Source organism: Streptomyces achromogenes, assembly GCF_030816715.1.
In the GTDB taxonomy this organism is placed as follows: Bacteria; Actinomycetota; Actinomycetes; order Streptomycetales; family Streptomycetaceae; genus Streptomyces; species Streptomyces achromogenes_A.
In genome coordinates this window covers 9,052,831-9,109,916 of sequence record NZ_JAUSYH010000001.1, presented here as the reverse complement: position 1 = coordinate 9,109,916, position 57,086 = coordinate 9,052,831, and the positions used below count along the sequence as shown (strand labels likewise).

Annotated in this window: 50 protein-coding genes and 8 pseudogenes (2 of these 58 only partly in view); 30 read left to right on the top strand and 28 right to left on the bottom strand. The window is 69.8% G+C overall.

Features of this window, described 5'->3' with window-relative positions:
- The 5 genes and pseudogenes from QF032_RS40175 to QF032_RS40155 all read right to left on the bottom strand — a co-directional run.
- Positions 1-504, bottom strand: a pseudogene (locus QF032_RS40175) (transposase) (its annotated part extends 99 nt beyond the left edge of the window); the annotation flags it as partial.
- Between the two features lie 203 nt (positions 505-707).
- The gene (locus QF032_RS40170; protein WP_307060077.1) at positions 708-1,379 is read right to left on the bottom strand and encodes a response regulator; all 672 of its coding nucleotides are present in this window, start codon (positions 1,377-1,379) and stop codon (positions 708-710) included.
- On the bottom strand, positions 1,376-2,737 hold the full coding sequence (locus tag QF032_RS40165) for a sensor histidine kinase (protein WP_307060075.1): 1,362 nt from the start codon (positions 2,735-2,737) through the stop codon (positions 1,376-1,378). The genes QF032_RS40170 and QF032_RS40165 overlap by 4 nt, the downstream gene beginning before the upstream one ends.
- Positions 2,738-2,873: 136 nt before the next feature.
- Positions 2,874-5,003, bottom strand: coding sequence for an MMPL family transporter (locus QF032_RS40160; RefSeq protein WP_307060072.1), 2,130 nt, complete (start codon positions 5,001-5,003; stop codon positions 2,874-2,876).
- Between the two features lie 608 nt (positions 5,004-5,611).
- On the bottom strand, positions 5,612-7,549 hold the full coding sequence (locus QF032_RS40155; RefSeq protein WP_307060069.1) for an RICIN domain-containing protein: 1,938 nt from the start codon (positions 7,547-7,549) through the stop codon (positions 5,612-5,614).
- Positions 7,550-9,064: 1,515 nt separating this feature from the next.
- On the opposite strand from QF032_RS40155, the gene QF032_RS40150 reads away from it, so the two are divergent.
- The 14 genes and pseudogenes from QF032_RS40150 to QF032_RS40085 all read left to right on the top strand — a co-directional run.
- Positions 9,065-10,129, top strand: a complete 1,065-nt coding sequence (locus QF032_RS40150) for a sugar ABC transporter substrate-binding protein (RefSeq protein ID WP_307060067.1) — start codon at positions 9,065-9,067, stop codon at positions 10,127-10,129.
- 46 nt (positions 10,130-10,175) lie between these two features.
- Positions 10,176-11,741: a sugar ABC transporter ATP-binding protein gene (locus QF032_RS40145; protein ID WP_307060065.1), complete on the top strand. Its 1,566-nt coding sequence runs from the start codon at positions 10,176-10,178 to the stop codon at positions 11,739-11,741.
- Positions 11,734-12,771, top strand: coding sequence for an ABC transporter permease (locus tag QF032_RS40140; protein WP_307060063.1), 1,038 nt, complete (start codon positions 11,734-11,736; stop codon positions 12,769-12,771). Before QF032_RS40145 ends, QF032_RS40140 begins: the two co-directional genes overlap by 8 nt.
- 93 nt (positions 12,772-12,864) lie before the next feature.
- On the top strand, positions 12,865-14,178 hold the full coding sequence (locus QF032_RS40135; RefSeq protein ID WP_307060059.1) for an L-fuconate dehydratase: 1,314 nt from the start codon (positions 12,865-12,867) through the stop codon (positions 14,176-14,178).
- Entirely contained in the window at positions 14,171-15,073 is a 903-nt protein-coding gene (locus QF032_RS40130) for an amidohydrolase family protein (protein ID WP_307060058.1), read from the top strand. The genes QF032_RS40135 and QF032_RS40130 overlap by 8 nt, the downstream gene beginning before the upstream one ends.
- Positions 15,064-15,501 carry an RbsD/FucU domain-containing protein gene (locus QF032_RS40125; protein ID WP_307049778.1) on the top strand — a complete coding sequence of 146 codons (438 nt, stop codon included), beginning with the start codon at positions 15,064-15,066 and terminating at the stop codon, positions 15,499-15,501. The genes QF032_RS40130 and QF032_RS40125 overlap by 10 nt, the downstream gene beginning before the upstream one ends.
- On the top strand, positions 15,498-16,547 hold the full coding sequence (locus QF032_RS40120) for a zinc-dependent alcohol dehydrogenase (RefSeq protein ID WP_307060056.1): 1,050 nt from the start codon (positions 15,498-15,500) through the stop codon (positions 16,545-16,547). Before QF032_RS40125 ends, QF032_RS40120 begins: the two co-directional genes overlap by 4 nt.
- Positions 16,544-17,305, top strand: a complete 762-nt coding sequence (locus QF032_RS40115) for an SDR family oxidoreductase (RefSeq protein ID WP_307060054.1) — start codon at positions 16,544-16,546, stop codon at positions 17,303-17,305. Before QF032_RS40120 ends, QF032_RS40115 begins: the two co-directional genes overlap by 4 nt.
- Positions 17,302-17,934 carry a bifunctional 4-hydroxy-2-oxoglutarate aldolase/2-dehydro-3-deoxy-phosphogluconate aldolase gene (locus tag QF032_RS40110; RefSeq protein ID WP_307060052.1) on the top strand — a complete coding sequence of 211 codons (633 nt, stop codon included), beginning with the start codon at positions 17,302-17,304 and terminating at the stop codon, positions 17,932-17,934. The genes QF032_RS40115 and QF032_RS40110 overlap by 4 nt, the downstream gene beginning before the upstream one ends.
- On the top strand, positions 17,931-18,968 hold the full coding sequence (locus tag QF032_RS40105) for a sugar kinase (RefSeq protein WP_307060050.1): 1,038 nt from the start codon (positions 17,931-17,933) through the stop codon (positions 18,966-18,968). The genes QF032_RS40110 and QF032_RS40105 overlap by 4 nt, the downstream gene beginning before the upstream one ends.
- Before the next feature lie 31 nt (positions 18,969-18,999).
- Positions 19,000-20,028 carry an aldo/keto reductase gene (locus tag QF032_RS40100; RefSeq protein ID WP_307060048.1) on the top strand — a complete coding sequence of 343 codons (1,029 nt, stop codon included), beginning with the start codon at positions 19,000-19,002 and terminating at the stop codon, positions 20,026-20,028.
- On the top strand, positions 20,019-20,738 hold the full coding sequence (locus QF032_RS40095; RefSeq protein WP_307049766.1) for a FadR/GntR family transcriptional regulator: 720 nt from the start codon (positions 20,019-20,021) through the stop codon (positions 20,736-20,738). The genes QF032_RS40100 and QF032_RS40095 overlap by 10 nt, the downstream gene beginning before the upstream one ends.
- A gap of 287 nt (positions 20,739-21,025) precedes the next feature.
- Complete coding sequence (locus QF032_RS40090) at positions 21,026-21,289, top strand: hypothetical protein (protein ID WP_307049764.1); 264 nt, start codon at positions 21,026-21,028, stop codon at positions 21,287-21,289.
- A gap of 82 nt (positions 21,290-21,371) precedes the next feature.
- Positions 21,372-21,896 (top strand): annotated as a pseudogene (locus QF032_RS40085) (MMPL family transporter); the annotation flags it as partial.
- 197 nt (positions 21,897-22,093) lie between these two features.
- On the opposite strand, the gene QF032_RS40080 reads toward QF032_RS40085, so the two are convergent.
- Positions 22,094-23,545, bottom strand: coding sequence for a membrane-associated oxidoreductase (locus QF032_RS40080; protein ID WP_307060046.1), 1,452 nt, complete (start codon positions 23,543-23,545; stop codon positions 22,094-22,096).
- A 176-nt stretch (positions 23,546-23,721) separates the two neighbouring features.
- Positions 23,722-24,453, bottom strand: a complete 732-nt coding sequence (locus QF032_RS40075) for a DsbA family protein (RefSeq protein ID WP_373430454.1) — start codon at positions 24,451-24,453, stop codon at positions 23,722-23,724.
- 705 nt (positions 24,454-25,158) lie between these two features.
- On the opposite strand from QF032_RS40075, the gene QF032_RS40070 reads away from it, so the two are divergent.
- From QF032_RS40070 to QF032_RS40060, 3 genes are all read left to right on the top strand, one after another.
- Positions 25,159-25,431, top strand: a complete 273-nt coding sequence (locus QF032_RS40070) for a hypothetical protein (RefSeq protein ID WP_307049760.1) — start codon at positions 25,159-25,161, stop codon at positions 25,429-25,431.
- Positions 25,431-25,829 (top strand): hypothetical protein, encoded by a 399-nt coding sequence (locus tag QF032_RS40065; protein WP_307049758.1) that lies wholly within the window; start codon positions 25,431-25,433, stop codon positions 25,827-25,829. The genes QF032_RS40070 and QF032_RS40065 overlap by 1 nt, the downstream gene beginning before the upstream one ends.
- 1,335 nt (positions 25,830-27,164) lie before the next feature.
- Positions 27,165-27,308, top strand: a complete 144-nt coding sequence (locus QF032_RS40060) for a hypothetical protein (RefSeq protein WP_373430453.1) — start codon at positions 27,165-27,167, stop codon at positions 27,306-27,308.
- A gap of 197 nt (positions 27,309-27,505) precedes the next feature.
- Here the strand turns inward: QF032_RS40060 and QF032_RS40055 are convergent, their stop codons facing one another.
- From QF032_RS40055 to QF032_RS40040, 4 genes are all read right to left on the bottom strand, one after another.
- Complete coding sequence (locus QF032_RS40055) at positions 27,506-28,300, bottom strand: hypothetical protein (protein ID WP_307060043.1); 795 nt, start codon at positions 28,298-28,300, stop codon at positions 27,506-27,508.
- A 106-nt stretch (positions 28,301-28,406) separates the two neighbouring features.
- Positions 28,407-28,562: a hypothetical protein gene (locus tag QF032_RS40050; RefSeq protein ID WP_307060041.1), complete on the bottom strand. Its 156-nt coding sequence runs from the start codon at positions 28,560-28,562 to the stop codon at positions 28,407-28,409.
- Positions 28,563-28,804: 242 nt separating this feature from the next.
- Complete coding sequence (locus tag QF032_RS40045) at positions 28,805-29,155, bottom strand: YybH family protein (protein ID WP_307049750.1); 351 nt, start codon at positions 29,153-29,155, stop codon at positions 28,805-28,807.
- A gap of 248 nt (positions 29,156-29,403) precedes the next feature.
- Positions 29,404-30,216 (bottom strand): MBL fold metallo-hydrolase, encoded by an 813-nt coding sequence (locus QF032_RS40040; protein WP_307060038.1) that lies wholly within the window; start codon positions 30,214-30,216, stop codon positions 29,404-29,406.
- 91 nt (positions 30,217-30,307) lie between these two features.
- Here QF032_RS40040 and QF032_RS40035 point away from each other — a divergent pair, with 91 nt between their 5' ends.
- Positions 30,308-30,682, top strand: coding sequence for a winged helix-turn-helix transcriptional regulator (locus QF032_RS40035; protein ID WP_307060035.1), 375 nt, complete (start codon positions 30,308-30,310; stop codon positions 30,680-30,682).
- Positions 30,683-31,022: 340 nt separating this feature from the next.
- On the opposite strand, the gene QF032_RS40030 is transcribed toward QF032_RS40035, so the two are convergent.
- Positions 31,023-31,316: a hypothetical protein gene (locus tag QF032_RS40030; protein WP_307060033.1), complete on the bottom strand. Its 294-nt coding sequence runs from the start codon at positions 31,314-31,316 to the stop codon at positions 31,023-31,025.
- 216 nt (positions 31,317-31,532) lie between these two features.
- Positions 31,533-31,724, bottom strand: coding sequence for a DEAD/DEAH box helicase family protein (locus tag QF032_RS40020; protein WP_307060031.1), 192 nt, complete (start codon positions 31,722-31,724; stop codon positions 31,533-31,535).
- Here QF032_RS40020 and QF032_RS40015 point away from each other — a divergent pair.
- Positions 31,648-31,914: pseudogene (locus QF032_RS40015) on the top strand (DUF4158 domain-containing protein); the annotation flags it as partial. The gene QF032_RS40020 and the pseudogene QF032_RS40015 sit on opposite strands and share 77 nt — an antisense overlap.
- Positions 31,915-32,714: 800 nt before the next feature.
- Here QF032_RS40015 and QF032_RS40010 read toward each other — a convergent pair.
- Together QF032_RS40010 and QF032_RS40005 are read right to left on the bottom strand one after the other, a co-directional pair.
- Positions 32,715-33,254: pseudogene (locus tag QF032_RS40010) on the bottom strand (transposase); the annotation flags it as partial.
- Positions 33,251-33,505, bottom strand: coding sequence for a hypothetical protein (locus QF032_RS40005; RefSeq protein WP_307060029.1), 255 nt, complete (start codon positions 33,503-33,505; stop codon positions 33,251-33,253). The pseudogene QF032_RS40010 and the gene QF032_RS40005, both read right to left, overlap by 4 nt.
- Before the next feature lie 129 nt (positions 33,506-33,634).
- Between QF032_RS40005 and QF032_RS40000 the strand changes: the two genes are divergently transcribed.
- On the top strand, positions 33,635-33,838 hold the full coding sequence (locus QF032_RS40000) for a hypothetical protein (protein ID WP_307060027.1): 204 nt from the start codon (positions 33,635-33,637) through the stop codon (positions 33,836-33,838).
- 164 nt (positions 33,839-34,002) lie between these two features.
- On the opposite strand, the gene QF032_RS39995 is transcribed toward QF032_RS40000, so the two are convergent.
- On the bottom strand, positions 34,003-34,494 hold the full coding sequence (locus QF032_RS39995) for a hypothetical protein (RefSeq protein ID WP_307060025.1): 492 nt from the start codon (positions 34,492-34,494) through the stop codon (positions 34,003-34,005).
- An 887-nt stretch (positions 34,495-35,381) separates the two neighbouring features.
- Between QF032_RS39995 and QF032_RS39985 the strand changes: the two genes are divergently transcribed.
- Genes QF032_RS39985 through QF032_RS39975 form a run of 3 tightly spaced genes read left to right on the top strand, consistent with a single transcriptional unit; the run spans position 35,382 to position 37,395 of the window.
- Entirely contained in the window at positions 35,382-35,609 is a 228-nt protein-coding gene (locus QF032_RS39985; protein ID WP_307049736.1) for a hypothetical protein, read from the top strand.
- A complete protein-coding gene (locus tag QF032_RS39980) occupies positions 35,606-36,184 on the top strand; it encodes an RNA polymerase sigma factor (RefSeq protein ID WP_307060023.1) in 579 nt (192 codons plus the stop codon). Before QF032_RS39985 ends, QF032_RS39980 begins: the two co-directional genes overlap by 4 nt.
- A complete protein-coding gene (locus QF032_RS39975) occupies positions 36,181-37,395 on the top strand; it encodes a hypothetical protein (RefSeq protein ID WP_307060021.1) in 1,215 nt (404 codons plus the stop codon). The genes QF032_RS39980 and QF032_RS39975 overlap by 4 nt, the downstream gene beginning before the upstream one ends.
- Before the next feature lie 482 nt (positions 37,396-37,877).
- Here QF032_RS39975 and QF032_RS39970 read toward each other — a convergent pair.
- Positions 37,878-38,096: pseudogene (locus QF032_RS39970) on the bottom strand (transposase); the annotation flags it as partial.
- Between QF032_RS39970 and QF032_RS39965 the strand changes: the two are divergent.
- Complete coding sequence (locus QF032_RS39965) at positions 38,032-39,486, top strand: transposase (RefSeq protein ID WP_373430452.1); 1,455 nt, start codon at positions 38,032-38,034, stop codon at positions 39,484-39,486. The pseudogene QF032_RS39970 and the gene QF032_RS39965 overlap by 65 nt on opposite strands.
- 56 nt (positions 39,487-39,542) lie before the next feature.
- On the opposite strand, the pseudogene QF032_RS39960 reads toward QF032_RS39965, so the two are convergent.
- The 5 genes and pseudogenes from QF032_RS39960 to QF032_RS39940 form a co-directional block, all read right to left on the bottom strand.
- Positions 39,543-39,728, bottom strand: a pseudogene (locus QF032_RS39960) (integrase core domain-containing protein); the annotation flags it as partial.
- Between the two features lie 13 nt (positions 39,729-39,741).
- The gene (locus tag QF032_RS39955; protein WP_307060017.1) at positions 39,742-40,893 is read right to left on the bottom strand and encodes an acyltransferase family protein; all 1,152 of its coding nucleotides are present in this window, start codon (positions 40,891-40,893) and stop codon (positions 39,742-39,744) included.
- Between the two features lie 237 nt (positions 40,894-41,130).
- Positions 41,131-41,901 carry a transposase gene (locus QF032_RS39950; RefSeq protein ID WP_307049728.1) on the bottom strand — a complete coding sequence of 257 codons (771 nt, stop codon included), beginning with the start codon at positions 41,899-41,901 and terminating at the stop codon, positions 41,131-41,133.
- A gap of 339 nt (positions 41,902-42,240) precedes the next feature.
- A complete protein-coding gene (locus tag QF032_RS39945) occupies positions 42,241-43,110 on the bottom strand; it encodes an IS5 family transposase (protein ID WP_307038950.1) in 870 nt (289 codons plus the stop codon).
- Between the two features lie 274 nt (positions 43,111-43,384).
- On the bottom strand, positions 43,385-44,209 hold the full coding sequence (locus tag QF032_RS39940) for an IS5 family transposase (protein WP_307060016.1): 825 nt from the start codon (positions 44,207-44,209) through the stop codon (positions 43,385-43,387).
- A 485-nt stretch (positions 44,210-44,694) separates the two neighbouring features.
- Here QF032_RS39940 and QF032_RS39935 point away from each other — a divergent pair.
- A pseudogene (locus QF032_RS39935) lies at positions 44,695-45,951 on the top strand (IS256 family transposase).
- 10 nt (positions 45,952-45,961) lie between these two features.
- Here the strand turns inward: QF032_RS39935 and QF032_RS39930 are convergent.
- On the bottom strand, positions 45,962-46,582 hold the full coding sequence (locus QF032_RS39930; RefSeq protein ID WP_307060014.1) for a TetR/AcrR family transcriptional regulator: 621 nt from the start codon (positions 46,580-46,582) through the stop codon (positions 45,962-45,964).
- Positions 46,583-46,618: 36 nt separating this feature from the next.
- Between QF032_RS39930 and QF032_RS39925 the strand changes: the two genes are divergently transcribed.
- Positions 46,619-47,416 carry an alpha/beta fold hydrolase gene (locus QF032_RS39925; protein WP_307060012.1) on the top strand — a complete coding sequence of 266 codons (798 nt, stop codon included), beginning with the start codon at positions 46,619-46,621 and terminating at the stop codon, positions 47,414-47,416.
- Positions 47,417-47,493: 77 nt separating this feature from the next.
- Here the strand turns inward: QF032_RS39925 and QF032_RS40990 are convergent.
- Positions 47,494-48,437 (bottom strand): annotated as a pseudogene (locus QF032_RS40990) (IS3 family transposase).
- A gap of 220 nt (positions 48,438-48,657) precedes the next feature.
- Complete coding sequence (locus QF032_RS39910; RefSeq protein WP_307060007.1) at positions 48,658-53,373, bottom strand: tetratricopeptide repeat protein; 4,716 nt, start codon at positions 53,371-53,373, stop codon at positions 48,658-48,660.
- A gap of 45 nt (positions 53,374-53,418) precedes the next feature.
- Between QF032_RS39910 and QF032_RS39905 the strand changes: the two genes are divergently transcribed.
- Genes QF032_RS39905 through QF032_RS39895 form a run of 3 tightly spaced genes read left to right on the top strand, consistent with a single transcriptional unit; the run spans position 53,419 to position 55,089 of the window.
- Positions 53,419-53,910: a hypothetical protein gene (locus QF032_RS39905; RefSeq protein WP_307060005.1), complete on the top strand. Its 492-nt coding sequence runs from the start codon at positions 53,419-53,421 to the stop codon at positions 53,908-53,910.
- Positions 53,901-54,569 (top strand): hypothetical protein, encoded by a 669-nt coding sequence (locus QF032_RS39900; protein WP_307060003.1) that lies wholly within the window; start codon positions 53,901-53,903, stop codon positions 54,567-54,569. Before QF032_RS39905 ends, QF032_RS39900 begins: the two co-directional genes overlap by 10 nt.
- Positions 54,570-54,615: 46 nt before the next feature.
- Positions 54,616-55,089, top strand: coding sequence for an SLATT domain-containing protein (locus QF032_RS39895; RefSeq protein WP_307060001.1), 474 nt, complete (start codon positions 54,616-54,618; stop codon positions 55,087-55,089).
- A gap of 618 nt (positions 55,090-55,707) precedes the next feature.
- Here the strand turns inward: QF032_RS39895 and QF032_RS39890 are convergent.
- On the bottom strand, positions 55,708-55,938 hold the full coding sequence (locus QF032_RS39890; protein ID WP_307059999.1) for a hypothetical protein: 231 nt from the start codon (positions 55,936-55,938) through the stop codon (positions 55,708-55,710).
- 124 nt (positions 55,939-56,062) lie between these two features.
- On the opposite strand from QF032_RS39890, the gene QF032_RS39885 reads away from it, so the two are divergent.
- Entirely contained in the window at positions 56,063-56,251 is a 189-nt protein-coding gene (locus tag QF032_RS39885; protein WP_307059998.1) for a hypothetical protein, read from the top strand.
- A gap of 68 nt (positions 56,252-56,319) precedes the next feature.
- Here QF032_RS39885 and QF032_RS39880 read toward each other — a convergent pair whose 3' ends face one another.
- Positions 56,320-56,634, bottom strand: a complete 315-nt coding sequence (locus QF032_RS39880; protein ID WP_307059996.1) for a DUF6087 family protein — start codon at positions 56,632-56,634, stop codon at positions 56,320-56,322.
- A 65-nt stretch (positions 56,635-56,699) separates the two neighbouring features.
- Positions 56,700-57,086: the final stretch of a methyltransferase domain-containing protein gene (locus QF032_RS39875; RefSeq protein ID WP_307059994.1), read on the bottom strand. The gene runs 747 nt beyond the window's last position; only the last 387 of its 1,134 coding nucleotides appear in the window; the start codon falls outside the window, past its right edge; it ends in the stop codon at positions 56,700-56,702.

The window sequence follows — 57,086 nt, the reverse complement described above, 5'->3', positions numbered from 1 at the left end:
GTGGGAGGTGACCAGGGTGGCGTCGAGGTCCATGACAAGACCGGGCAGGTCGCGTCCACCCGCGCGGGCAGCGGGTATTCCTGCCGTGGTCTCGGCGGCTTGCAGGCGACATTCCGGGCAGTGGCTCTGGTCGAGCGCAGGCGCGCGAGTGCAGCCGAATCGATGCCGGCCAGCAGGCGCCAGGCGGTCGGGGTGGAGGCGACAGGGCCGAAACCCTCCGCCTGGCCGCGCAGCAGGGCCAGGTCCGCTGTCACCTCGCCGCCGTCGGCGAGCATGATCGCGAGGTCTACCGGCGATCCGACCGGGGTCGTGCCCGGTGCCACGCGGTCGCAGTGGACGCAGTGCGTCCGTGAAGGCGCTGGTCGGGCTGGTTACATGGGAGAGATCGGCCAGCAGGCGGGATCCGGCGTGGCGGACCACCCCGTGGCCATCGGCCGACACGACGAGCTTGGGACGCGACTGGGTAGGGTGCACGCAGAAAGTGCCTTCCTGCTGCGATGACAGAGACCTTCGACAAGCCTCATCTTCCCAGCTCAGAAGGCAAATTTCGCTTTTCCGCTCACGCCTTCGGACGCCCCCATAAGCGAAGCCGCGCAGACTTGTGCGCACCGAGGGACAGAGCAATGTCCGTGCAACCACAGGGAGTTGAGGGACCGTACAACCGACCGCCGGAGCGCAACCTGAACCCGCCCGAAGTCGGCCCGAACTCAGACAGTCCCAGGTGTCACAAGCCCCGACTCGTACGCCACGATCACCAGTTGCGCCCGGTCCCGCGCCCCCAACTTGCCCATGATCCGGCTGACATGGGTCTTCGCGGTCAGCGGGCTGAGTCCCAACGCGTCGGCGATCTCGGGGTTGTTGAGACCGCGCGCGACCAGCGCGAGCACCTGCCGTTCCCGTTCGGACAGCCCGCTGGGGCCGCCCACCGCGGATGTCGTCGCGGTGTTCGGCGCGCGCAGGAAGCGGGCGATCAGCCGCGAGGTGGGACCGGGCGAGAGGAGGGACTCCCCCGCGGCCACCGTCCGGATGGCGTCGAGGAGTTCGGCCGGCCTGATGTCCTTCACGAGGAAGCCGGACGCCCCGGCCCGCAGTGCCTCGACGATGTTCTCGTCGGTCTCGTACGTCGTCAGGACGAGCACCTTCACCCCCGCGAGATCCTCGTCGGCGGCGATGAGCCGGGTCGCCTCGATCCCGTCGAGGTCGGGCATGCGGATGTCCATCACGATGAGATCCGCCCGCGCCGACCGGGCCAGCGCCACGGCCTCCCGTCCGGTACCCGCCTCGGCGACGACCTCCATGTCCCCGGCCGACGAGACGAGCATCGCGAAGGAGGCCCGTACGAGGTTCTGGTCGTCAGCCAGCAGTACGCGGATGGTCATCGAACCTCGTCCTCCCGGGACAGCGGCAGTGTGGCGGTGACCTCGAAGCCCTCGGCGGGCCCCGGGCCGGCGTCCAGTGTGCCGCCCACGCTACGGGCCCGCTCCCGCATTCCGATGAGCCCGAACCCCGGCGTGCCGTCGGACGGGCCCACTCCGCCGCCCGAGCCGTCGTCCCCGCCCGTCCCGTCGTCCCTGACACTCACCCGCAGTGCGCCGTACGCGGTCCACAGACCCACTCGCACGGTGAGGTCCTCGCGGCCGCCGTGACGTACGGCGTTGGTGAGCGCCTCCTGCACGATCCGGTACGCGGCGGCGCCCACGGAGGGCGGGATGTCGTCCGCGCGGACGGACAGTTCGACCTTGGCCCCGGCCACCCGGCCGGTCTCCGCGAGATCGGCCAGCCCGTCGATCCCGGGCAGCGGCCCCCGCATGTCCTCGGCCCCGGAAACAGAACCGGACACGGAACCGGGCCCCGGATCCGCGTCCACTCCCACGACCGTGTCATGCGCCCGCAGCACCTCCAGCGTCGTACGCAGTTCCCCCCGGGCGATCCGGCAGGTCCCCGCGATGTCGTCCAGTGCCTGGGCGACGGCCTTGCGATCGAGGCGCTCGGGGTCGGCGCTGAGGACGTGGGCCGCCACGGACGTCTGCACGCCGATGAGCGTGATGCTGTGGGCGAGCAGGTCGTGCAGGTCACGAGCCATCCGCAGCCGTTCCTCGGCGACGCGGCGCCTGGCCTCCTCCTCCCGGGTGCGCTCGGCCCGTTCGGCCCGCTCGACGATGGAGGCGACGTACAAGCGGTAGTAGCGGACGGCGATACCGACGAACACGACCGCGATGATCCAGCCGGAGATCTCCAGGGCCTCCAGCGCCCCCTCCGAGTTGGTGAGGCCGTTGCTGATCAGTGTCGGGCCGAGGACGGCGACACCGGTGAGCAGCGTGCGGCGTACGGCGCCGGTCGCCGCCACGGTGTAGAGCGCCAGGACGATCGCGGGGACGGGCGGGGCAGGGTTGTAGTCGAAGGCGTAGTACGGAGCCATGCAGGCCACCACCCCGAGCAGGGCCACCAACGGACTGCGCCGGCGCCACACGAGGGGCACGTGCCCGGCGAGCAGCAGCGTCCAGCTGAGATGGTCGGGCCGGGTCCCTTCGCCGCCCGTCAGGGTGATGGCTACGGCGAGCACGGCGACGCACAGGGCGAGGACCGCGTCGTTGCGGGTGCGGTGCGGTGCGGTCAGCGGTTCGCGGTGGATGGCGGACATGATGCGCTCGACGCGACGGGACCGCCCGCCGCCACCGGCCGCCGTCTCCGCCGCCGACCTCTCGCGTACCCCTGTGGTCGTTCCCCGTTCTTCCACGGCTCCATCTTCCGGTACTCGTAGGGGAACCCGGGCGCCCCTCCACAAGGAGAGGCACCCGGCGGGCCCGCCGGATCAAGGTGCTCGATCGGCGTGCTGGATCAGAGCGTTCGATCGAGGCCTTCGGACAGCGTGCTCAGGGTGCACTGACGGTTTCCGGCTGCCGGGGCGGCTCGGTCGGTCCGCCCCTTCCGTTCGACCCGGCCGGTTCGGCCGGCCCGGGCTGCCGTGAGAGCCCGCCCGGCCACCACACCTTCCGGCCCAGGGCGACGCTGGCACTGGTCACCAGATACGTCCGTACGAGGAAGGTGTCGAGCAGGACGCCGACGGCGATCACGAAGCCGAGCTGGACCAGCTGCACCAGGCCCATGTTCATCAGCACGGCGAAGGTCGCGGCGAGGACGAGTCCGGCGGAGGCGATGACGCCGCCGGTGGTGCGCAGCGCGGTGAGTGCCGCCGTGGCCGGTTCCACTCCCGCCAGGGACTCCTCCCTCATCCGGTGCATGAGGAAGATGCCGTAATCGACGCCGAGGGCGACCAGGAACACGAAAGACAGCAGTCCGAGCCCCGGATCGGTGCCCTTGAGGCCGAGGAGCGGATCGAAGACCAGTCCGCCGATCCCGAGGGAGGCGCCCCACACCGCGACGACCGCGACCACCAGGAGCAGCGGTGCGACCAGACTCCGCAGCAGCCCGATCAGGATCAGCATCACGAAGACGAGGACGAGCGGTACGACGATCTTCGTGTCCCGGGCGTTGGTGACCTCCAGGTCGATCTGCTGGGCGCTGTCCCCGCCGACGAAGGAGCCCTTCAATGCGTTCCGCAGGGACGTGATGGTGGCGGTCTCCTCCGCCGACTGGGGTGCGCTCTTCGCGAAGACGGCGATCTCGGTCCAGCCGTCTCCCGTACGCCCCTTCTGCGCGCTGCCCACGCCTGGTGTGCCGCGGACGGTCGCGAGGGTCTCGTCGGCGCGCCCCTGCGGGGTGATCACGTCGATGGGCTGGCTGCCCTGCCCGGGATAGGCCTGGGCAAGGGTCTCCATCGCGACGACGGCCTCCGGCTTGTTGACGAAGGAGTCCTCCTGCTTGAGCGGTCCCGGCAGGTTGAGTGAGCCCAGGGCGAGGGCGCCGAGCAGTACGGCACCGCTCGCGAGTACGGTCAGCGGCCTGCGTCCGGCAGAGCTGCCCATCGCCGAGAACAGGCTCCGCCGCTGCTTGGGCGTGGTCCCGAAGGCGGGAACGAGCGGCCAGAAAACCCGCCGTCCGACCAGTACGAGGACGGCGGGGAGCAGGGTGATCATCGCGATCAGCGCGCACAGCACACCGACGGCGCCGAGCGGGCCCATGCCCCGGCTGCTGTTGAGGTCGGCGGCGAGCAGGCACAGCAGTCCGGCGGCGACGGTGCCGGAGGAGGCGAGCACGGCGGGCCCGCAGCCGCGCAGGGCGGCGACCATGGCCTCGTACGGTCGCTCGATGCGCCGCAGCTCCTCGCGGTAGCGCGAGATGAGCAGCAGCGCGTAGTCCGTGCCCGCCCCGAACACGAGGATGGTCATCACACCCGAACTCTGCCCCGAGACGGTCGTGCCGAAGGCCTGGTTGAGGCCGTAGGCGACGCCCATCGACATGTAGTCGGCGATCCCGGCGACGACGAGGGGCACGAGCCACAGCACGGGGCTGCGGTAGATCAGGATCAGCAGTACGGCGACGACGGCGACGGTGGTGTAGAGCAGCGGTCCGCCGAGCGAGTCGTAGACCGCGCCGGAGTCGGTGGCCAGCGCGCCGGTACCGCCCACGTCGACGCTCAACCCGCCTTCGCCCTGGGCGACTTCGCGGACGTCGTTGACGAGCTTGTCCTGCTGCTCCTCGTTCGCCCCGGGCTCGTTGCTGGCGATCGGGTACATCAGGGTCGTGCCGTCCTTGGACGGAATCCCCTTGGGAGCACCGCCGATCAGCTCGTGCTGTCGGGTGATCTCCGCGACCTGCCCCGCGGCGGTCTTCCGGTCGGCGGCGCTGAGCCCGCCGTCCCGGTGGTAGACGAGCACCATCTCGGTGGTCTCGCCCCCGGGCAACTTGTCCTCGATCTTCGCCGCTTGCGTCGAGTCCGCGCTCGCCGGCAGGTAGTCGGTGACCTTGTCGTGCTGCACGTCGGCGAGCTTCGCCGCGAACGGCCCGACGAGCGCGATCACGGCAATCCACAGCCCGAGCACCGCCCATGGAACGGCTCGTCTGCGTCCCGTCCTCGTCGTGGTTGTCTCTGCGGCCCTCATTGACCGATCTCCCTCCGGGTGACGTCTGCTTCGGTCCCCAGACTTCCGGTGAGAACCACGGCTTTCGTCGGGCGGGAGGGCGAGGTGAGGCGTACTGCCGGGGGCGACGGCGGGTGCGGATTACTCCCTGGGGAGTAGCCGGCGGACGGCGCGCCGCCCCGGAAGAGGCGCGGGGCCGTTTCGATCTGCGGCTACCGCCGCGTGTGCGCGAGGGTTTTCGCGGTGTGCGCGTGGTGGGCGCGCACGCGCTGTTCGGTGTCCGGTTCAGGGGGAGGCAAGTACACCGGTGATCTCCCGCAACGTGGCGGCGGTCAGGGAGGGGTGGGCGACGGCGCCAGGGCGATGTCGGGCAGGTGATGGTCGCGGGCCTGGCGCGGCCCGTCGCCTGGACGTCGACGTCCCCCGGCCGGGGGCGTCACCGAGATGGAGCCGGGCGGGTCAGCGTGTGCGGGCGTGTCGGGTGGGCGAGGCCGGTGTCGGGCCGTCTCGGCGGTCTGCGGGCCGTTGCTGCAAGCGGTGTCGCTCCCGCCCGCCGGGAACATCTCGCACGGCCCCGCGCCGGCGCCGTCGGCGGGCGTCGAGGGACGCGACGCCCGCCGTCGGGGTCGTCAGACAGCGATGATCTGCCATTGCTGGCGCGCAAGTGACGCGTACGGCTGCTGCTCGATGCTGGCTCCGTCGGCGGTGCTACCCTCGTCGACGGCGAGGCAGAGCCCGCTGTAACGGTTGATGAGGAAGTAGTAACCGTCGCCGGTGGGGGTGACGGCCCACTGCTGCTGGGGGGCGTTGGCGTCCGACCAGATGCCGACGGTGCCGCCGTCGTCGCGGGAGAGACCGGCGACCTCCATGAGCTTGCCGCTGCCCACGCCCTTGATCTCGTAGTAGCCGTCGCCGGTGTAGGTGAAGGTCCACTGCTGGTTCGTCTTGTTGAGCCACGGCCACTGCAGCACGCTGGTGTTGTTCGCGGTGCCCGCGCCCTTCACGTCGGCGACCTTGCCGCTGTGCCGGGCGACCAGCCGGTAGACGGTGGCGTCGCCGGGCAGTGTGGAGGACACCAGGGCCGGCTTGGCGGTGCGGCCGCCGATGTGGACGCCGCCCATGTTGACGTAGCCGCCGGTGGCCGCGTTGGCCTGAAGCCGTACGAAGCCGACGTTGCGGGCAGGCCATTCGGCCAGCTTGGTGGCGCGGTCGCCAGCCCAGGTGCCGGTGGCGACCTGGGTGAAGTTCGTGCCGTCGGTGCTGGTGGAGATGGTGTAGGAGGTGATGTCGCCGTCGGTGGCGTTGTTGCGGTTCCACTGCTTGGGCAGGTACTCCAGGGTGGAGACGTTGCTCCATACTCCGCCCAGGTCGATGGTGATCGAGTGCGGCAGCGCCGGGGACAGTCCCCAGGTCGACCAGCAGGTCTCGTAGCCCTTGTCGCTGAGTCCGTCGATGGCGTTGAGCGGTCCCTCGCCGGTGCGGAAGGCAGTGGCGTAGGCGCTGACGGGTGTCACGGGGTGCTCGGCGCGCAGCATCTGCGTCGGCAGGGGCGGGCGGGAGGTGTTGGGGCTCCAGGCCGCGCCGACTTCAGCGAGCCGGTTGACGATGTTGGTGTCCAGCTTGCCGTTGCGGTTGGGCGGGCAGTTGAGGATGAACGAGGTGTACTTCGGTTCCAGGTCCGCCAGGTGGGAGAGGATGGCGTCCTTGCTCATCAGGCCCTCGGTGGGCGTGGAGGGGTGCCAGAACCAGCCGTTGCTGATCGTCTGTCCCTGCGTTGCGGCGTAGGTGTTCCCAGCCGGGGCGGAGACGCCCAGCGGCTCCTCGAAGTAGATCGCGTCGCCGAGGAACGGCACCGACAGCCCACCGTGGTCGATCATGACGATGTCCGGCTGGAGCGACTTCACGTGCTCGCGGATGCGCTGGTAGGAGAGGGCCTGCTGGCCCATCTGCCACGCGTAGCCGTCGGTGACGAACAGGTCGATGGTGCCGTAGTTGGTGAGGAGCTCGGTGATCTGCCCCAGGATGAAGGTCATGTCGCCGGGCTGGACGGCGTCGGTGATCTCCAGCCCTGACACTCTGTGCCGGCTCTCCCAGGCCTCGACGCCGAACGTGCGGTCCCAGATCGAGTAATAGAGGCCGACCTTCAGCCCCTTGGCACGGAAGGCGTCGCAGTACGCCTTCACCACGTCCTGCTTGTAGGAGCTGTTCGCGACGTTCTGGGTGCCGTAGGCGCTCGGCCACAGGGCGAAGCCGTCGTGGTGCTTGGTCGTCAGGATGCCGTAGCTCATCTTCGCCGCCGCAGCGGCGGCCGCCCACTGCGCGCAGTCGACGGCCGTGGGCGCGAACAGGGCAGGGTTCTGGTTGGGGGCGGCCCACTCCTCGTTGGTGAACGTGCCCAGGTTGAAGTGGTTGAACATGCCGAACCGCATGTTCACCAGGTTGCTGAGGTTGGTCTGGGCGTCCGCAGCGGCCGCCTGCGCCAGCAGGGGCGAGAACGCGGGGATGACGGGCAGGGCGGTCGAGGCCACGGCGGCGCCCACGGCGCCCAGCAGGGTACGACGGGACATTCTTCCTGAGGGCATGTGTGCTCCCGGTTCGGTCGGCTCTGAGCTTCGGGTCGAGACTGTGGGGGCGGCAACCCGAGGACGTCCGGTCTCCGTGCCTTCGGCCCGGACCCTCAGGGCCCCAAGGCGCCGGATGTCACGCATGAAGCTCGGTGATGCGACCGCCCCGTGTCAATGGGTAAGTGGATGAAAGTGTTCAGAGTGGAAGCAGAAGATGTTGCTTTCATTGCTTAAGCGGCTATTTGTTCTGCCGTAGACATGCCATGTATCCGGGGGAAAGGTAGAACGAAGGAGTGGTCGGCGCGATCGATGCCCCGGCACGGACTGGCACTTGTCGGACGTGTTGACGCACCCTGCTCCCCGCACTTAACGTCTGCCCGACTTACGGACGCTATTCGACGTATCGGACAACTTGCTGGGGGGCAGGGGAGGAGGGAGTGGAGTCGGCGACGGTCGACCGGGTCTCCGCCTCCAGGTCCTGACCGCTGTCGCGTGTGCGAGGCGCCTCCCAGTCCTCGGCTGGCGGGAAGCCGTCCGTAACCGCGCCCATCCGCGCTCGAAATCGACAAACCGCCCTCCGCCCCGCGCCGCGACCGACCCGCTCGGGCGACAACCGCGCCCTCGCCCCCACAAACCGTCACCACAACGCACTGGCGCCGTGCGCCGGGCCCGCCGTCACTCACGGCGAAGCACCCTGCGCTCCACGGTGGGCGCGAAGGGGATGCGTGACCCCGCACCGCCGAGATCGCCGGGCGGCGACAAGCACGGGGATCAACGCGACCGACCTGGGCGGAGGCTGCGGGTCGACCGTGACCGCGTATCCGGCTCCTCAACCGCCACAGCGGTCTCCACCTCACCGCGGGCAACGCCCAGGGCGACCAGTTGGAGCAACGCCCGTTCGACGGCGCTGACCATCAGATGTTCACCGTCTCCTGACGCCGCTGACGAGACGGCCGTTCCAGCAGTCCAGCACTGGGGAACACCCTGCGCCGGGGCCGCGGCCGAGGACCGCGGCCCCGGCGGCGGCCGTGACGGCTGCGGTGACATGCCGTTCGCCCCGTCGAGCCCGTCCACTGCTCCTGCCTCCGGCCTGCGCTGCCGGGGCGCGACCCGCTTCACGCGGCAGCGCCGCGGGGTCGGCCTCGGGCCGGATCCGGCCTCGGCCGGGACCTGTCCGTCCACGCCGGCACCGCCCTCGCCGTCGACCTCCTCCTCCTGACCGGCGTTTTCGAACCGAGAGCGGCAGCCCGTGCGCTGTGACGGCAGTGGGTCCTCCCCCGGTCTCACGCAAGTCTCCGTCCATCACGATTTCCCATCATTGATGGGATGGATCTTTGCCGCCGGAGGGAACGAAGGCGGGCTACACGGGTAGCCAGCTGCATTTTTCCAGCAAGTTCCCGAACGCTCTAGACAGAGCCGGGAGGAGCGACCTATAAACATCCCATCTCCCGAAGTGCGACACACAGCTGTCGCACCGGTGTCACACCCCCGCTACGGGACCAGCGCGAGGACGTACCCATGAGACTCAGAACCGCACTCAGCTCCACCGCCTCCGTCGTCTGCGCACTGACGCTGCTCAGTGCCTGCGCCGGCGGATCCGGCACCTCGGCCGGCTCCGACGGCAAGCCGCTGGTCGGCGTCGACTACCCGCGGTCCGACACCGACTTCTGGAACTCGTACATCAAGTACACGCCGCAGTCCGCCAAGGAGCTCGGCCTCTCGCTCAAGACCACCAACTCGCAGAACGACGTCGCCAAGCTGACCGCCAACGCGCAGACGTTCATCAGCCAGGGCGTCAAGGGCCTCGCGATGGCCCCCCAGGACACCGCCGCCATCGCGCCGACGCTGGCGCAGCTGGAGGCGAAGAAGATCCCCGTCGTCACGGTCGACACCCGCCCCGACAGCGGCAATGTGTTCATGGTCGTGCGCGCCGACAACCGCGCGTACGGCGAGAAGGCCTGCCAGTACCTGGGCACCAAGCTCGCCGGCAAGGGCAAGGTCGTGATGCTGGAGGGCGGTCTGGACTCCATCAACGGCCGTGACCGCACCGAGGCGTTCAACGACTGCATGAAGAAGAACTTCCCGGACATCAAGGTGTTCGGTGAGGCCACCAACTGGGACGGCGCCGTCGCCGCGCAGAAGCTCCAGACCGACCTGACCGCCAACCCGGACATCAAGGGCGTCTACATGGAGTCCAGCTTCGCGCTGGCCGGCACGCTCCAGGTCCTCAAGCAGAAGGGTCTGCTGGTCGGTCCCGAGGACAAGAAGCACGTCTTCGTCGTCTCCAACGACGGCATTCCGGAAGAGCTGAAGTCCATCGCCGCGGGCAAGATCGACGCCACCGTCTCCCAGCCGGCCGACCTCTACGCCAAGTACGCCCTGTACTACCTCAAGGCCGCCATCGACGGGAAGACGTTCAAGCCCGGCAAGACCGACCACGGCAGCACCATCGTCCAGGTCCGCGACGGCCTCCTCGAGGACCAGCTCTCCGCGCCGCTGGTCACCGCCGACGGCGGCACCTACGGCGGGGTGCCGAGCCTGAAGAGCGACGACAAGTCCCTGTGGGGCAACAACCTCGGCTGACCTGCCCTCTCACGTATCTAGCGGTTCCCATCACAAGGCGGTTGAGATGAGCGACGGGGAGCGGACAGTCACCCCCGCGCCCGCCCCGGCGGACGACGGACGGGCCCCGGCGGGCCCGCCCGTCGTCGAGGCGACGGGCATAGTCAAACGATTCGGTCCGACAGTGGCCCTGGACGGGGCCCGGATCACCATCAGGCCCGGCGAGACCCATGCGCTCGTCGGCCGCAACGGGGCCGGCAAATCGACTCTGGTGTCCGTCCTGACGGGGCTGCACGCCCCCGACGAGGGGACGGTCACCTTCGGCGGCGCCCCCGCACCACGGCTCAGCGACCGCGACGCCTGGCGTCGGCGGGTCGCCTGCGTCTACCAGAAGTCGACGATCATCCCCACGCTGACCGTCGCCGAGAACCTCTTCCTGAACCGGCACCCTCACGGCCCCAACCGGTTGATCAGCTGGACCGGCGTGCGCCGCCGGGCGCAGGAGCTTCTGTCGACCTGGTCGGTGGACGTCGACCCCCAGGCGCCCGCCGGCGACCTCAGCGTCGAGCAGCGGCAGTTCGTGGAGATCGCCCGGGCGCTGTCCTTCGGGGCGCGGTTCATCATCCTCGACGAGCCCACCGCCCAGCTCGACGGGGCGGCGATCGAGCGGCTCTTCGACCGGATCCGCGACCTGCAGCGCCAGGGCGTGACCTTCCTGTTCATCAGTCACCATCTGCAGGAGGTCTACGAGATCTGCGACGTGGTGACGGTGTTCCGGGACGCCGCGCACATCGTGACCGCCCCGGTCGCGCAGTTCTCCCGCACCGAGCTGGTCGCCGCGATGACCGGCGAGGCGGCGGCCGACCGGCAGCAGGAACGCCCCAGCAGCGTGGACCACGCCACCGCGCCCGCGCTGGCCGTGCACGCCCTGGGTAGCGGTGACGTGTACGCCGACGTGTCCTTCCAGGTGGGCGCCGGCGAGATCGTCGGCCTCGCGGGAGCCGCCGCCAGCGGCCGCACGGAGGTCGCCGAAACCGTCGTGGGACTGCGGGCCGCCGCCACCGGCGACGTGCAGATCGCCGGAAGGCGGCCGCGGCCGGGAAGTGTGCCCGCCGCGCTCGCCGCAGGCGCCGGGTTCGTCCCGCAGGACCGGCATCACCAGGGCTTCGTGCCCGACATGTCGATCGCCGACAACGCCACCCTGTCCGTGCCGAAACGGCTCGGAAAAAACGGCTTCCTCAGCCGCGGCCGCAGGGACCGGCTGGCCGCGGGCATGATCGAGAAGCTCGCCATCAAGACACCGGGACCCGACCTGCCCGTCTCCGCCCTCTCCGGCGGCAACCAGCAGAAGGTCGTCATGGCCCGCGCCCTGGCCGACGACCCCCGGCTGCTGGTGCTGATCAGCCCGACCGCCGGCGTCGACGTGCGCTCCAAGGAGTTCCTCCTCGGCAAGGTCGAGGAGACCGCCGACTCCGGCACCGGAGTGCTCATCGCCTCCGACGAAATCGACGACCTGCGCATGTGCGACCGGGTCCTGGTGATGTTCCAGGGCCGAGTGACGACAGAGATAGCCCGCGGCTGGCACGACCACGACCTCGTGGCCGCGATGGAAGGAGTGGACCTCAATGCCTGAAACCGTCCTCGCGGACACCGTCACCAAGGCCGCGGAACCCGAACGCAAGCGGACCGTGCTGCTCGGCGGCCGGATTCCCCTGGCCCGGCTGCGCGACCTCGCACTGGTCCCCGCGATCATCGCCATCGCGATCGTCGGGCAGATCGTCAACCCGGTCTTCCTGCAGGCCGACAACCTCATCAACGTCCTGCAGACCATGTCCGAGATGGCCCTGCTGGTGCTCGCCCAGACGATGATCCTGGTCGTCAAGAAGATGGACCTGTCGCTCGAGTCCACCATGGGCCTGGCGCCCGGCGTCGCGGCCTGGCTGACCATCGGCAGCACCGGCCACGGGCTCGGCCTGCTGCCCGGCTTCTGGTCGGTGCCGATCACCCTCGCGGTCGGCGCGCTCGTCGGCGTGGTCAACTCCCTGCTGATCATCCGCTTCGGCCTCAACGGCTTCATCGTCACCCTCGGCATGCTGATCGTCCTGCGCGGCATCCTCACCGGCATCTCCGGCGGCCAGACCTTCTTCCAGCTGCCCGAGTCGATGCTCTACGCCGGCACCGCCGAATGGTTCGGCATGCCCGCCTCCATCTGGATCTGCCTGGCCCTGTTCGCCGTCGCCATCGTGGTCCTGGGCTGGACCAGCTTCGGCCGCTCGCTGTACGCCATCGGCGGCAACGTCGACGCCGCGAAGGCGGCCGGTATCCGCACCGACCGGGTGCTGTGGATCGTCATCATCACCGGCAGCGTGCTGGCCGCCCTCGCCGGGCTGATGCTCTCCGGACGCCTGGCGTCGGTGGCGTCCGCGCAGGGCAACGGCTACATCTTCACCGTGTTCGCGGCCGCCGTGATCGGCGGGATCAGCCTCAACGGCGGCAAGGGCACCATGTTCGGCGCCTTCAGCGGCATCCTGCTGCTCTTCATGATCCAGAACGTGCTCACCCTGGCCGGTGTCCCCGCCCAGTGGATCGGCGCCCTCAACGGCCTGATCATCCTGGTCGCCCTGATGATCTCCCGCATCACCGGCGGCAAGGTCCAGGAGTGACCCGGGCGGCCGTGCCGGCCGCCCGACGTCCGCCGCGTTCACGTCTCGCCCCAGGGGAACCGTCTCCCCTTGCCCCACACAGGAGTTGCCGCCATGTCCTCATCCGCCCGCATCACCGCCCTGGACGTCCTGGACGTGCGGTTCCCGACCTCCGAACACCTCGACGGCTCGGACGCCATGAACCCCGAGCCCGACTACTCCGCCGCCTACGTGGTCCTGCGCACCGACGCCGGCGACGGGCTGGAGGGCCACGCCCTGGCCTTCACCACCGGACGCGGCAACGACGCCCAGGCCGCCGCCATCGCCACGCTCGCCCCGCACGTCGTCGGCCTGTCCGTCGAGGAGGTCTGCTCCGACCTCGGCGCGTTCTCCCGCTCCCTGGTCCACGATCCCCAGCTGCGCTGGCTGGGCCCGGAGAAGGGCGCCATTCACATGGCGACCGGCGCCGTCGTCAACGCCGCCTGGGACCTGGCCGCCAAGCGCGCCGGCAAGCCCGTGTGGCGCTTCCTCGGCGAGATGTCACCCGAGGACCTGGTCGCCCAGGTCGACTTCCGCTGGCTGTCCGACGCCCTCACCCCCGAAGAGGCGCTGGAGATCCTCAAGCGCGCCGAACCGGGCCGCCAGCGGCGCATCGGCCGTCTCATCGACCAGGGCTACCCCGCCTACACCACCACCCCCGGCTGGCTCGGCTACTCCGACGAGAAGCTGACCCGTCTGTCCCGCGAGGCGGTCGCCGACGGCTTCACGCAGATCAAGCTGAAGGTCGGCGCGGACCTGCAGGACGACATCCGCCGTCTGCGCACCGCGCGCGAGGCCGTCGGCCCGGACATCCGCATCGCCGTCGACGCCAACCAGAGATGGGACGTGGCACCCGCCATCGACTGGATGCGCGCCCTGGCCCCCTACGACCCGTACTGGATCGAGGAACCCACCTCTCCCGACGACATCCTCGGCCACGCCGCCGTCCGCAAGGCCGTCTCCCCCATCAAGGTCGCCACCGGCGAGCACATCGCCAACCGCGTCGTGTTCAAGCAGCTGCTGCAGGCCGGCGCGGTGGACATCGTGCAGATCGACTCCGCCCGCGTCGGCGGCGTCAATGAGAACATCGCCATCCTGCTGCTCGCCGCCAAGTTCGGTCTCCCGGTCTGCCCGCACGCCGGCGGCGTCGGCCTGTGCGAGATGGTCCAGCACCTGTCGATGTTCGACTACGTCGCCGTCTCCGCCACCCTCGAGGACCGGGTGATCGAGTACGTCGACCACCTGCACGAGCACTTCGTCGACCCCGTCCGCATCGCCGACGGCCACTACCTCGCCCCGACGCTGCCCGGGCTGAGCGCGCAGATGCACCCGGAGTCCCTGAAGGAGTACACCTACCCCGACGGCCCCGTCTGGTCCGCCCGTGTCTGAGCCGCTGCCCCTGGTCGACGCCCACCACCACGTGTGGGACCTGGCCCGGCGCCCCCAGCCCTGGCTCGACGAAGCCGGCCACGAACCGATCCGCCGCAGCTTCAGCGCCGACGACCTGCGGCGGGCCGCCACCCGGCCCGTCGCCGGACGGCGGCTGACGAGCACGGTGGTCGTCCAGTGCGTCGCCTCCGTGCCCGAGACGGTCGAGCTGCTGGACCTCGCCGACGAGGACCCGCTGATCGGCGCGGTCGTCGGCTGGGCGGACCTCACCGCACCCGGCGTCGGGGACGTGCTCGACGAACTGCGCTCCCGGCCTTCGGGCGGGTATCTGCGGGCCCTGCGCCATGTCGTGCAGGGCGAGTCCGATCCAGAGTGGCTGCAGCAGCCGGCCGTCGAGCGGGGCCTGCGCGCCGTCCAGGACAGGGACCTCGCCTACGACGTCCTCATCCGCAACCACCAGTTCCCGCAGGCGATGCGCCTCGCCCAGCGCTTCCCTGGCCTCCCGCTGGTCCTGGACCACGCGGGAAAGCCGCCCGTCGGCCACCCCGCGCTCCCCGACTGGACACGCGCGGTCCGCGCCCTTGCGGCACACCCCCAGGTGCGCTGCAAGGTCTCCGGGCTCATCACCGAGGCCGACTGGGGCGCATGGACCACCGCCGACATCCGTCCGGTCTGGGACACCCTGCTGACGGCCTTCGGCCCCGAACGGCTGATGTTCGGCTCCGACTGGCCCGTCTGCGTCCTCGCCGGCGGCTGGGACCGCTGGGCCGCCACCGTCGAGGAGCTGCTGGACGCCTGCTCCCCGCACGAGAAGCAGGCGGTTCTCCACGACACGGCGACCGCCTTCTACCGCCTGGCCGAGCACAAGAAGCAGGGAGAGGCCCCGTGCTGCTGACCGAACTGATCCACCCCGGCATCCTCGAGGCGCTCGCGGGAGCCGGCCACGGCGCGCGCGTCCTGCTCGCCGACGGCCACTACCCCGCCAGCACCGCCGTCGGGGAACGCGCCCGGACCGTCCACCTCAACCTGGCACCGGGCACCTTGGACGTCACCCCCGTCCTCGACGTCCTGCTGCGCACCCTGCCCGTGGAGTCGGCCCAGGTGATGGTGCCGCCCGAGGGCGAACCGGAACCGCCGGCCATCGCCGAGTACCGGTCCCGGCTCGCGCCCGTCCCCGTCGAGACGCTCGGCCGCTTCGCGTTCTACGACGCCGCCCGCTCCCCCGACCTCGCGCTGGCGATCGTCACCGCAGACACCCGTACCTATGCCAACCTGCTGCTGACCATCGGCGTCCGCGCTGAAGGGACCCTGACCCCACGATGACACTCGCCGTCCGCTACACCGCCGCCCGCACCCTGGACACCGCGCCCGCCGAAACCCGGGAAGCCGGCCACGGCGAGGTGGAACTCGCCCCCGCCTTCGTCGGCATCTGCGGCACCGACCTGCACATCTTCCACGGCGACATGGACGCCCGCGTCGCCGCGCCCGCCGTCCTCGGCCACGAGATGTCCGGCCGCATCGTCCGCGTCGGCCCCGGCGTCCAGGGCTGGCAGCCCGGCGACGCGGTCACCGTCATGCCCCTGCGCTGGGACGGCTCCTGCCCCGCCTGCCGCGCCGGCCACCAGCACATCTGCCAAAACCTGGACTTCATCGGCATCGACTCCCCCGGCGCCATGCAGCAGCGCTGGACCGTGCCCGCCTCCACCCTCGTGCGCCTGCCCGACACCCTGCCCCTGGACCACGCCGCCCTCGTCGAGCCCACCGCCGTCGCCGTCCACGACGTCGGCCGCGCGGGCGTACGGGAAGGCGAGAGGGTCGTCGTGGTCGGCGGTGGACCCGTCGGCGTCCTCATCGCCCTCGTCGCCCGCGCCGCCGGCGCCGACGTCAAGGTGATGGAACTCAACGCCCACCGCCGCCAGCTCGCCGAGGAACAGGGACTGACCACCTGGGACCCGGCCGCCGCCGACGTGAGCGCCCTGGTCGCCGAGTGGACCGCGGACGCGGGCGCCGACGTCGCCTTCGAGGTCTCCGGCGCCGCCGGCGGCGTCGACACCGCCGTCGACGTCCTCGGCGTACGCGGCCGGCTGTGCCTGGTCGCCATCCACCCCCGCCCCCGCGAGATCAACCTCCACCGTTTCTTCTGGCGCGAACTCACCCTCGTCGGAGCCCGCCTCTACGACCGCAGCGACTTCGAGAAGGCCGTCACGCTCGTCGCCGACGGCACCGTCCCCGCCGAACGCCTGATCACCGAGATCGTGCCGCTCAGTCAGGCACCCGCAGCTTTCGAAGCCCTCGAGGGCGGCGGCGACGTCATGAAGATCCTCGTCGACTGCACCGACGACACCGATGCCCTGGGAGCCGCTGAATGAACGCCTTCGACCTCACCGGCAGACTCGCCGTGGTCACCGGAGCCCGCCGCGGCATCGGCCGCGCCATGGCCCGCGCACTCGCCCAGGCCGGCGCCGACGTCATCGGGGTGAGCGCCTCGCTGGAGGAGACCGGCAGCGACGTCGAAAAGGACGTCACCGCCGCCGGCCGCGCCTTCGAGGCCATCCGCACCGACTTCGCCGACCCGGCGGCCGTCCGCGCCCTCGGCGCAGACCTCGCCGGACGCGAACGGCCCGTCGACATCCTCGTCAACAACGCCGGCACCATCCGCCGCACCCCCGCCGCCCAGCACACCGACGCCGACTGGGACCTGGTGCTCCAGGTCAACCTCACCGCCCAGTTCGCCCTCACCCGCGCCGTCGGCGCCGCCATGACCGCCCGCGGCCACGGCAAAATCATCTTCACCGCCTCCCTCCTCAGCTACCAGGGCGGCATCACCGTGCCCGGCTACACCGCCGCCAAACACGGCATCGCCGGCCTCACCAAAGCCCTCGCCAACGAATGGGCCCCCCACGGCGTCAACGTCAACGCCATCGCCCCCGGCTACATCGCCACCGACAACACCCAGGCCCTGCGCGACGACCCCGCCCGCAGCACCGCCATCCTCGACCGCATCCCCGCCGCACGCTGGGGCAACGCCGACGACCTCGCCGGCGCCACCGTCTTCCTCGCCTCCGACGCCGCCGCCTACGTCCACGGCATCACCCTCCCCGTCGACGGCGGATGGCTCGGCCGATGACCGCCACCGACCTGAGCGCCGTCCTGGCAGGGGCCCGTCTCCTGCCCGTGCTCACCGTGCCGTCCGCCGCGAGCGCAGGCCCCCTGGCCGACGCCCTCGCGGCGGGCGGCGCCCGCTGCGCCGAGGTCACCTTCCGCACCCCGGACGCCGAGCGCGTGGTGCAGGCGATGGCGGCGCACGGCGGCCTGGCCGTCGGCGCCGGCACCGTCCTCACCCGCGAGCAGGCCGAGCGGGCCGTGGCGGCCGGCGCCCGCTTCCTCGTCTCCCCCGGCTTCGACAACGACGTCATCGACGCGGGCCGCGCGCTGGGGGTGCCGGTCGTGCCCGGCGTGGCGAGCGCGACCGAGCTGATGCGCGCGCTGAAGGCAGGCGTGGACACGGTCAAGCTGTTCCCCGCCGAACCGCTCGGCGGCCCTGCCATGCTCCGCGCGCTCGCGGCCCCCTTCCCCCGGGCGCGCTTCGTGCCGACCGGCGGCATCGGCCCGGACCGACTGTCCGCCTACCTCGACCACCCGGCGGTCCTGGCCGTGGGCGGGAGCTGGATCGCCACCCCGGGCCACCTGAAGCGCGGCGCTTACGACGAGATCCGCCGGCTGACCGCCGAGGCCGTGGAAAGGAGCGCGCCGTGACCGACGTGATCGCCCTCGGCGAGGTGATGCTGCGCTTCGACCCCGGCGAGGGCAGGATCCGTACGGCCCGCACCTTCCAGGTCTGGGAGGGCGGCGGCGAGTACAACGTCGTCCGCGGGCTGCGCCGCTGCTTCGGACACCGCACCGCGGTGGTCACCGCCCTGGCTGACAACGCGGTCGGCCGCCTGGTCGAGGACCTGATCCTGCAGGGCGGCGTCGACGCCTCGCTCATCCGCTGGGTCCCCGACGACGGCATCGGCCGCAGCGCCCGCAACGGCCTGAACTTCGTCGAGCGCGGGTACGGCGTCCGTGGCGCGCTGGGCGTCAGCGACCGCGCGCACACCGCCGTCTCCCAGCTGCGCAGGGGCGACGTCGACTGGGACGCGGTGTTCTCGGGCGGGGTGCGCTGGCTGCACACCGGCGGCGTCTTCGCCGGCCTGTCCGACACCACCGTCGACGTCGCCGACGAGGCGATGGCTGCCGCCCGCCGCCACGGCGTCACCGTCTCCTACGACCCCAACTACCGCCCCAGTCTGTGGGCCGGGCGGGGCGGGGCGGACCGGGCCCGCGAGGTGGACCTGCGGCTCGCCCAGCATGCCGACGTGGTCGTGGGGGCCCTGGGCCTGGCGGGCGCCCGTCCCGGAGCCGTGCGCCTGGCGGAGGCGGAGGCGCCCGACGCGCTCGCCGCGCTCGCCGCGCTGCTGCCGGGGGCGAAGGTGCTGGCCACCACCCTGCGCGGGGTGCCCTCGGCCGGGATCAACGACTGGTCCGCGGCCGCCTGGTCACCCGGCACCGGCCCGGTGACCGGCCCGCGGATGCCCGGCCTGCACGTCCTGGACCGCATCGGCTCCGGCGACGCCTTCGCCGCGGGCCTCATCCACGGCCTGCTCACCGACGCCTCGCTGGAGCGCGCCGTCGCCTACGGCACCGCTCACGGCGCCCTCGCCATGACCACCCCAGGAGACGTCTCCATGGCCACCCTCACCGAGGTCGAGGCACTCCTCGAGGGCGCCACGGCCCACGTCCGACGCTGACCCACGCCGATCCGCACCCGAGGAGCACACCTTGCACCGCCGAAAGATCCACCGCACCGGCGTCGAACTCACCGAGCTCGGCTTCGGCGCCTCCGTGATCGGCAACCTGTACCGGACCACGCCGGCCGCGGACGCCGCCGCCGCTCTCGACACCGCCTGGGACGCCGGCATCCGCTACTTCGACACCGCACCGCACTACGGTCTCGGCCTGTCCGAACAGCGCCTGGGTGCCGCTCTGCACCGCCGCCCCCGCGACGCGTACGTCGTCTCCTCGAAGGTCGGCCGGCTCCTCGTCCCCAACGAGGACCCCCGCGGCGTCGACTCTGAGGGTTTCGTCGTCCGCGACGACCTGCGCCGCCAGTGGGACTTCAGCCGCGACGGCGTGCTGCGCTCCATCGAGGCGTCCCTGGAACGCACCGGCCTGGACCGACTGGACCTCGTCTACCTGCACGACCCCGACGACCACTGGCGGCAGGCCGCCGACGAAGCCATGCCCGCCCTCGCCGACCTGCGCGACCAGGGCGTCCTCGGCGCGATCGGCGCCGGCATGAACCAGTCGGCCATGCTCGCCCGCTTCCTGCGCGAGACCCCCGCCGACGTCGTCATGCTCGCCGGCCGCTACACCCTCCTCGACCAGTCCGCCCTCGACGACGTCCTGCCCGCCGCCGAGGAACACGGCAAAAGCGTCGTCGCCGTCGGCGTCTTCAACTCCGGCCTCCTCTCCCGCGACCGCCCCGCCGACGGCATGAAGTACGACTACCAGGACGCCCCGCCCCACCTCGTCGCCCGCGCCCGCGCCATCGCCGACGTCTGCACCGCCCACGGCACCACCCTCCCCGCCGCCGCGATCGCCTTCCCTCTCACGCACCCCGCCGTCGTCAACGTCACCCTCGGCATGCGCAACGCCGAACAGGTCGCGCGTAACGCGCACTTGCACATGAGCACCGTCCCCGGCGCCCTGTGGGACGACCTGCGCGCCCGAGAACTCCTCAGGGATGACGTGCCCGTCCCCGACGGCGTTCACGCTCCGGCCGCGGAACGGAGCCCTCAATGTCCCTGACCGACAAGGCCATCGCGCAGATCCGCGAGCTCATCGCCTCCGGAGCGCTTCCTCCCGGCGCCAAGCTGCCCCCCGAGCCGGAGCTGGCGTCCCAGCTCGGGCTCTCCCGCAACCTCGCCCGCGAGGCGGTCAAGGCGCTCTCCGTGGCACGCGTGCTGGAGGTCAGACGGGGCGACGGCACCTATGTCACCAGTCTGCAGCCGAGCCTGCTGCTGGAAGGGCTCGGCGGGGCGGTGGAACTGCTCCAGGGCGACCCCGCCGCCGTGCTGGACCTCATGGAGGTCCGACGCCTGCTGGAGCCCGCCGCCACCGCCCTGGCCGCCACCCGACTGTCGGAGGCCGGACTGGCGGAGGTGAAGCGGCATCTGGACACCATGCGGGAAGCGCGCGAGGACGTGGAGCGGCTCAACGCCCACGACGTGGCCTTCCACCGGGCCATCGTGGCCGTCACCGGCAACGAGACGCTGATCAGCCTCCTCGAGGGCATCTCCGGCCATACGCTGCGCGCACGGATCTGGCGCGGCCTGGTGGACACCCGCGCGGCGGGACGCACGCTCGCGGAGCATGAGGCGATCTACACGGCTCTGGCCAGCCGGGAAGTCTCACTCGCCCATGCCGCCGCGCTGCTGCACGTGAGCAACACCGAGCAGTGGCTGCGCGAGCACCTGAAGTCCACACAAGCACTGACCACCGCCACGGCATTCCCCTGACACCGCAACCGGCCGGATCCCGAGGTCACGACACCAGAGCACTGGACCCGCCAGACATACGCGTCCTGGGTCACGCCGGTTGACCGCATGACGGTCGGCGACTTCTCCCAGTCGACCACGGGCATGCGGTCCCAGGGCCGCATCAGCAAGCCGCTCACCTCGGAGGCGAAGTCCGGATACCTGAAGTGCCTCGCGCGTTCTTCCGCGACCTGCACGAATGGGAGTGGATGCCACAACGCTTCAACCCTGCCCATGCGTTGAGAACTCCTCGCAGTGTCCGAGCCTTCATGGGTCCCGACCCCCGGGTGTTCGCGGATGACATTTGGGCGAAGCTGTTCTGGGCCGGGCTGAACGTCGAAAGTGGCGACCTGCCGACCGCGGACGGCCGCACCTACCCGGCCGAGCTGACCCGGGCCATCACGCTGACCTGGCTGTTCCCCGGACAGCGCAGCGACGAGGTCGCCCCCGGACTCTGCGGCGCGGACATCGACCTCGACGCCGGGAAGAAGATCGTGGGCAGGAAGCGGAACATCGTCACCGACACACTTTGACGGCTCGATCAACTCCCAGCGGGCGTCGGGCAGATCACTCGGGTACCCGCGCACCTGGCGGGCGCCGACGAGACCTGGCTGCCTCGGCGCCGTCGTCGCGGTCTTCCAGTGGGGCTGGCTCGGCGGCCTGCTCGGCGTCGAGGAGAGCGGCCCGATCATGTCGATGATGCCGATCATCATGGTCGGCGTGGTCTTCGGCCTCGCGATGGACTACGAGGTGTTCCTCGTGACCCGCATCAGGGAGGCGTACATCCACGGCGAGTCCCCGAACCAGGCCCTCGTCAGCGGGTTCAAGCACAGCGCCCGGGTCGTGTCCGCCGCCGCGGTCATCATGATGGCCGTCTTCGGAGGCTTCATCTCCTCCGGCGATACCGTGATCAAGATGTTCGGCGTCGGGCTCACGGTCGCCGTCTTCTTCGACGCGTTCGTCGTCCGCATGGCGATCGTCCCGGCGGTGCTCACGCTGCTCGGCAAGAAGGCCTGGTGGCTCCCGAAGTGGCTCGACCGCGCCCTGCCGAACGTCGACGTCGAGGGCGAGGGCCTGCGCGCGCACGACCGCCCGAAGGACGCCGACGTGGACGAGGACCGGGAGCTCGTACGGCTCTGATCCCTCCCCCGATACGAGAAGGGCGCCCCGCTGTCCTTGGGCGCCCTTCTCGCGCGCCCGGTCGGTCCGGTGCCCGGAATTCGTTCGGCCTTCCGGCTCCTAGTTGCCGCATCAGACAACGTTCGCCCCGTTGTGACGTGTCGCTCTGTTGCTGCGCCAGACAGCACCGAGTTGTTGAATCGGGGCAAGCGGGTGGGCTACTGGCGGCTGAGGGTGCGTGTGACCCCGGCGGCGACGGTCGTAGCGAGAACCCAACCGACGGCGATCAGTAGGTAGGACAGCCACTGGAAAACGCCGGTCGGTGCGAAGGCATTCTGCTGACCGAAGTCGATGATCGGCAGCAGGAGGTCCAGGGTATAGATGGGGGCATTGAGCCCTGGGCCTTTGCCGTGCTCGACGGGTGGTGGATGGTGCGTTCCATACGCGGCTGAGCCCAGAAGGAGCAGAGCCAGGAGCCAGCCACCAGCACGGGTGGGGCGGAAGCCGTAGCCCACGGTGGCGTCCTGGATGTAACCCCATAGCTTGGCGTACCAGGGCAGAGTGCCCCTGCGTCGACGCTGCTTGGCGAGTTGGACGGTGCGGGCGTCGGCGTCATCGCCAACGCGGCGGTAAAAGGCAGCAAGTTGCTCGTAGCTGTGAGGGACGAAGCCGTCAGCATCGCGCTGCAACAAGGCGAGCCGATCTGCGGCGGGAAGGCGCGGGGCAAGCGCCTCGTACGTCAGTCCCTCCAGCCGTACCGTGGCTGGCCAGACCTGTGGCGCGGCCTCGATGACCTTGAAGCTGGCGTAGTGCATTTTGACGTCGCCAGAGACTGGTTGTGCATCTCGCAGCGTCAGCTGGGTGGCTTCGCAGCTGCTGATGCCCAGTGCGACGCCGCCTGGATTGCTGAGCTTGGCTTCGATGAAGGAGATCCAGCCTGCGACCTTGGCGCCGGTGAGCCTGATTCGGCCCTCAGTAGTGAGGCCACCAGCGTTGAGGACGGTTCCGACGGTGAGCCGCGCGGCGTCGAGGGCATCGCCATTCGCGTTCTTGACCTGGGCATCTTCTAGGTCGACAGCCCCTGCGACATGCGCCGTGCTGAGGCGGATTCCACCCAGTGCCACGAGGCCCCGTGCCCGTACATCGGCACCGACAGAGGCGTGATCGAGTCGGAGCGCCCATTCGCCATCATTCCCAAGGCGCGCGTGGTCCAGGAAGATCCCGCTGGTTATCACCGCGTTGCTCAGCTGGACGCTTCCCGCTACCCGGCAGTTCGTGAGCCGGAGTGCACCGTCGACGCGAAGGGACGTGGCCGCCAGAGCGGGAAGGCAGGACCCGCTGAAGTCAAGTTGGCGAGCATGCGTCCCGTCGAGTTCCAAGGAGTGCTGGAAGTGGCAGGAGGTCAGACGGATCGGATGGTGTATCTCTGCGTGCCGGAGGTCGAGGACGCCGGTGATCTTCGCACCGGCGACGCGCAGAGCGGGCGCTTCTCCGGGTTCGGATGAACTTCCCAGGAGGAGGGCCCGGATGACCTCAGCCCGAACAGTTCGTTCCGCGCCCTGAATCGTTGCGGGGTCCTCACTCTCGTCTGGGCAGACGTCGATCGCTACACCACGGGGGAACGCCCGCCAGATGTGACGTTCCAGAGGCGTCAGGTCTGTGATGTCCATCCGCAGAACCCTATCCGTCCGGAGAAGGACGGCAAGAATGATCAGGGCTGAACGTGTGCAGGCCCGGGGCATTGACGACGATGAGGGCAGGCGGTTGCTGCGGATCATCCGCAGGGGCACCGGCTCGGTGGTGACCTGGCGGCGGGCTTGGAGATTGCGGCGCATGGCCCGGTGGTTCAGAGCTTGGTGTCCTGCCACTCTCCGGGCTCGTCGTGGACCTTCTGCAGCAGTTCGGCGAAAGCGTCGCTCTGCAGGAGCAGGGCGTTGTACTCCAACGGGATCCGCTTGCCGTTGATCACCGCGGTGGGCGTACCGGGGCCTTCGGGCTCCTGTGTTCCCCCGGCCTCCTCGTAGGCCTTCTGAGAGGAAGTCACGAAGGAGCGGTATTTCATGGATTTCACGGCTGCGTCGAACTCCGGGCCGCGCAGGCCCTCCACTTGGCCGGCCAGTTCCAGCAGGGAGGCGTCGGTGTAGCCGTCGACGCTCTCATCGGGCTGGTTGGCGTACAGCACCTCGTGGTACTCCACGAACTTGCCTGCCTCCAGCGCGGCGCGCAGTGCGTTGACGGCCTTCTTCGAACCGGTGCCGCCGACCCGGTCGTCCAGGAAGGAGGCGAGGGTGTATTCGACTCTGGCCCAGCGGTCGAGTACTGCCTCCCGCAGGTGCGAACTGCCGCCGGTGGTCTCGAACTCCTCGCAGTACGGGCAGCGGGGGTCCTCGTACAGGTGCACTGTCACCGGCGCGTCGGGATCACCGACCATGATGGTGACGCCGTTCGTACTGAGCTTTTCCGGCACTTCCTCGGCGCTGGTGAAGTCAGGGCCGTACTGCGCCTGGCGCTGCCCGCACCCCACCATCACCAGTAACGCAGCCGCGCACACGACAGCCCACCGTCCCCTACGCACCATGCGTCATCCCCTCCCCTGAGAAACAACGCGACCCTAGATCATCCGTACGACAAGCGCACCAGGAAACTCTTCCAGGCCCGCCCGCAGGCGCTCTGATGCGCAGTCTCCGGCCCGTGTGTCTGGTGTGGCTGCGCAGCGAGGGTGACGGCTTCCCCGCTCCTGTCGTCGGCGGCCCATCAGGCGGCGCTCACAGAGGAGCCAAGTCCGCTTCCACGGCCCGGTGCAGGGCGTGCCGCTTCCGGTGCTGAGGGCGAGGTGGAGCACGAAGGCAGAGGTGTGGGCGGGGACGCGCACGACCGCTCCTCGGAGGCGCCGACCTCGCCCCTGCCCGTTGCCGTCCGTGTCCACCAGGATCTCCAGCGCTGGCCGCCCGTTGCGGCTGCCCAGCGCCGCCTCGTGCGGCGCACCCGAGCGTCCATCGCGCGTACCAGACGCGTGCATCGTGCATACCCGCCGCCCGGTGCGTCCGCCATGGCCCCGCCCGTGGACGCGGGGCGCGGCGGCGCGCACTCGCATCGGCCCCGCAGGTCAGCGATGTCGGCCAGGAGGCTTCGGGGCCGGACGATGTCAGGGCGCGCCGGGTGCGGCAGCACCGCAGTGTTCAGCCGCCGTCACCGCGGCTCTTCCCGGGACACGTGGCGGCCGATGGGGCACCCGGCGCCGCGTTCCTCTACCAGCGGTAGAGGAACGCGGTAGAGTCGGGTCATGGCGGACGAGACGAGCATCAAGGTGAGCGCTGCGGCGCGGGACCGGCTGGCGCAGCTGGCCGCCGAGCACGGCACGACGATCCGGAACCTGGTGGAAGAGCTGGCGCAGAACACGCCGACCAGGGCAGAGTACGCCGAGCGTGCCGAGCTGGCCCGCGCGGAGCTCGCCTCCGCGCTGGGGCAGGCGCCCAGCGCGGAGGCCGAGGCGAAGGCCCGCGCGCTGCTGGAGCGCCTGGCCGGGCCGCAGCACGGCTCGCAGACGGCCGCGTAGTGGCGGCGATCTCGGTCGTCCTGGACCACACGACCGCCGCGGCGCTGTACGACCCGAAGGACCCGTTCAACGAGGCGGTAGCCGCGTTCTACGTGCAGGCGTCCGGCGGGCTCGGGGATCTGTCCGCGCCGGTGCTGTCGCTGACGGCCGGCGACGCGGAGCGGCCCGGGCTGCTCAGCTACATCAAGGGGCTGCGGTTCATCCGGATCGAGGCGTTCGACACCGACGCAGCCGTCACCGCCACCGGCCTGCTGCGCTTCGGGCACTCCTGGGCCGCCGTCCACGCCATCCACGCCGCCCGGCCCTCCGCCGCACACCCGGCCGGGCGGTTCCTCCTCACGCTGACGCCCAAGGCGTACGCGGGCACCGGCGTCCAGGCAGTCCACCCCGGCCAGTAACCGACCGGGAGACAGCCGCCTGGGCCGTCCGGCCTCCGTCGCATCCGCCTGCCCAGCAGCACCGCTTCGCCGGGAGCAGCACCGACAGCTTCTGCGGGCCCGGCCGGGGCGGCCATGAGCCCACGCCACTGTTCGGGCGTGTCAGTCACTCGTCGTAGCGCTGTGCCTCGGTACGCCCGTTCGTACGCTCCCGGCGGACTCGCGACTGGCGGCGCAGTTGCTGGTGTCGGCGGCGATCACGCCACCAGGCCAGCCGGTGCGCGGACTCCTGCGGCAGGAGCGTCTACAGGACGGCGACAGTGATCAGGCCGAGGGCGAGGCGGACCCTCTCTACGACCAAGGCCACCTGACCCCTGACGCCTTGGAGAAGCTGAAGTCAGAGGCCAGCGTCACCACCGGCAGCTCACCCCGGTCTGGCGCCGCAAGGTCGACCACTCGCGCCTGCTGCTGCTCGACACCCCGCTCGGCGACGGGCTGACCCTGTACGACTTGGTCTCGGGCAGGCCGCCCCCGGCACCGAAGTCGAGGTCGGCTTCGAGAACCCGCGCCTGAACACGATCTTGAAGGCCCTCTCCCCGGCCGAGCGAGCGGTGGCTCTCGCCCTAGCCACCAATGGAGTCACCACCTGGGCCGAAGCAGCCTTGACCGCTGGTGCTGCGCAGCCGGAGATCCAGGGCGAGAAGGTCCGCCGGAAGGTAGGGCGGCTCGCTGCGGCGGCCGAGGCGATCACGGTGAGCGACTGATGAGCGCCCGCAACTCCGTCTCAGCCAGCCCAGCCCGATGTCGGGAGGTGGTGTTGCGGATCGCCCTGCCCAGCGTTCCGGCCTGCACCGCGGTACTCGGCACCGGCGGCGTCGGCGCGGCCCTGGTCCACGGCACCATCCCGTCCCCGCTCGTGTGGCCGCTCGTGGTCCTCGCCCTCGGCGCGATGGCGTATGAAGTCGGGCTCCGCGCCCTGCCCTCAGCTCCGACCGACCGCGCTGCCGGACGCCAGCGAGGTCCTTCTCGGCCTGGGTGAGTGCGGCGCCCCGCGCCTCCCCGCCGTGGGCGCTCGCGGGCTGGACCTCGACCACCCTCGCCGACGCCAGCTCAGCCCGCCCGGGCGGCGCGGTACTCACGCTGCCCCCCGCGTGTGGCACTGATGGGCCGGGAGCGGCAGAGCGAAGGGTCAGCGCACGGAGCCGGGGGGAGCGGCTCGTATGGTGCCGTGCGGGCGGTGGACTGCTCCACCGGCTAGAGGAAGTTCTGGGGGCGGCCACGGGTGAGGCGGCGACGGGCGGCAGCGGTCCTGCTGCCCTTGGTGCCGCGCGCCTGGCGGCCCCTGCCAGCGACGTGGTGGGCGGCTGGCTGCTCGGTCTGGCCGTCGTCGCCCTCACCGCCTGGGCCTTCGAGGCCTGGCGCGCCGAAGTCGGGCGGGGTCACGCGGAGGTGAGCGAAGGGCTGGAGCCCGAACTCGTCGACGCCCACCCGGAGCCGTGACGAGAGGGCGGACCCGGGTCAGGCCCGGGTTCAGGCCCCTCCGAAAACGGAGCCTCTCCCCCAGGCGCCCGCGCTTCACAGGAAGTAGCGATCGTCCCGGGCAGCCGGGCCTCGACCGGAGGGTCGAGGCCCGGCGCACCGCATGCGACCTTCACCCCGTGCCGACGGACGGACGGGGCTTCCGCATGGGGCGACTACTACTTGAGTACCACCGTGTCGCCTGCCGACACGATCCGGGCGGTTGTCGTCGTGCCCGGGAAGTACCAGCGCCAACTGCCCGCTGATGTGACGGTCACCTTGGTGCTGAGCTGCCCGGAGCTGCCCGTCTTCACGGTCTTGATCGTGCTGTAGTGGGCGGCGCCGGCTTTGCGGTACTGGAGCTTCACGTCCTGCCCCGCGAAACCCTGGTACTTCAGGGTCTCCCAGTTCGCCCGCGACAGCTTGCCGGTGATCGTGAGCTTCCCGCCCTTGACGACCGGCTCGGGGGCCGCGTCCGTCGTCAGACTCGAGGCTCGCTTCACCTTGTACTCGGCGATGGAGTCGGAGATCCAGTAGTCGCCGTCGTTCGCCTTGACCGTGGCGTTCACCGTCCAGCCCCCGGCGACCTTGTTGGAGTCGATGTCGTCACTGGCCGCGATCCAGGCCGGATCCACCGTCATCGTCGCCTTGCACACCGACGTGGTCGAGGACTTCTTCTGGCACGTCGAACCCGTCCAGCTGATGAAGCCGTAGCCGTTGGAGCGGTTGAACGTGCTGACGCGGGTGAGCCCCTTCACCCCCGAGTTGTCCTTGACGGTGATGGCGATCGGGAACGTCACCTTCTTCGCCGTGCCGATCGTGACCTCGGCCCCGCCGTTGACGGTGGCCGACACCACACGGACGTCCCCCCGTCCCTCGGCATGGGCTCCCGTCGCGGTCAGCAGCACCAGGGCCACCGCCCCACCTGCCGCCGCCCAGCCCGTTCTTCGCCGGACTCGTGTCCTGCCTTTCATGATCCTCCCCTGGTGAGCCGATCGTGAAGTCGATCAGTGTTCACAGAGGCTACACACGAGTCCGCCACGACGCCGGCGGATCACCGGCTCGCGGGATCCCCCCTCCTCAAGGCCGTTGCGGGTCCGTGGTGTACAGCTCGCGCAGGAGGACGTCGAAGCGGCCGGTGACGGTCTCCGCCGCGTCGCGTGCGTAGCGGGAGTTCATGGCCTCGTAGGTGATGCGGTCGTAACTGCCCGCGTCCGCCATGTACTTGTCCGGCACAGTGGCGAGGCCCTCATGCAGTGCGGTGACCGCGGCCGCTCCCGCGTCGACCGCGGCGTAGAAGGAGCGGGCCGGTGCGCCACCGGTACTGGGTGAGGTGTCAGCGGGTGTGCGGGTCGGGCAGGGTGAGAGGCCGGCCCGGGGTGGGCCAGTGCAGCGGGGGCCGCATCGAGAACGTGGATACGGCCGCCGCTGCCGTGAGGAACTTCCCTCGCCCGACGGTGATGCCGGGATGACGAGAATCAGACGCCGTAGGGGTTGTCGATGATGTAGACCCAGTCCCCCTCGGCCGTCCTCCTCATCACCTCGACCGCCTTCCCCTCCACGATGCCGCTCTCGCTCGTGATCCGCCAGGACGGCTGGACCATCGCCAGGTCGCCGTTCTGATGGACCGACGCGGCCACCACCTCCATGGTGCTGGGCGAGGCGAGGTAGGGCGTCAGTGCTTCCTTGATGCTTTCCCTGCCGTAGACCGGCTGCTGTCCCGGTCCCGGTACGAACATGGCGTCTTCGTCGAACAGGGAACCCAGGCCGTCGAGGTCCTGGTCCTTGAGGTACTGGGCGAAGCGCTCGTGCACCACTTCCGGCTTCATATTCTTTCCTTCCTCTTCGCTTCTTCGTTGCGGACGGGCAGGTCGGCTACCGGCCGATCCATGTGAGCCATTGACCGGTGACGGAGGGCGTCAGCCCCAGAAAGCTGCTGGGCGCTGTCGTGCGCGCCGATGATCCTGTCCGGCACGGGGGGCGAGGCCCTCATGCAGTGCGGTAACCGCGGCCGCTCCCGCGTCTGCGGCGGCATGGGAGGCGGCCGGTGTGTCGGCGGCGGCGGGCGGTTGAGGTGTCAGAGGGTGTGGGGGTCGGGCAGGGTGACGGGTTCACCCGGGGTGGGCCAGTGCAGCGGGGCGCCGGCGGCGTCGAAGGTCTGCTGGACGTGGCCGCGGTCTTCGGTGTAGTGCGCCCAGCCCTCGGCATGCACGGCCACCACGAGGGGGTCGCCGAGCAGGCGGCGGGCCTCGACGGCCTGGACCGCGGTCAGCGACAGTCGTATGTCACCGAATGCCTCGAAGCCGGCCGCGCCCAGGTGCAGCAGCGCCACGTCGACGCGGTACCGGCCGGCCAGGGCGCTCATCGCGTCCAGGTCGACGGTGTCACCGGAGACGTACACGCTCGGCGTGGAGCCGTCATCGGTGTGCAGGAGGAAGCCGGTGACCGGACCGGTGATGTCCTCGGTGCCGACGGGACCGTGGCGGGCGGGGACCGCGGTGATGTTCAGCGGCATGCGGCCCGGCGTCGACAGGGTCCGGGTCTGCCAGGGCTCCAGGCCGACGGCCGCACCCCCGAGATCGGTGGCGCCGGCGACGGTGGTGAACACCTGCGAGGCAGCGGAGGCCACCGCACGCCCGGCGGTGTCGAGGTTGTCCAGATGCCCGGTGTGGCTGACCAGGACCGCGTCGAGAGCGGGCAGTTCCCCGGGCTTCAGCGCCGGGTCGGCGGTCTTGCGCACCGAAACCGGGCCGTCCTGGTACTCGGTGCCGGCGGCGTCGAAGGTCGGGTCGGTCAGCAGCGTCCAGCCGGCCAGGCGGATCAGCGCGGTGGGGCCGCCGAGCACCGTCACTGTGTTCACGGCGCGGATCACGGCGTCGTCGGTTGCCACGGGTTACTCCTTGACGATCAGGGGTTGGTCCCCTCACTCTGACCGAGTTACTTTCTAGAGGGAAGTACATACCTTCAGGTGAGGTGAGCACGTGCAGGAAAGCACGCGCGGCAACGTCCGTAATCCCGCCTGCCCCGGCAGGCAGCTGTTCGACCTGGTCACCGCCCGGTGGGCCGCCCTGGTCCTGGTCGACCTCATGGACGGCCCGCAACGCTGGTCCGAGCTGCGCCGTCGGGCCGGCGGCGTCAGCGACAAAATGCTCGCGCAGACCCTGCGCGACCTCGAAACCGGCGGACTTATCACCCGCACCGTTCACACCAGCCGCCCACCGACGGTGCTGTACGCCCTGACCGACCTCGCCCGCGACGCCACCCCCGCACTGCAACACCTGCAGAACTGGGCCGAAGAACACACCCACGACTACGACCACCACCGACGCACCCACACCACCCACCCGACACCCTGAACAAGGCAGGTTCAACGCACACACGTCACCGCGCTTCCACCGTCTGAGTCAGCGCTCTGACCAGCATGAACCGCGTGCAAACCTCAGGACTCGATCACGGCCCGCCGTCACTCGCGGTAGATGCACGACGGCTTCAGCCGTTGCCCGTCACCGCCGACGGCGGGCTCGTCGGCGGTGTTCGTGCGGGTCACCAGAGAACCCAGCGGCAAGGGTGCAGGGTCGAAGGGACGCGGGAACAGATCGCCACCTGCGGCGGCAGGCTTCTGTTCTCGCTGGGGGCTCAAGGCCTTTCCGTGCCCGAGTAGCCACCCTGGCTGCCAGCTTGGTAGGGGCCGGTGGCCTACATCGTCCGCACCCGTGGCGCCTGCGGCACGTCCACCTCGTACGGGACCACCCACGGGACGAACCCGTCCCGGCGGCAGGTGAAAACCAGGCGCATCGGCGTGTTGAACCACTTGTCGCGCCAGCGAGCCTCCCGGTCGTCGCCCTCTTGCCAGAGCGGCGGCGTGCGCTCCAGCGCGAGGGGCCAGCCGACACCCACTCGCAGCGGGAACGCCGGGATCGTCTGCCCGTTGGCGTCGGCGCCGTCTACGCCGGGCACGAACCGCAGCGGCCCCCACACCTGAGCGTCCACCTGCTCCTGGGTGGGTCCCCCAGCGAGCCGAGGCCTGCAGTCCATGTCATCGCTGCACGACCTCGACGCGGATCCTAGTCTTCTGAGTCAGGAATTCTGTTCAGATATGAGGTGAGGCGTTCGAGGATCTCGTCCGCCGTCTTGGGCCAGACGTAGGGCTTGGGATCGGTGTTCCATGCGGCGATCCAGGTCCGGATGTCCTTCTCGAGGACACGATCACCATGTGCTCGCCATGGCCGTAACGCGCCAGGCCAGCGCGGTCTGCGCCGCCAGGTCCAGGGTGGGCACCACGAACAGCACCAGGCGTGCGCCGAGCCCGTCCGCGACGCGGATGGACACCAGCGTCTTCCCGGTCCCTGTCGCGGATACGAACAGTCCCCGCGTCCCCGGGCGGCGCAGGTGCCGCACGAGCCGGTTCACCGTGTACGACTGGGCTGGGCGGGCGATCAAGCGGCACCAGATGGAGATTCGGGGCGCGTTCGGCTTCCGTGAGTGCACGGAGGAGGACCAGGTCCAGCTCGCCGAGTGGCTGGCGGTGGAACTGTGCGGGGTGGAGCTGAACCGGGACCGGCTGGCGGAGGCGGTGGTGGCCCGCTGTCGCAAGGGCCGGCTGGAGCCGCCGGCTCCAGGGCAGATCGCCCGGCTGGTAGGCAAGGCGGTCAGCGCCTTCGAGGAGCGGTTCTGCGCGGCCACCGTGGGCCGGCTGTCGGCGGCGACCCGGTCCCGGCTGGACGACCTGATCGCCGAGAACGCCGGCGCGGACGAGGGGAGCGCGGGCGGCGGGGGCACGCTCTTCACCGAGCTGAAGGCGGACCCAGGTGCGCTGGGGCTGGACAGCTTGTTGGCGGAGGTGAACAAGCTCCAGCGGGTGCGCTGCCTTCAGCTTCCGCCGGAGCTGTTCGGGGACGTGTCGGGGAAGTTGGTGGCGGCCTGGCGGGCGCGGGCAGCGAAGGAGTATCCCTCGGACCTGCGGACGGCGGCCGCGCCGGTGCGGTACACGCGGCTGTCGACGCTGTGCCATGTGCGGGAGACGGAGATCACCGACTCGCTGGTGGAGCTGTTCATCCAGCTCGTGCAGAAGATCAACACGCGGACGGAGAAGAAGGTCGAGGGCGAGTTCAACAAGGAGCTCAAGCGGGTCCGCGGCAAGGAGGGCATCCTGCTGCGGCTGGCGGAGGCGGCGGTCGCCGAGCCGGGCGGCACGGTCCGCAAGGTGATCTATCCGGTGGCAGGGGAGTCAACGCTGAAGGCCCTCGCAGCGGAGGCCGCGGCGAACGAGGCCCGTTACCGGGCCCGGGTGCGTACGGTGCTGCGCTCCTCGTACTCCAACCACTGGCGCCGAATGCTCTCGCCGCTGCTGAACGCGCTGGAGCTGAAGTGCAACAACACCGCCTACCGGCCCGGCTCCAGGCGGACCGCGTCCAGCACCGCCGTCCATGACGTGCGGCCGGTCTCCAGCGCGGCCACGATCGAGTACGGCCAGCCCGGAATCATCTGGTGCTTGCCCTCACCCCGGCCGAACGTGTGGCAGAAGGCCCGGTCAGCACAGGTGTTGGCGTCCGGCCGCAGCCACGGCGAGACGTCCGCGACCAGCACGATCCGACCATCCGCCGCCCTCGGCAACGGCATTGAGGCCAGCGCGCGGCGCAGCCGGGCCACATCGATCCGCCCCTGGTTGAGGCCCCCGTAGAGGGCGCCGTGTCCGCGGCGGTGTTCCGGCGCGAGTGCGAGGTCGACCAGCGTTCGCACCGGCCCGTCCGTGCACAACAACGCGTCGCACAACTCGAACAGCGCGTCGCCCCGCACCGTCAGACACGCGTACAACTCCGTCCGGAAGCGTGACACTTCCGCGAACGCATCCCGAAGGACGCCCCGATGCTCCAACCTCACAACCACGGCCTTCGCGCTGATCCACTCTGTGACGGAGCACAGGATCATACGAAGGCCGCTCTCACGTCCGCTGAACTGCGAAAACGCTGATCAAGTTCGAACCGCGTTCGACGCCGGACCTTAAACGACAAGCTCAGGAAAGGGCGCATGCCACGGCTCCGGCCGCGAGGAGCAGGTCGAACGCAGGGCTGGGCCGACGTCTTGATCGCCGCGTGGACGTGCTGCTTGTCCTCGGCGTTATGGATGTCCTGGATGGCCTTCTTCGAGCCGTCGGCGCGTCCCCTGACCAGGGTGAGCACGCAGGCTTGGGCTCCTCCGGGCGGACGTTGAGGTGGATGCCGTCGGCCCAGACGTACACCCGCAGCCCATCCGTCAGAGCATCCACCGCTCATCCGCCCAGCCCTGAGTCATCCTGCCTTCCAGCATCAGTGGCTCGAGCACGGCTGCTGCCCGACGGGGACGACGGGGGTTCCGGCGACGAGCGCGCGGCGGCTCTCAGCGTCTGGGCCACCACCCCGCCCAACCGCACGCCGGGGTTCTGCCTCACCGACGGCCGTGACCGCGCGGGTGCCTACGCGAACGCCGTCGCCGACCAACTCCCTTGCACGCAGGTGACCGTACCGATGACGTAAATCGAAGCGGCCGACGAGAAGGAGGAGGCGGAGGCGTCGGAGCGGCGCCGCGGGGACTCGGCGGACCCGTGGATTGCGGTCGCCTTGTCCCATCGGCCCATCCGTTGCCGTCACTGTGGTTCGGAATCCATCAGAGCGTCCCCGGCCCCGCCCCGAGCCGCCGGTCAGAACCCGGAAGGGGCCCCGATGTTCGTGCTGATCTTGCCGTGCTGGGAGTGCGACCCGTAGGCGACCCTGATGAAGATGTTGGAGCTGCGGCCGTTCAGCGTGGCGGTCTTCGTCGTCCAGACACCGTCGCACTCGCTGAACGAGGCGCTCTTCCCCGAGTCGGATGCGATCGCGTTCGCCTTGGCACACACACCGTCGGTGTCGTCGTCGAGCAGCTGGAACTTCACGGTCTGCCAGTAGACGTTGTCGTGGATGTTCTTGCCCCAGGTGACCGTGCAGTTCCTGGTCCTGGCGTGGACCGTGCCGCCGCTGTCCGACACGTACAGCGATGCACAGTCGACGGTCCTGGTGCGGTCGCCGGTGTCCGCGTTGGCCGTTGTCGGCGCGACGGCCGCACCGACCAACGACACGGTCAACGCCAGACCGGAGACGGCCGCGAGCCTGGGCCGTGACGGGCGGGGCGAGGATACGGACGAGGAAGCGGACATGAGAGTCCCCTTTCTGAAATCACTGATTACTGGGATCACCACGAAGGCCATGCCCGCGCGGGCTCTCAGAGGTCGCGCGGCGCATACGTGCATCGTGCCGCCAGGACCTTGCGGAAACCTTGTGGCACGCGTGCCGCTCCCGGTACGGCGCTCGATGGCATCCATGGCCGCGGTACCGGAATTGCTCCACCACCGCGGCGGTGCGGTCGGTTTCGGCACAGCGCGGCGCTCAAGCGGAGCATCGTCACCGACATCCTCGGCCTGCTGCTCGGGGTGGTGCTGGTCACGGCCGCGAGCGTGCAGGACTCCGTCGCCGGCACCCATTTGGCCGACGAGGCGGTCGCACCGCCTGTCCCGCCATCAGCAAGGTCTGGGTCGACGACGGCTACCGCCAGCACGTCATCGGCCACGCCGCCCCAGGAGTAGGTGGCGCGTTCGTACTGCGGGTGCATCGCGTCGCTGGTGACCACGTATCGGCCAGACCGTGGATGCTCGCCAGCAGCGGCTGGAAGCAGGTGCTTCGGTCCATTGAGCCTAAAGGCGCTGACCTTCACACAACCGCGATCGGTGCACTCCTGCATCAACTCACGGATTCAGGGGGTCAGGACGCAGGTAGACGCCGCGGGCCGCGCCGGAGGGCGCCGTGCGGAGGAAGGTGAGCATGTCGGTGGCGCCGGCGGACGCGCGGGGCTGAACGCTGTCCGGCAGGCCGTCGACGGCCACGGAGCCGAGGAGGGACTCGTACGTGCCCTCGTCGCGCAGCGCCTCCGGCTCAGGCCGTGTCTGCGAAAAGAATCTTGGTTCGTCTGTTCACGCGGGCGGCCTCTCGAGCCTCTCATCCGTGGACGGTCCGTTCCGTCCGCCATACGACGAGAGGATGGGGCGCGATGGACGCTGTCAGTGTGGTGGGGGTCGCGGGCCCGGCGCTTGCCGGCACGCTTGCCGCGTACTTCCGCTACCGGGTGCTGCACGCTCGGGCGGCCCGCAGGCACCTGGCCGAGGTGGCGCGGGCGGCGGGGCCGGGTGGGCAGGTGTGCCTGACCGAGCGGCGACGTGGGCGGTACGTACGGCTCACGGTGAGCCGCCGTTCGGATGAGGGGGACAAGGGCGCGTGACGACTTCGGGGGAGCCCACGGACGCTGACCCGCCGGTGGACCTGTCCGTCGGCGGGATCGAGGACCGGGCCGCGGAACGCACCGCCGTCGACGCGGAGTTCTCCGCCTTCTACCGGGCTGACTTCTCGCGTCTGGTCGGGTTCCTCATCCTGGTAGGTGCCGGTCGGGAGGACGCGGCGGACGCCGCTCAGGAAACGATGCGCAAGCTCCACCAGAAGTGGCGCGAGGTACGCCATCCCAAGACGTGGGCGCGTACGACGGGCCGCCGGGTGCTGATCCGCGCGCTCAGGTCTCCCCGGGAGCAGGATCTCGGGGAGTCGCCGGAACCGGCTGCCGGGCATTTGGTGGGCGACCACGCCATGTGGGAATCACTGGAATGCGACGAGGTGTTGGCCATCCTGCGGGAGCTGCCTCCTTGCCAGCGGCAGGCACTGGCTCTGACGTTCGACGCATTCAGTCCGGCGGAGATCGCACAGATCCTGGACGTGCCCGCGGTTCAGGTCCGGGGCAACCTCGCCCGCGCGCGCCGCACCGCGGTGACAGTGCTCGAGAAGCGGAAGAGGGAGCGCCAGTGACCGCTCACAGGAACGAGCCTGAGCCCGCCGACCCGATCGACCGCGAGCTGGCACGGCACCACGAGGCGTTCACAGCGAAGATCGAAGCAGCACTGGATGCCGAAGCCGGCCTGCGCGACATCCTGCTCCAGTCCCGCCATGAGGCGTTCACGACGAAGGTCGAGACCGCTCTGGACGTGGAAGCAGGCCTGCGCGACATCCTCACGCCCCCCAGCATCCAAGCGCCCCACCGCCTCCCGCCCGCCGCTGCCCCGCCCGTCGCCAACGCAGCCCCGGGCGGCAGCAGGTGGCAGGCCAGTCCGGCCCAGCGGCTGAAGCTGCGCAGCAACCCCCGCGTAGCGGCTGCGAGCCGCGTGCTGCATGTCGTAGGGGACTGGGTCAGCATCTCCCCCCACAGCCTCGACTGCGCCCGCGCCCGTGCCCTCGCTGGCGACCTCATCCTCGACCGCGCCCGCGCCCGTGCCCTCGCTGGCGACCTCATCCGCGACCGCGACCGCGTCTGCGACCTCGCCCGCGCCTTCGCCCGCTACCGTGACCCCGTCGGCGACCTCGACCGCGTCGGCGACCTCGCCCGCGCCTTCGCCCTCGTCCTTGACCTGGCCCACGACCTCGCCTCCGCCCTCGACCGCAACCGCGGCCTCGACCTCGACCGTACCCGCGACCTCGCCTCCGCCCTCGGCCGCGCCCGCGCCCTCGACCGCGCGCTTGACCTGGCCCGCGACCACGACCCCGACCTAGCCCTCGCCCGCGACGTCGCCGTCGCCCTCGCCCGCGACCTCGACCTCGCCGTCGTCCGCGGCTTCGCCCTCTTCCTCATGCGGGACGTCGAGTCCGCCCTCGCCCGCTACCTCACTCTTGCCCTCGAGGGCGCCCTCGCCCTTGAGCGCGCCCTCGACCGCGCCCTCGACCTCGCCCGATGCCGGTGCCTGCAGATCATCAATAACGAGTACACGCAGGCTGTCGGCGCGCCAGTGGCAGTGGACGAGGCATCCCTGGCGAGTCTCATGGACAACTTCACCACGGACGACCTCAGCGACGCGGATGTGCGCGAGGACGACGTCAAGCTGACCGGAGTCAGATGGTCGGACGGCACCACATGGCCCGCTTCCACCGACGTCGACCGTCTCAAGCGACGTTCCGACCGTCAGGAAGACGGATCCTGGATCATCCGTGCCGGCACCGGGAACGTACGCGATAACGTCATCAATTGAGGTTCTGCGACCCCCGGCGCGGGCGAGCTGGGTGGCTGCGCGCCGTGCGACGGTGCCGGGCCGGTTGGCGACCTCCGCAGCGGTGAGGGTGTGGGGCTGGGGACCGGTGCCCAGAGGGCGGCGGGGGGTACTCACCGCGCTATCCCGGCAGTCCTGGATCTCCAGGGCCCGTGTCCGCCCGGCGGCGCTCAGGGGGCCGTGGGCGGCTCGCCGGATGCCGGGCGGGCGGCGGCCCAGTGCGGTGCGCGCCCCAACGATCCCGGACCCCAACCACTCGGCGATTTCCTGCGCGCTCGCGGCCGGCTGCTCCGGCGGTCCCAGCCGAGGTTCTGTCGGCGACTCCATCGTCGCGTCTCCCCTCAGTGTCACTGAACGACTCGGCGAGTGCGTTGTCCCAGCACTGTCCGGTGCGGCCGACCGACAGACGCACCCCCAACTGGTGTGCCAGCGCGGCGAATTGTTGGCTGGTGTACTGCTTGGACTCAATCGGTCGTCGCAACACCGGCCTCTTGGAGGGATAGTAGGTGCTCGTTGAGGGCTTCGGCGGGTGTCTTCCATCCGAGTGTCTTGCGGGGTCTGTTGTTGAGGGTGGTGGCAACGGCCTGGAGCTCATTGGCGTCCCAGCGGGACAGGTCCGTGCCCTTGGGAAAGTACTGCCGCAGCAGGCCGTTCGTGTTCTCGTTGGTGCCGCGCTGCAAAGGGCGGCAGAAGCTGACCGCAGCGCTGACAGGGACGGGGCTGGAGATCGCGTGGCCGTCCGCGAAAGCCTTGCGCGACCTGCGCCGCCGGGTCAGCGCCGCGCCGGTGCGGCATCTTTTCGACGTCGTGGCCGGGCCGCTGGCTCGGCCGACGACGCGCGGTGTTCGCTTCGGGCCGTTTCGCACGGTCTCCTTCGACGGCTGCAGTTCTATCAAGGTCCCCGAGAGCGACAGGAATGTGGACCGGTTCGGGCCGCAGAGCCGCGGTGGCTACCCGATGGTGGAGCTGATGACCCTCGTGGAGACCGGCACTCGCGCCCTGATCGGTGCGGTGTTCGGCCCCACCAGCGTCGGAGAGACCGACTATGCCCGTCGGCTGTTGCACCATCTCCGCCCCGACATGCTGGTCTTATGGGACAAGGGCTTCGACGCCAACGCCTTCCTGGCCAACGTTGCCAGCACCGGCGCCCAGTTCCTGGGCCGGATCCGCGCCAACCGGCGCACCCCGGTCCTGGCCCGCCTCGGCGACGGCTCCTACCTGTCCGTCCTGGGCACCCTCCCGGTTCGTATCGTCGAAGCGGAGATCATCGTGACCTGCAAAGACGGCACCTCGTTCACGGGCTTCTACCGGCTGGTCACCACCTTGACCGATGCCCGCCGCTACCCGGCCCCGGCCCTGGTCGCCCTTTACCACCAGCGATGGGAGCACGAGTCCGCATATTTCGCGCTGCGCAACACCCTCTGGCAGGGCCGGGTGCTGCGCTCGGGCGACCCCCTAGGCGTCGAGCAGGAGATGTGGGCCATGCTCACTCTCTACCAGGCCCTGCGAACGGTCATGGTGGAGGCCGCCGAGTCCCGTCCCGGCACCGACCCGGACCGCTGCGGCTGCGGCTTCACCATCGCCCTCCACACCGCCAGGGACCTGGTCGTCCAGGCCGCAGGCATCACCAGCGGTGCAACCGGAGTCATAGGCCGGCGGATCCTGGCCGGGCTCCTGCCGCCCAGGCGGCCCCGCGTCAGCAACCGCAAGGTCAAGTCGCCGATCTCCCGCTACCACGACCCCAAAGACGACGGCCGCCCGGACACCAGCCGCACCGTCACCAGCCTGGCCGTCTCCATCCTCGCGCCAGAGCCTGACCTGCCCGCCACCTCGCACGACGACCGCCACACCCCGCCGGACGACCGCCGCAAGAACCGCGTCCTTGACCTCCTCGACGCAGAACCCGACCGCCACTGGCACCCGCGAGACCTCGCCCGCCACCTCGGCGACGTCACCCTGGGCACCATGCGCCGACAACTCGACCGATGGGCCCGCCAAGGACTCATCAACAAAACCGGACCCGCCACCTACACCAGCCAGGACGCCCCCTTGCCACCAGCACAAATGCGTTAATTACCCGGCCTTGGATCAAGCCCACCCTCGGTGTGTGGTCAGGCCGCGAGAGCGGTCTAGTATTCGACGGGACTGCGGTAGCCGAGGCTGCTGTGCAGTCGGTGCAAGTTGTACCAGCCCTCGATGAAGTCGAAGATCGCGGTGCGGGCGGCGGCCCGGCTGGGCCAGGCGCTCGTGTCGAGCATCTCCCGTTTGATGGTGGCGAAGAACCACTCGGCGAGCGCGTTGTCCCAGCACTGCCCGGTCCGCTTGGGATCAGTGCAGCGACCCCACAGCCTGACGGTCCTGCGCGGGCGGTCGCCGAGTGTCCCACCAGGTACGCAGCCGCCGCTCCAGCGGGCGTTCCACGGCGTAGTGCAACGCCGCGGCGCCGGCGAGCGAGACGATGAGAAGGGCCGCGTACCACTGCAGGTTCGACCAGCTCACCGTCTCTTTCCCGAACGCGTCACGGGTGATGTAGATGAAGGTCGCGTGGACGAGGTAGAACGCGTACGACCACTCGCCGAGGAGGACTAGAGGACGCCAGCGCAACAACGAGCGTTTGCCTGCGAGGTCACGCCAGGCGATCGTGGCGATCATCGCGGCACAGGCGAAGATGATCCACTCATCCTTCGTGACCCGCACAAAGGCGGCAAAGGTGTTTCCGGCCGGCCGGTCCGCGGTGGTGACCAGCCAGCTGACGAGGGCGGCAGAGCCAAGGAACGCCCAGACGGGGGCGATGCGCACTCGCCAGCCCGAGAGCATCGCGCGAGCGATGGCGATCCCGATGACGAACTCACTCAGCCGTACCACCGTGAGCGGCACCTCCGCCGCCCAGGAATGCGGCTGGAACCATACGTGGACTCGGTAGACGAGAGCCGCAGCGAAAGTGAGGGTCATCGCCACCAGTGCGCCACGCACCCTCAACCGTGCGAACACGCGATGCAGCGCCGGGAACAGAGCGTAGAAGAAGAATTCGCAGGTCAGCGTCCAGGCTGCCGGATTCCCCGAGTACAGCAGGACCGGATCCCGCCACCAGCCCTGGATCAGCGGGACGGACAGCAGAAGGATTCCGACGCTGACCGGCTTGACCCAGCTCTGGGCCGGGTCGGGGCTGTAGCTGTAGAAGACGGGTATCGCGAACAGCAGGGCCACGAAGTGCGCGGGATAGATCCGAGCGAAACGCCGCCAGTAGAAGGTGGGCGCGGTGACGCCCGGCCGCGCCGACCAGGTCAGCACAAATCCGGAGAGCACGAAGAAGAGCGTCACTCCGTACTTGCCGAAACCGACCACCTCAAAGACCGGCAGCGGCGCCAGATTGGTCATGTGGTGGGCGAAGACACCGAAGGCAGCCCACCAACGCAGTCCGGTGAGCGAGTCGAGGCGGCTGGCCCGGGTGGGCGGGGCGGCCGCCCTCGGCTGATTCATGAAATCGGTCACTCTCATCGGGCTGGTCAGGTGCGTCGGGGTCTCGCCAGAGTGTAAGGGGGTATCCCGACCCGTTCGCGGGGAGCCCCTTGCCGCTGGACTCGGACGTTCGGCACCCCCGCGCACATCAGAGGGCGTTAAAAGTAGGCAGATTTACCTTTATTTCCTAGCTAAGGCTGTCCCGCAATGATCAACTGGCTCTGGCGGTCAGGGCTGCGGCGCCCACGTTCGGCGTGACTATCCCGTAAAGGCGAGGTTGTGGAGGCGGGCGATGCCAAGCATGGCGTGATGCACGCCGTCGCCTTTCAGGCGGCAGTCGCGAAGGATCTTCCAGCTCTTCATGCGGGCGAAGGCGTGCTCCACCCGTGCGCGGACCTTCCGGTGTGAGCGGTTGTGCTCCTCCTTCCAGGCCGGAAGCTCTTCCTGGCCGCGTTCGCGATGGTGCTGGATCACCAGCCCAGTACCGCGATAGCCGCCGTCAGCGATCACCGTGGTGTTGCCGACGGCAGCCTTCGCCCCAGACAGCTCCCACGCCTTGCAGTCGTTGCGGTTGCCCGGCAAGGGCCGGCCAACAGCAACGACCAGCCGGCTACCAGCGTCGATAACGACCTGATGGTTGGTGGAGTACCGATAATTCTTCGACTGCTCGGCCACCGCATGATCAGGGGTCGGCACCAAGGTGCCGTCGACGATGAGCACGGTGTCTGTCCGGAACCGCTTGCGGGTCCGCAACGCGATGAGTGGCCCCACACGATCGATGATCCTGCCGGCAGCAGACTTCGAGATCCCAAACAGCGGCGCCAGCTGCCGCAGCGTCAGATTAGTTCGCCAGTACGCCGCCACCAACAAGACCCGGTCCTCCAACGGCAGGCCCCACGGTCGGCCTCGCTGAACGCCATCAGCCCCTTGCCTGCGAACAGTCGTGACCAACTTGCTGAAGCTGTGAGGGCTCAGCCCGGTAAACGGGCATATCCAAGACGGCTGCGACGCCGTGATCGCTCCAGCCACGAAGAGATCATCCCAGCACGGTCACAGGCGTGGGCCGACTCCCACCGTCACAGCTCCCACCACAAGTCCATGTTCGAGTGGACACGCTCGCGCAAACAACTTGAGTGGGAGTACACAAGCTGCCTCACATTGCTGGAGTGCGCGGGACCAAGCCGGAGCTCATTCGCAGCCTCGTCCTGCTCGAGATCGACGACGAGCCAGCAGAAGCAACAGGTGGGGTTCCGGTCCAACGACGCACTCCCTCGTGGTCCTGCCAACGGCGCAGAGCACGTCACACCCTACGTCCCGAGCGACACGCCAAAGCGGGACAGCCTTTAGAGGTCGTTTTCTCCCGTTGTTTCATCCCGGAATCTGCTGTTTGGTCTGCGGTTCCGGGTCGCGCCAGGAGATGGTGTTCTCGCTGGTGAGGCGGCGGGCCATGAGGTCGGTCATGGCGATGTGGATCATGGCTTCGGATCGGTGCGGGTGGGTTTCGTAGTCGCGGGCCAGTCGGCGGTGGAGCATGAGCCAGCCGTAGGTCCGCTCGACCACCCACCGCTTCGAGATCGGGACGAACCCCTTGGTGCCGGGCTTGCGTTGAGTGATTTCCATGTCGATGCCGAGGGTGGCTGCGTGCTCGACGAGGTGCTGGCGGTAGCCGCCGTCGACCCACGCTTTGCGGATGCTGGGATGTGCGGCGGCGACCTGGTCCAGGAGCTGGGTGCCGGCGATGGAGTCCTGCACGCTTGCCGCGGTGACCAGCACGGCGAGCACAAGGCCGATGGTGTCGGTGACGATGCTCCGTTTCCGTCCGACGATCTTCTTGCCGGCATCGATGCCCTGGCTGGTGGCGAGCACGCTGGTGGAGGTTTTCACGCTCTGCGCGTCGATCACGCAGGCCGACGGTTCGGCCTCCCGGCCTTCCTTCTGTCGTAAGAGTTGCCTGAGCAGGCCGTTGAGCTGGGCGAATACGCCTTCCTGCTGCCACCTGGCGAAGTAGCCGTAGACCGTGTTCCAGTGCGGGAAGTCGTGCGGGAGGTAGCGCCACTGGACGCCGGTGCGGTCCACATACAAGATCGCGTCCATGATGTCGCGCAGGTCGTGTTCCGGCGGCCGGCCGAAGTCCAGGGCCCTGCCGCGGCGCTCGAAGCGCCAGGCCGCCAGGACCGGCTCGACCAACTCCCAGCGGGCATCGGACAGATCACTTGGATAAGGACGTCGGCTTGGCATGCCTCCGGCGTACCGCCGCTCAACGAGTGCGCCCAGGCGCACAGCAATGACGACGGAAGCACGCAGCCTGGGAAGCCGGGCATCCTGGGATGAGACAGGAACAAGCAGCACTCCGCCCCAACAGCCACACCTCAGGACTCATCGACCCCAGCCACACCGGCTGCCTCCTTCGCATCGCATCCTCACCCATCGGGAATCCGTCTATAAACAGGCAAGACAGATGAAAACGACCTCTTAGTGAGCGTTTGGTTCTGTGTTGTCCGTTTCATTTGGCTTAGCTGTCGCGCCAGTTGGTGGTGGCTTCGTGGGTGAGGCGGCGGGTCATGAGGTTGATGGCGGCGACTTGGATCATGGCGGCTGAGCGGCGAGGGTGGGTTTCGTAGTCGCGGGCCAGGCGGCGGTGGTGCATGAGCCAGCCGAGGGTGCGTTCGATGACCCAGCGGCGGGGCTGGACATGGAAGCCGCGGAGGTTGGGGTCGCGTTGGACGATTTCGAGGTCGATGCCGAGGTGGGCGGCTTGTTCGACGGCTTTGGTCTTGTAGCCGTTGTCCGCCCAGGCTTTGGTGATGGTGGGGTGGCGCTCGCGGACTTTGGTCAGGAGTTGGGTGCCGGCGGCGGAGGCGTGGACGCTGGCGGCGGTGACGGCGACGGCCAGCAGGAGGCCGAGGGTGTCGGTGACGATGTGCCGCTTGCGTCCGATGATTTTCTTGGCGGGGTCGATGCCTTGGCTGGTCAGGTGGACGGTGGCGGAGGTTTTGATGCTCTGGCTGTCGATCAGGCAGGCGCTGGGCTCGCTGGTGCGGCCTTCGGCCTGGCGGACTTTGCCGCGTAAGAGGCCGGTGAGCTGGTCGAAGATGCCGTCGGCTTCCCAGTGGGCGAAGTAGCCGTAGACGGTCTGGTGGGGCGGGAAGTTGTGGGGCAGGTAGCGCCAGGGGATGCCCGTGCGGTCGACGTAGAGGATGGCGTTCATCAGGGCGCGCAGGTCGTGGGTGGGTTTGCGGATGCCGTTGCGGGCCTGGCGCCAGGCTTCGAGGGTGGGGCGAATCAGTTCCCAGCGGGCGTCGGACAGGTCGCTGGGGTAGGGCCGTGAGGGCTGCATGATGCCTGGGTATGCGGTGGCGGCCAGCCTGAGCAGGGCGTGTGCGGGGGCGTTGGGTGCATCCGGGCGTGTGTTCTCAATCTCGCGTGAACCGGTAGGTTTCTAAATGAGACAGGAGCTTTTGCAAGGAACCCGGCGTATAACTGGTCTGCCGAGTACCGCAGAAGCCGTTTTTCCGGCGTTTCGCTTGGTCCGGTGTTCGTGTCGGGCCGCCGAAAATCGTCATGAAACATTCGATAGGTGAACCAAACGCTCACTTACTTTCCGTGCCTGTCGCGCTCGCCGAGCGACAGCAGTCGGCGTCTGTCACTGCGGTGCAGGATCACCGGCCATCGCGCGGACTGCCTACCGGCTCCGCGGTCGGAGCAATGCTCATGACCTGTGGATCGGCCTCGGGTTGGATGCGAAGGGCGTACCTTCCCGAGTGATCGACTTCTGGTCGTCGAGTAGGCCGACGTTGCACCGTCGGTCGGGAAGGCACGCCTGTGCTGAGCGTAGTGAATGCCCGATGGAACGACCGGGACCGGTTGCCTGATTGACGACATCGTCCGCGAGGGCGCAAGGCGGATGCTGGCCGCCGCCGCCCTGGAGACCGAAGTCAACGCATATATAGCAGAGTTGGCAGATCAGCGTGACGAACACGGGCACCGCCTGGTCGTCCGCAACGGCCATCACCAGCCGCGGTCGGTGACGACCGTGGCCGGGGCGGTCGAGTCAAGGCGCCGCGGGTGAACGACAAGCGCGTCGATGAGACGACGGGTGAGCGCAAGCGGTTCTCATCGGCGATCCTGCCGCCCTGGTGCCGCAAGTCCCCGAAGATCAGCGAGGTGCTGCCTCTGCTCTATCTGCACGGCCTGTCGTCGGGCGATTTCGTCCCCGCGCTCGAGCAGTTCCTCGGCTCCTCGGCTGGTCTGTCCCCGGCAACGGTGACCCGTCTGACTACCCAATGGCAGGCCGGCCACAAGGCGCTCTGCGAACGCGACCTGTCGGCCACGGACTACGTCTATGTCTGGGCCGACGGCATCCACCTGCGCATACGTCTGGAGGAGGCGAAAGCCGCGGTCCTGGTCGTTATGGGGGTGCGCGCGGACGGCACCAAGGAGCTGATCGCGATGGCGGACGGCTACCGCGAATCGTCCCAGTCCTGGGCGAGTCTGCTGCGGGACTGCCAGCGGCGCGGCATGCACGCTCCCGTTCTCGCTGTTGGCGACGGCGCACTCGGCTTCTGGAACGCGATCAACGAGGTCTTCCCCGAGATCCGTCATCAAAGGTGCTGGGTTCACAAAACGGCCAACTGCCTCGACAGCCTCCCGAAGTCGGCCCAGCCCGTGACGGAGAAGGCCATCCAGGACATCTACATCGCCGAGGACCGCGAGCACGCGGCCAAGGCCGTCGCCGCGTTCGCCAAGCAGTACGGCGCGAAATTCCCCAAAGCGGTCAAGAAGATCGTCGATGACGAGGCCGAGCTGCTGGCGTTTTACGACTTCCCGGCCGAGCACTGGATCCATCTGCGGACCACGAACCCGATTGAGTCGACCTTCGCGACCGTGCGGCTGCGGACGAAGGTGACCAAGGGAGCGGGCAGCCGGGCCGCCGCTCTCGCGATGGTCTTCAAGCTCGTGGAGTCCGCCCAGGCTCGCTGGCGGGCCGTGAACACGCCCCATCTCGTCGCCCTCGTCCGTGCCGGAGCCCGCTTCGAACGCGGCGAGCTCGTCGAACGTCCCGAAGCCCACGCCGCCTAGCTGTTGCGGGTCAGGACGTTGGTGACGTGGTTTGTTGGCAGATGAGTTGGTGAGCAAGTTGTGCCGTCGCGAGCAGGTCCTCGCGAGCCGTGTCGACGTTGGACCGCACTGACAATCCGTGCCAGACGGATTGGATGAGCCCGGTCAGGACCGCCGCGTTGGTGCCCGCAGCTAGTTCCTCGTCCTGGATCGCTCGTTCGATGCGCACGAGCAGTGCCTGCTCGTTCGAGCTGTGCAGTTCGGCGACATAGGCGCTGGCATCGAGCGTGCTCGTGCTGTCGGTCATCACGGCGCTGCTGATGAGGCATCCGGGATGCGTGTCGGTTGGCTGGGTGAACTCGTGGACCGAGTCAGTGAGGATGCGCTCGATGACCGTCTGGATGTTCTTCTCGGTGACAGCCTGCTGGTAGATCTCGCGGTAACGCTCGGCGTAGGTCCGCACCGCTTCCTCGAAGAGTCCGGCCTTGCTGCCGAAGGCGGCGTAGAGGCTGGAGGTGGAGAGCCCGAGGGCCGCGGTCAGGGTGCGGGTCGAGGTGCCGGAGTAGCCGCGTCGCCAGAAGAGGCGAGCGGCTTCGAGGACCGCACGGTCGCGGTCGAAGGCTCGGGGGCGTCCACGGTTGTGTTCGGTCACGCTTGCATTGTAGATCGTTCGCTCCATAATAGATTTATGGAGCGAACGATTCAGAAGAAGCTTGCAGTCGACGGAGACAGCTGGGTCACGGTCGATGTGTACGGGGAGCCGGATGCTCCGGGCCTCGTCGTCGTCCCGGGCGTGATGAGCGATGCGCATGCGTGGCGCCGTGTTGCGGGCACCATCGATGCCTGGTCCTCAGTGGTAGTCGTAAACCGTCGGGGACGTGCTTCCTCGGGGCCGTTGACCAACTCTTACTCACTACGGACAGAGGTTGAGGACCTCGGTGTGGTCCTTGACGAGTTCGACAGCACGAGGGCCGTCTTCGGCTGGAGCTACGGCGGCTTGATCACCTTGCTGGCCGCCAACGAACACCCGATTCCCCAGGTGATCGTCTACGAGCCTGTGATGCAGCCGTTCGGACAACATGCACTGCCGGACCTGAAGAGCGCCACGGAGACAGCGGACTGGGATCGCTGCGTCGAGATCGTCAATCGGCAGATCTCCGGCTTCTCCGCTGCGCACGTCGAGGACCTTCGGGCCGATCATTTCGCTTGGGCGATCTTGCGCCGCTTGAGCGGACCGCTGTACGCCGAACTCGGCGCGCTCAACGCAGCGCTGCCTCCGGATGTGATGGCGCGACAGGCAGGTCATGTCGACCTGATCATCGGCCAGTGCAACCGCGGAACAGCCCCCTACGGAACGTCGTTCGACAACGTGCGGCAGCACATCGCTCACGCCGGAGTCCACGAACTCGCCGGGCAGGGCCATCTGGCCCACATTCAGGCGCCGGCAGAGCTTGGCCACCTGCTCAACAACCTCGCCGCCATCTGATGGGCACCCATGCCAACGCACCGCTCAGCGCGTTGTCGTAGGCGTCGCCGACCGAACCGATGGAGGCCGCGATGCCCTCAACGAGCACCTACTATCCCTCCAAGAGGCCGGTGTTGCGACGACCGATTGAGTCCAAGTTGCGAGCCGGCATCGCTGTGGTGGACCAACTGGCCGGGCTCGTGACGGTTGCCCTCGCGATCGCGCTGCCGCAGACCCATCTCCACTGCGGACAGCACCAGTTCGGTGTGTTTGGTGGTTGCCGCGGACCAGCCGACGATGCGGCGCGAGAAGGTGTCGACGACGAAGGCGACATAGACGGTGCCGGCCCAGGCCGCGACGTGCGTGAAGTCCGCGACCCAAGTGCGGTTGGGGGCGTTCGCGACGAAGTCACGCTCGATCAGGTCCGGAGCCCGTTCGGCTGCCCGGTCCTGAACGGCTGTGACCACCCTCTTTCCGCGGACGACCCGGTGAGACCGAGTTCCCGCATCAGCCGCTCGACCGTGCAGCGTGCGACCTGGTGGCCTTGCCGGCGCAGTTGGTGCCAGATCTTGCGGGCGCCGTAGACGCGATAGTTGGCATCGAAGACCTCCTGGACCAGGGCCTTCAGCTCCTCGCCGCGGACCTCCCGCGCGGAAGGCGGGCGGGTCTTTGCGGCGTAGTAGGTGGAGGGAGCGACGCTGACGCCATGCTCGGTGAGCACGGTGCAGATCGGCTCCACACCGCCGAAGCGGCCGCGGTGCTCGTCGATGAACGTCACGAGCGAAGATGTGGCCGGTCGAGCTCGGCCGCGAAGAAAGCCGAGGCCGCCTTGAGGATCGTTCGCCCGCCGGAGCTCGGCGACTTCCTTCTTCAGTGCTTTGACCTGGGCGGATTCCTCCGTTGTCGTCCCGGGCCCGGAATCGATCTGGTCCCGGCGGACCCACTGACGTACCGTCTCGGCGGTCCCGATCCCGAGCTTGCTCGCAACAGCCTTCATCGCAGCCCACTCGGTCTCGTAGTCGGGGCGTACCTCGGCGACCATGCGCACCGCACGACGCCGCAGCTCAGCGGGACAAGGGGAGGGACGTGCCCTAACTCGATCCTCTAAAAGAATCGAGTCTCCACTGAACCCGGAACGGTTCACCCTGTGTACGACGTCGGCTCCACTGACGCCAAGGGCGACGGCCTGCCCGTCGCCCAGCGCTTCGCATATCCGGCGTTCGACCGCTGACGCCAGCGGCGGCCCGGCGCGCGGGCATCCGTCACCCGTCCCCCAGGCCGGCCAGGTTGGTCAGGGCCGCAGCGAGGTTCACCCGCAGACCGTCGTCCCGCGCGACGAGGGGGCGCAACAGCTCGACGCTCTCCTCCAGGGCGGTCCGGGCGGCCCAAGGCCGGCAGGCACCCTTCAGCGCCACGCCGAGGTTGCCCAACGTGAGGGCGAGACCGGCCAGCGCCTCGTCGACCCGCTGCCCGACCAGGCCCCGCCACAGCGCGACCGACTCCTCGTGGGTCCGCACGGCCTTATCCCATTCCCCGGTGGCGTGCAGACTGTTGCCGAGGGTGCCGAGCGCCTTGGCGAGCTGCACGGTGGTCGCTGCCGAACCGTCGTCGGCGAGGTGGCGCAGGACGGCCACGGACTCACGGGCGGCGGCCAGGGACTCCTCGGGCCGGTCCAGCACGAGCAGGACGCCGCTCAGGTTCAGCAGGGTTCCGGCCAGCTCGGAGTCGTGGCTGGGCGGCAGTTGTTCGGTCCTCGCCCGCCACAGGGACGCCGACTCCGTGAGGCATCTACGGGCCTCCTCGTACCGGCCGACGCCGTCGAGGTGGTGCGCGCGCCGGTCCAGGGCCCGTGCCAGGGGGACGTCATGCGTGGCGGGTTCCGCCCCGGCCAGGGTCCGCCATGCCTGGACCTGCAAACCGGACGCGATGAGGGCTTCGGCTGGCCGGCCCTCGGCCCAGGAGTCGTCAGCGAGGTTGCGCAGGGTCGACGCCAGGTCCTGGCCGTGCGCGGCCGGGTCCCGGTCGGCAAGCCGCATGCGGATCTCGGCGGCCCGTCGCGTCGCCTTGAGCGCCTGTCCGCTCTGCCCGAGGTGGGAGTAGCGGTTGCCGAGGTTGTGCAGCGCGGAGGCGAGCGCGGCCTCGTGGGCGGCCGGGTCGGTCGCGGTCAGCTGCTCCAGCAGACGAACGGCTTCCCCGGTGGCCTCCAGTCCCTCCTTGTGGCGGCCGTGAGCGGACAGGACGATGCCCAGGTTGCTCAGGGACGTGGCCAGGGCGGGCAGGGCGGTGAGGTCGTCGGCGGCCTGCCTCATCCGCATAGTGACGGCCTTCTGGGCCGCGGTCAACGGGTCGGGCCGTGCGGCGTCGACTACAGCGAGGGCGTCACGCACGTCGTCGACGAGGTCCAGCCGTCCCGCGAACGACTCCAGGTGCCGCAGCGCCTCGACCAGGTACGGGCGCGCCTCCGCGGCCCGGCCCCGCCGCAGCAGTCCGAAGGCGAGATTGGCCAGTGCCCGGCCGGCTCCCTCGGGTTCCTCGGCCCGCCGGAACAGCCGCACCGCCTCCTGCAGGTGCTCCCGCGTCGCCTCCTGGTCCCCAAGATCCTCGTACAGCAGACCCAGTTGGTTGTGGAAGACCGCGGCGTTACGGGACGCGCCGGCTGGCAGGTCCGCCAGCGCGGCGTGATAGTGCCGCAGCGCCTCGAACAGGAACGGCTGCCGCTCCTCCAGCGGGACTTCGGCCCGCACTGCCTCCAGATGGCGTACCCAGGCGACGTATCCCAGTTCGCCGTGCGCCTGGATCCGGGCGAGCCGGTCACGCGGTCCGGCGAGATCGAGGCAGCGCAGGAAGTGGTCCTCCGCCAGGTCCAGGTCGTGAACGGCGGCCACCTTCCGATAGGTCTCGGCGATGTTGTAGTGGGTGGAGAACTGCCCCTGCCGGTCGTCGGTCTCGAGCTGCAGGGCGAGTGCCTCCTCGAACCAGTCCAGACAGTCGGCCTCGCCCAGTTCCCGCCGTATCTGGCCCATCGTCCCCAGAGCGCCGGCGAGACTCGCGATGCTCTGCCGCTCGGCTGTCGTCCGGTTGTGCTGCGACTTCGCCCGGGCGTCGGCCGAAACCGCGCGGGCGTGGCGGACGATGGTGTGCTGCAGTGTCTCGGCGGTGGTCCAGTCCCGCTCGTCCCGGGCCAGACGCACCCGGAACTCCAGGGCAGCGCTCCACCCCCTCTCGCGGCCGGGGCGGGGCCGGCCCGTCCCCGGGTCGGTGGTGGCCTCGGTGAGTTCGTCGGCGATCCGCAGCCACCTCTCGCGGTGTCCGAGGTAGCGGTGGAGATGAGCCAGCGCCCGGGTGCAACCGTCGTACTCCTGCCCCCAGTCGTGGGCTAGGGCCAGATCACGCGCCCGGCGCAGGTTGGCCTCGACGAACAGGAAGTTGCCGAGGATGTCGGTGCGTCCGTCCTGCAGCTCGTCCGCGTAGTAGTTGACCATCCAGGTCACGGACTCGGCGTAGGCGCGCATCGCCCGCAACGCTGAGGGACTGCCCCGAGGGCCGAAGACCTCGTGGCAGAGGCCGGAGAGCACCGTGGGGAGGGCGGGGTGCATGCGGTGGCTCCCCTGCCCCGGCCCCTCGACGAGCCCCAGATCCGCGCAGACCTCGAGGAACGCCCGGCATTCGGCCTCCGCCGTCCCCGCCCGCTCCGGCGCCTCGGCCGGCACGGTCGGCCCGGTCGCCCCGGTCGCCCCGGTCGGTGCTCGGTGCAGTTCCAGGCGCCGTGTCATCGCCGCCAGCAGCGTGCTCTGGGCGGTGTCCCGGAACAGGGCCAGCGCGGCGAGGAGCGGGCGGTGTCGCGGAGCGACGACTCCGCGGCTCGTTCCCTGCGTCAGTGCCGCCTCTAGGGAGGCGCAGTCGCCAAGCAGAACGGACGCCGATGCGTGGCCTTCGCCGTCGCCGTCGGCCGGCTGTAGACCGGCCACGAGCGCGCGGATGTCCTGCCCGTCGGTGAGATCCCGCGCAGCGGCCTCGGCGACCAGGTCCATGATGACGCGCGGGTTGCCGTCTGCGAAGCCAAGGACGGGCAGCCAGTCCGCGAGGGCCGAGATGCCCAGGCCGGCACGGGCCGCGGCGGCCACCAGGAGGGCCGCCTGGTCATCGACGGCCATCCGGCCCAGTGGGAGGCGGAGCGCGGGTACGTCCCGCAGCAGGTGCGTCTCTGGCCTTCGCGAGGTCAGCAGGATCCTGGCCCGGGTGCCCGCCAGCTGCACCAGCAGCCGTCGCAGCGCTTCGGTGTCCGGGGCGGACCAGGGCCGCGCGTCGCCGGCCCGCAGCCCGGCGACCGCGTCGACCGCGTCCCACACCCACAGGAGGGGACGGTCGGCGCACATCTCGACGACATGCCGCTCCCGCGCCTCGCGGGCCGCGCGGCGGCCGGCCGGGGCCGTCGGGAGACCGGGCTTCACCGGGAACGCCTGGTCGAAGGCGTCGAAGAGGGCGTCCGGCCCGTCCAGGTCCGTGAACGAGGTGAACAGCACGGGGCCGTCGCCGCGGCGGGCGTCGCTCAGGCCGCCCGTCCTCCCGTACCAGGACGCGAAGGTGCGGGCGACCAGAGTCTTGCCGCTGCCGGCGAGCGAGCTGAGCAGGGCCACTCGGCCCCGGTCGTAGTAGCGGTCGAGTTCCAGGATCGTCGCGTCGCGACCGACGAGGGCGCCGTCGTCGCCTGCGTCGGGCGATGGCGCCCACGCGCAGGGCGACCGTCGGGGCGCTTGGGCGACAGCGGCGGAGGCGTCCCCAGAGCCGAACGTCAGCGGTCGCTCCTCATGGACCCAGGGCACGCACCAGTCCTGGAGGGTGAAGCGGTCGGCGCCCGCGCTCCGCTCGGGCTCCTTGAGCATCCGCCGACGTGCCACCCCGGCGGCCGCTCCCACCGTGCTCCCCGCGAAGAGGGCCCCGTAGAAACCGTCGGCGAACCGAGCAGCCGCCTCGACGCTGACGTTGTACCGCATGGCCACCACACCGGGGACCCCCGCGTCCGCCACCTCCTGGGCCAGTGACCCTAGGTCGCCCTCGGAATAGGCCGACCGGCACGCGTTCATCACCAGCAGGTGCACGCCGCGGTACCGCAGCAAGGCGGCCAGGTCGTCCCCGCGCACCCAGTGCCACGGGTCACCGTCGTCAAAAGCGTCGGTGCGGCGGTCGTTGCCGTCCGGCCGTTCGAAGGCCAGACAGCCACCGGTGTCGCCGAACGTGCCATGGCCGTCGAAGTGCACGACGTCATAGGGCTGGCCCAGCTCGGCGGCGCGGCCGAGCACCTCACCGAGGCGGGCGAAGCCGGGCGGCCGCAGGACGTCGATCCGGACGTCCCGCGGCGTCGCCGCCCTAAGCAACTGCCCGGCAACCCCGAGGAAGGGCACGTCGCCTACGCCGTCCGGGCGGCTGACGACCAGCAGCACCCGCGGCGGGCCCGCGGACCGGCGTGCGAGCGCGGCTCCGGGCGGCTCCGAGGGCTGGAACGCCCCGGCGTACTCGGACGGACTCGCCGCCTGGCGCCCGCGAACGAAGGACGCGGCGTGCGCGGCGATCGGCAGCCCGGTACGGGGGTCGCGCAGCAGTTCCCACGGCAGTCCCGCTCCGGGGACGTCGGACTCGATCTCCACCCGTACGTCGGCGACTCCGACGACCACGGCGTCCCATAGGTCCTCCAGTCCGTGCTCGGCGCACCGGAGAAAAAGCGCCCCGGCGAGCTTGCGCCCCAACTGGATTCCCCACTCACGCAGTTGTTCCTCGGCGGAATGGGCGATCCGCGGGGCTGGATCGTCAGGGAACCGGAGGAAGTCCTCGAAGTACCAGCGGACCCGCTCCCGGTCGTCGGCGCTCGTGTCGAGTCGGACGCGGAAGCCGCTGGCGCTCCGGTGCCCGCCGCCGGACAGCCGCACCGACACGTCGTGGACCCCGTCGCCGGCACGCGACTCCGAGAGCTGGAGGATCATCAACTTGCCTGCCTTATAGGGCACTTGTATGGATAAAGTGACCGCATGCGAGTGTACCGTGGACAGAAGGAGTGGCAGCCGGACATGGAGATCACTGCGCCTTCCCTGCGTCACGCCTTCGGTCACGACCCGGTCCTCATGACCGACCAGCTGCTCCTGATGACATCCGGACTGCTGCTGCACACCGACAGCGGCGACGAGCAGGCGCGCTCGGCGCTGGAAGACCGGTTGCTCCACATGCAGTTCTCGCGGTATGAGAACCCGTACGTGTCCTGCAGCCACCTCCAGCACATCGCGCACAGCTTCGCCTGCGCCAGCGACACCCCCGGGTACATCCTCACCATCGAGGGCGACCCGGCCGGAGGACTCGACTACGAGTCCGTGCGGCGGCGACACCGGATGTACAGCGACACGGTCGGGCACCTAGCCGAGTTCGGAATCCCGAGGAAGGTGGTCGGCAGCGGATTCGTCCTCACCCGGGTCGAATACGTCAAGGACCACACGGAGGGGAGCGAGGTGGTGTACGCGTGCGCGTGACCGCGAGCCGACTGCGCGAGCCCTACGGTTACTTCGCCTGGGCCCTAGAGAACCTGCCGGCGACCGCGCGGCACCTGGAGCGGTCCGGCGGGCAGGTCCAGCCGCGCGACGTGGAGCGTGCCGTACGGCGGTCCTTCGTCCTGGAGACGACCGGCGCCGGCCGGGCGCCTCAGGTAGACCTGCGGCGCCCCGACCAGTACTGGAGCAGGGGTAGGGGCCCCGATGCGGCGTTCCCGCAGCCCCCGGGTACGCAGGCCAACTACGCGGACGTCCTGCGCGCATCCCCGCAGGAGGCCCTCGGCATGCCCGATCGGCACTACAGCGCGGACGTCGAACCGCGGGGCCCTGCCGTCGACGACGCTGCATATCGGCTGATGCTCAACGGCTTCCTGATGGCCTTCCTACACGCGGAGAGCTGCCTGCCCTGGCTCGGGGTGCTCCTCCTGCGCGGACCACTCGACCGCCAGTTCACCATCAGCCGGTTCCTGCGGCTGATGACCTGGGCGGACGTCGACGACTCCCCCGGCGACCGTCCGCCCGGCCGCGAGTCGGTACAGGCCTGGGCCGGCGCCATCCACGGCGGCGGGGTCTCCTTCCGTCCCGGACACTCCTGGCAGGAGGCGGTGTCCGCCTACCGCGGCGCGCTGCCACACGACTAGTCGTCCACGCGGTCGCCGCCGCAGGGGAAGGGAAGCACTCGCCGCCATGCCGACGCAGCAACCACCGCCGCTCGACTCCGACGCGGCGCTGCCGTACGTGGAGCGGGAGATCGCCAAGCAGATCCAGGCGTTCTCCTCCGCCAAGCGGTTCTTCCGGCGCGTCTCCCTGGTCCAGGCCGTGAGCACCGCGACGCTGGGGGCCGCCACCAGCCTCCTGATCGGCCTCGCCCAGATCTACAGGCACGGCTGGCTCAACGCGCTCTCGCTCACCGCCGCCTTCCTGTCAACGATCGCGGCGGCCTGGAGCGGCTGGTACGGAGCGCGAGCGGCCTGGGTCACCAACCAGACGGCGCTCAACCGCCTGTACGCGCTGCGGTCCCGGATCGGTTTCGACACGGCTGGGACCGGCCTACCCGTCGGTCCGGAGCGCGTCGCCGAGTACTTCACGCAGTACCAGGAGATCCTGGACGACGCCAACACAACGTGGGCCGGCAACCGGGCGGCCCAGACCGACTCCTAATCGACGCGTCAGTGGGCAGGCGGCACACCCGGGCCGAGTGGTGGCGGGGTTGGGTGTCTGGTCGTGTGGGGGTCAGGCTGTAGCGGCATCGCCGAGGCTGGCCGCCTGCTCCAGCGGACCTCACGCTCGGCTGTCGTGGCATCGGCGCGTTTTCGGTTTGAGCGTCGATGGATCTGGCCGGTCGGGATGCCGGTCCGGCAACTCTGCGAGCTGAGGCTTTCTTCGATCGTGCGTCTTACAGCAAGCGACCGCGATCGACCGGACCCCGCCCGCAGCACCCGACGCAGACACGGCCGGCGCCGCTGCGCCCGGAGGAGACACGTCCGGCACAGCGAGCAGGAAAGACGAACAACCCGTCAGGAACAGGCAGGCCAGCAGAGCAGGCCCAGCGGCGCGGCTAGTGGAGCGCATGACGACCCCTCACGGGCAGGCGATAGCTGAGCAGATGCTGCCCTACCGGCAATCTCGCACACCGAGCGGGGTGCCCCGAGTGACCCCAAGCAACCGGCATTGCTCACCACTGAGCGGCACCGACTTCCCGCATCACTTCGGCCCTTCATCTGCTGGTCGGCAGGGAATGCGACTTGCTGGTTCACCGACGAGCAGTTGGTCGACTGCTCACGAGGCGCGGCGGTAGACGGCCGCGGGGCCGATGACCCGGACGCCGAACTTGTCGCGGACGCGGTCGATGGCTGCTTCGGCCACCAGCCGGGCCTCGCGGGTGTCGTCGAGGCTGATCTGCTCGGCAACCTGCTCCCCGTCAACCAGGTCCTCCCCTTTCAGCGCCAGACCGGCGACGCGGCCGCGCTGCAGGAGCAGCCGGCGGCGACGATGCCCGGCGGACCGCACGGCACCGCGGCACGGCACCGCCCCTGTAGGTCTCATTGAGGTTGCCCGCGAGCACGGACCTGACGGAGAGGTTCGCCGTACAGCTGGCACGGTCCACTGGAGCCCAGGTCCTGGCCCGTTCGGGATGGGCCGCACGAAGTCGTACGAGCTGGTGCGGGCCGGGAAGTTCCCGTGCAAGGTCATCCCGGCGGGGCGCACCTACCGCGTCGTGACCGCACACCTTCTGCGCGTCCTCGGCGCAGACCTTCTGCGCGTCCTCGGAATCCAGGGGAACTCCGAGTCTCTGGACACCGCGCACTCCCCGGCCGTCTGAGCCCCACCCCAGACGAGCGGGCCCGGCTTCCCCTCCCCTCCGGAAGCCGGGCCCGCTGCTGTAGCGACTCAAGGCCGGCGGAACACCTGCGTGGGCCTGAACGGCCGCTCAGGGGCGGGCGGCAGAGCGGAGAACTGCGGGAGAGCGACACGCTCCGCCGCGTCCTGCGGCCCGACTTCCTGCCCGGCCGTGGCGTGATCCTCGGCCACGCCCGCGGGGACCCACTGGTGGCCGTCCCACTCCAGCACTCCGCGCGGCGCGTCCGGATCGACGTGGCCGCCGCGCCCGTGCCCCTCACCGAGGGGAACGACCTTGCGGTCGCCCAGCTTGGGCCGGCTGGCCTCACGCCGCGCGACCCACTCGTCCAACGGCTCGTCATCCACGGGGTTTTCCTCCCTGCTCGTGCCGCCAGTCTGCCCGGCCCGTGCCGCGTTCGTCACCTAGCCGGTCAGAGCGTGACCGTCCAGCCCCCACGGGCCAGAGTGGTCGCGCCGTCCGGCGTGACGGTCACCCGCGCCCCGTACACGGGCAGTTCGCCGTGCTCGATCCACCGCCACCTGATCCCTTCCAGCAGGGTGTAGAGGCGGCGGGGGCCGCCCTGGTGGACGGTCATGGTTCGGCTGCCGGGTTGGGTGTGCGCGCGGGCCCAGGAGCCGTCGTGGTGCAGCATCCACGTCATCCGGCCGCCGTCGTCGTCGGTGCCGTTGCGGTGCTCGATCCCGGGGGCCGTGAGCGACAGCATGGACCACACCTCCCAGGCCTGCATGACGTCGAGGACCGGGAACGGCGACTGTGTGACGTCGTCCCCGTCCCGTTCCCGGGCCTGCGCGAACAG

Excerpts from the sequence above, each read along its gene's own strand:
- QF032_RS39955 (WP_307060017.1), bottom strand. The coding sequence starts at position 40,893 with ATGAATCAGCCGAGGGCGGCCGCCCCGCCCACCCGGGCCAGCCGCCTC.
- QF032_RS40070 (WP_307049760.1), top strand. The coding sequence starts at position 25,159 with ATGGCGGACGAGACGAGCATCAAGGTGAGCGCTGCGGCGCGGGACCGG.
- QF032_RS39895 (WP_307060001.1), top strand. The coding sequence starts at position 54,616 with ATGCCGACGCAGCAACCACCGCCGCTCGACTCCGACGCGGCGCTGCCG.
- QF032_RS40045 (WP_307049750.1), bottom strand. The coding sequence starts at position 29,155 with ATGAAGCCGGAAGTGGTGCACGAGCGCTTCGCCCAGTACCTCAAGGAC.
- QF032_RS40145 (WP_307060065.1), top strand. The coding sequence starts at position 10,176 with ATGAGCGACGGGGAGCGGACAGTCACCCCCGCGCCCGCCCCGGCGGAC.
- QF032_RS40120 (WP_307060056.1), top strand. The coding sequence starts at position 15,498 with ATGACACTCGCCGTCCGCTACACCGCCGCCCGCACCCTGGACACCGCG.
- QF032_RS39985 (WP_307049736.1), top strand. The coding sequence starts at position 35,382 with ATGGACGCTGTCAGTGTGGTGGGGGTCGCGGGCCCGGCGCTTGCCGGC.
- QF032_RS40150 (WP_307060067.1), top strand. The coding sequence starts at position 9,065 with ATGAGACTCAGAACCGCACTCAGCTCCACCGCCTCCGTCGTCTGCGCA.
- QF032_RS40140 (WP_307060063.1), top strand. The coding sequence starts at position 11,734 with ATGCCTGAAACCGTCCTCGCGGACACCGTCACCAAGGCCGCGGAACCC.
- QF032_RS39945 (WP_307038950.1), bottom strand. The coding sequence starts at position 43,110 with ATGCCAAGCCGACGTCCTTATCCAAGTGATCTGTCCGATGCCCGCTGG.
- QF032_RS39995 (WP_307060025.1), bottom strand. The coding sequence starts at position 34,494 with ATGTCCGCTTCCTCGTCCGTATCCTCGCCCCGCCCGTCACGGCCCAGG.
- QF032_RS40110 (WP_307060052.1), top strand. The coding sequence starts at position 17,302 with ATGACCGCCACCGACCTGAGCGCCGTCCTGGCAGGGGCCCGTCTCCTG.
- QF032_RS40095 (WP_307049766.1), top strand. The coding sequence starts at position 20,019 with ATGTCCCTGACCGACAAGGCCATCGCGCAGATCCGCGAGCTCATCGCC.
- QF032_RS39885 (WP_307059998.1), top strand. The coding sequence starts at position 56,063 with ATGGGCCGCACGAAGTCGTACGAGCTGGTGCGGGCCGGGAAGTTCCCG.
- QF032_RS40155 (WP_307060069.1), bottom strand. The coding sequence starts at position 7,549 with ATGTCCCGTCGTACCCTGCTGGGCGCCGTGGGCGCCGCCGTGGCCTCG.
- QF032_RS40135 (WP_307060059.1), top strand. The coding sequence starts at position 12,865 with ATGTCCTCATCCGCCCGCATCACCGCCCTGGACGTCCTGGACGTGCGG.
- QF032_RS39940 (WP_307060016.1), bottom strand. The coding sequence starts at position 44,209 with ATGCAGCCCTCACGGCCCTACCCCAGCGACCTGTCCGACGCCCGCTGG.
- QF032_RS40080 (WP_307060046.1), bottom strand. The coding sequence starts at position 23,545 with ATGGACATCACAGACCTGACGCCTCTGGAACGTCACATCTGGCGGGCG.
- QF032_RS40090 (WP_307049764.1), top strand. The coding sequence starts at position 21,026 with ATGGGTCCCGACCCCCGGGTGTTCGCGGATGACATTTGGGCGAAGCTG.
- QF032_RS40075 (WP_373430454.1), bottom strand. The coding sequence starts at position 24,453 with ATGGTGCGTAGGGGACGGTGGGCTGTCGTGTGCGCGGCTGCGTTACTG.
- QF032_RS40055 (WP_307060043.1), bottom strand. The coding sequence starts at position 28,300 with ATGAAAGGCAGGACACGAGTCCGGCGAAGAACGGGCTGGGCGGCGGCA.
- QF032_RS39910 (WP_307060007.1), bottom strand. The coding sequence starts at position 53,373 with ATGATCCTCCAGCTCTCGGAGTCGCGTGCCGGCGACGGGGTCCACGAC.
- QF032_RS39925 (WP_307060012.1), top strand. The coding sequence starts at position 46,619 with ATGGAGCGAACGATTCAGAAGAAGCTTGCAGTCGACGGAGACAGCTGG.
- QF032_RS39905 (WP_307060005.1), top strand. The coding sequence starts at position 53,419 with ATGCGAGTGTACCGTGGACAGAAGGAGTGGCAGCCGGACATGGAGATC.
- QF032_RS40160 (WP_307060072.1), bottom strand. The coding sequence starts at position 5,003 with ATGAGGGCCGCAGAGACAACCACGACGAGGACGGGACGCAGACGAGCC.
- QF032_RS40115 (WP_307060054.1), top strand. The coding sequence starts at position 16,544 with ATGAACGCCTTCGACCTCACCGGCAGACTCGCCGTGGTCACCGGAGCC.
- QF032_RS40170 (WP_307060077.1), bottom strand. The coding sequence starts at position 1,379 with ATGACCATCCGCGTACTGCTGGCTGACGACCAGAACCTCGTACGGGCC.